This is a genomic window from Pseudomonas sp. (assembly GCF_030698175.1).
Lineage (GTDB): Bacteria > Pseudomonadota > Gammaproteobacteria > Pseudomonadales > Pseudomonadaceae > Aquipseudomonas.
Genome location: NZ_JAUYNT010000018.1, coordinates 115,344 through 173,014 on the forward strand (window position 1 = coordinate 115,344; position 57,671 = coordinate 173,014).

46 protein-coding genes (2 of these 46 cut by a window edge) are annotated in these 57,671 nt (G+C 59.8%); 25 read left to right on the forward strand and 21 right to left on the reverse strand.

Annotation, left to right across the window (positions count from 1 at the left end; translation table 11 throughout):
• The 6 genes from Q8R10_RS09435 to Q8R10_RS09460 all read left to right on the forward strand — a co-directional run.
• On the forward strand, nt 1–40 hold the 3' end of the coding sequence (locus Q8R10_RS09435) for a urate hydroxylase PuuD (protein WP_305653164.1). The gene continues 1,154 nt to the left of window position 1, outside the view; the window shows 40 of its 1,194 coding nt (coding positions 1,155–1,194); its start codon lies beyond the left edge, outside the window; it ends in the stop codon at nt 38–40.
• A gap of 109 nt (nt 41–149) precedes the next feature.
• On the forward strand, nt 150–1,028 hold the full coding sequence (locus tag Q8R10_RS09440; RefSeq protein WP_305653165.1) for an outer membrane protein OmpK: 879 nt from the start codon (nt 150–152) through the stop codon (nt 1,026–1,028).
• Between the two features lie 550 nt (nt 1,029–1,578).
• Entirely contained in the window at nt 1,579–3,141 is a 1,563-nt protein-coding gene (locus tag Q8R10_RS09445) for an ABC transporter ATP-binding protein (RefSeq protein ID WP_305653167.1), read from the forward strand.
• Nucleotides 3,142–3,162: 21 nt separating this feature from the next.
• Nucleotides 3,163–4,242 carry an ABC transporter permease gene (locus Q8R10_RS09450; RefSeq protein WP_305653285.1) on the forward strand — a complete coding sequence of 360 codons (1,080 nt, stop codon included), beginning with the start codon at nt 3,163–3,165 and terminating at the stop codon, nt 4,240–4,242.
• A 2-nt stretch (nt 4,243–4,244) separates the two neighbouring features.
• Complete coding sequence (locus Q8R10_RS09455) at nt 4,245–5,177, forward strand: ABC transporter permease (protein ID WP_305653169.1); 933 nt, start codon at nt 4,245–4,247, stop codon at nt 5,175–5,177.
• 87 nt (nt 5,178–5,264) lie between these two features.
• Nucleotides 5,265–6,362, forward strand: a complete 1,098-nt coding sequence (locus Q8R10_RS09460; protein ID WP_305653171.1) for a BMP family ABC transporter substrate-binding protein — start codon at nt 5,265–5,267, stop codon at nt 6,360–6,362.
• Nucleotides 6,363–6,438: 76 nt separating this feature from the next.
• On the opposite strand, the gene Q8R10_RS09465 is transcribed toward Q8R10_RS09460, so the two are convergent.
• Nucleotides 6,439–7,773, reverse strand: a complete 1,335-nt coding sequence (locus Q8R10_RS09465) for a bifunctional diguanylate cyclase/phosphodiesterase (RefSeq protein WP_305653172.1) — start codon at nt 7,771–7,773, stop codon at nt 6,439–6,441.
• Nucleotides 7,774–8,090: 317 nt separating this feature from the next.
• On the opposite strand from Q8R10_RS09465, the gene Q8R10_RS09470 reads away from it, so the two are divergent.
• The 3 genes from Q8R10_RS09470 to Q8R10_RS09480 all read left to right on the forward strand — a co-directional run bounded on the left by Q8R10_RS09470 (nt 8,091) and on the right by Q8R10_RS09480 (nt 13,746).
• On the forward strand, nt 8,091–8,588 hold the full coding sequence (locus Q8R10_RS09470; protein WP_305653174.1) for a hypothetical protein: 498 nt from the start codon (nt 8,091–8,093) through the stop codon (nt 8,586–8,588).
• A gap of 389 nt (nt 8,589–8,977) precedes the next feature.
• Entirely contained in the window at nt 8,978–11,224 is a 2,247-nt protein-coding gene (locus tag Q8R10_RS09475) for a DEAD/DEAH box helicase family protein (protein ID WP_305653176.1), read from the forward strand.
• 5 nt (nt 11,225–11,229) lie between these two features.
• On the forward strand, nt 11,230–13,746 hold the full coding sequence (locus tag Q8R10_RS09480; RefSeq protein ID WP_305653178.1) for a sigma factor-like helix-turn-helix DNA-binding protein: 2,517 nt from the start codon (nt 11,230–11,232) through the stop codon (nt 13,744–13,746).
• A gap of 222 nt (nt 13,747–13,968) precedes the next feature.
• Here Q8R10_RS09480 and Q8R10_RS09485 read toward each other — a convergent pair whose 3' ends face one another.
• From Q8R10_RS09485 to Q8R10_RS09535, 11 genes are all read right to left on the reverse strand, one after another.
• The gene (locus tag Q8R10_RS09485) at nt 13,969–14,688 is read right to left on the reverse strand and encodes a response regulator (protein ID WP_305653180.1); all 720 of its coding nucleotides are present in this window, start codon (nt 14,686–14,688) and stop codon (nt 13,969–13,971) included.
• 133 nt (nt 14,689–14,821) lie between these two features.
• The gene (locus Q8R10_RS09490) at nt 14,822–17,470 is read right to left on the reverse strand and encodes a sensor histidine kinase KdpD (RefSeq protein ID WP_305653181.1); all 2,649 of its coding nucleotides are present in this window, start codon (nt 17,468–17,470) and stop codon (nt 14,822–14,824) included.
• Nucleotides 17,471–17,745: 275 nt separating this feature from the next.
• Entirely contained in the window at nt 17,746–18,312 is a 567-nt protein-coding gene (gene kdpC / locus Q8R10_RS09495; RefSeq protein WP_305653182.1) for a potassium-transporting ATPase subunit KdpC, read from the reverse strand.
• A gap of 243 nt (nt 18,313–18,555) precedes the next feature.
• Nucleotides 18,556–20,646, reverse strand: coding sequence for a potassium-transporting ATPase subunit KdpB (gene kdpB / locus Q8R10_RS09500; RefSeq protein WP_305653184.1), 2,091 nt, complete (start codon nt 20,644–20,646; stop codon nt 18,556–18,558).
• 10 nt (nt 20,647–20,656) lie between these two features.
• The gene (gene kdpA, locus Q8R10_RS09505) at nt 20,657–22,354 is read right to left on the reverse strand and encodes a potassium-transporting ATPase subunit KdpA (RefSeq protein ID WP_305653187.1); all 1,698 of its coding nucleotides are present in this window, start codon (nt 22,352–22,354) and stop codon (nt 20,657–20,659) included.
• An 8-nt stretch (nt 22,355–22,362) separates the two neighbouring features.
• On the reverse strand, nt 22,363–22,452 hold the full coding sequence (locus Q8R10_RS09510; protein WP_183089635.1) for a K(+)-transporting ATPase subunit F: 90 nt from the start codon (nt 22,450–22,452) through the stop codon (nt 22,363–22,365).
• Between the two features lie 172 nt (nt 22,453–22,624).
• Complete coding sequence (locus Q8R10_RS09515; RefSeq protein ID WP_305653190.1) at nt 22,625–23,044, reverse strand: GFA family protein; 420 nt, start codon at nt 23,042–23,044, stop codon at nt 22,625–22,627.
• A 146-nt stretch (nt 23,045–23,190) separates the two neighbouring features.
• A complete protein-coding gene (locus tag Q8R10_RS09520) occupies nt 23,191–23,643 on the reverse strand; it encodes a VOC family protein (RefSeq protein ID WP_305653192.1) in 453 nt (150 codons plus the stop codon).
• An 81-nt stretch (nt 23,644–23,724) separates the two neighbouring features.
• Complete coding sequence (locus Q8R10_RS09525) at nt 23,725–24,183, reverse strand: GNAT family N-acetyltransferase (RefSeq protein WP_305653194.1); 459 nt, start codon at nt 24,181–24,183, stop codon at nt 23,725–23,727.
• Nucleotides 24,184–24,262: 79 nt separating this feature from the next.
• Complete coding sequence (locus Q8R10_RS09530; protein ID WP_305653196.1) at nt 24,263–24,796, reverse strand: hypothetical protein; 534 nt, start codon at nt 24,794–24,796, stop codon at nt 24,263–24,265.
• Between the two features lie 305 nt (nt 24,797–25,101).
• Nucleotides 25,102–25,614, reverse strand: coding sequence for a MarR family winged helix-turn-helix transcriptional regulator (locus Q8R10_RS09535; RefSeq protein WP_305653197.1), 513 nt, complete (start codon nt 25,612–25,614; stop codon nt 25,102–25,104).
• A 78-nt stretch (nt 25,615–25,692) separates the two neighbouring features.
• On the opposite strand from Q8R10_RS09535, the gene Q8R10_RS20840 reads away from it, so the two are divergent.
• Nucleotides 25,693–27,276, forward strand: a complete 1,584-nt coding sequence (locus tag Q8R10_RS20840) for an EamA family transporter (protein ID WP_371133308.1) — start codon at nt 25,693–25,695, stop codon at nt 27,274–27,276.
• A 9-nt stretch (nt 27,277–27,285) separates the two neighbouring features.
• Here Q8R10_RS20840 and Q8R10_RS09550 read toward each other — a convergent pair whose 3' ends face one another.
• Nucleotides 27,286–28,317, reverse strand: a complete 1,032-nt coding sequence (locus Q8R10_RS09550; protein WP_305653199.1) for an AraC family transcriptional regulator — start codon at nt 28,315–28,317, stop codon at nt 27,286–27,288.
• 112 nt (nt 28,318–28,429) lie between these two features.
• Between Q8R10_RS09550 and Q8R10_RS09555 the strand changes: the two genes are divergently transcribed.
• The 4 genes from Q8R10_RS09555 to katG all read left to right on the forward strand — a co-directional run bounded on the left by Q8R10_RS09555 (nt 28,430) and on the right by katG (nt 35,178).
• Nucleotides 28,430–29,971 (forward strand): NAD(P)/FAD-dependent oxidoreductase, encoded by a 1,542-nt coding sequence (locus tag Q8R10_RS09555; RefSeq protein ID WP_305653201.1) that lies wholly within the window; start codon nt 28,430–28,432, stop codon nt 29,969–29,971.
• 281 nt (nt 29,972–30,252) lie between these two features.
• Nucleotides 30,253–31,860, forward strand: a complete 1,608-nt coding sequence (locus Q8R10_RS09560; RefSeq protein WP_305653203.1) for a GMC family oxidoreductase — start codon at nt 30,253–30,255, stop codon at nt 31,858–31,860.
• Nucleotides 31,861–31,917: 57 nt separating this feature from the next.
• A complete protein-coding gene (locus tag Q8R10_RS09565) occupies nt 31,918–32,727 on the forward strand; it encodes an SDR family oxidoreductase (RefSeq protein WP_305653205.1) in 810 nt (269 codons plus the stop codon).
• 252 nt (nt 32,728–32,979) lie between these two features.
• Complete coding sequence (gene katG / locus Q8R10_RS09570) at nt 32,980–35,178, forward strand: catalase/peroxidase HPI (RefSeq protein WP_305653207.1); 2,199 nt, start codon at nt 32,980–32,982, stop codon at nt 35,176–35,178.
• A 183-nt stretch (nt 35,179–35,361) separates the two neighbouring features.
• On the opposite strand, the gene Q8R10_RS09575 is transcribed toward katG, so the two are convergent.
• The gene (locus Q8R10_RS09575) at nt 35,362–35,523 is read right to left on the reverse strand and encodes a DUF2986 domain-containing protein (RefSeq protein ID WP_305653209.1); all 162 of its coding nucleotides are present in this window, start codon (nt 35,521–35,523) and stop codon (nt 35,362–35,364) included.
• A 594-nt stretch (nt 35,524–36,117) separates the two neighbouring features.
• Between Q8R10_RS09575 and thpR the strand changes: the two genes are divergently transcribed.
• Nucleotides 36,118–36,663 (forward strand): RNA 2',3'-cyclic phosphodiesterase, encoded by a 546-nt coding sequence (thpR, locus tag Q8R10_RS09580; protein ID WP_305653211.1) that lies wholly within the window; start codon nt 36,118–36,120, stop codon nt 36,661–36,663.
• A 14-nt stretch (nt 36,664–36,677) separates the two neighbouring features.
• Here thpR and Q8R10_RS09585 read toward each other — a convergent pair whose 3' ends face one another.
• A complete protein-coding gene (locus tag Q8R10_RS09585) occupies nt 36,678–37,130 on the reverse strand; it encodes a hypothetical protein (RefSeq protein ID WP_305653213.1) in 453 nt (150 codons plus the stop codon).
• A 177-nt stretch (nt 37,131–37,307) separates the two neighbouring features.
• On the opposite strand from Q8R10_RS09585, the gene Q8R10_RS09590 reads away from it, so the two are divergent.
• Entirely contained in the window at nt 37,308–39,269 is a 1,962-nt protein-coding gene (locus tag Q8R10_RS09590) for a DEAD/DEAH box helicase (protein ID WP_305653215.1), read from the forward strand.
• 191 nt (nt 39,270–39,460) lie between these two features.
• Here the strand turns inward: Q8R10_RS09590 and Q8R10_RS09595 are convergent, their stop codons facing one another.
• The 3 genes from Q8R10_RS09595 to moaA all read right to left on the reverse strand — a co-directional run bounded on the left by Q8R10_RS09595 (nt 39,461) and on the right by moaA (nt 43,058).
• The gene (locus Q8R10_RS09595) at nt 39,461–40,285 is read right to left on the reverse strand and encodes an ABC transporter substrate-binding protein (protein WP_305653217.1); all 825 of its coding nucleotides are present in this window, start codon (nt 40,283–40,285) and stop codon (nt 39,461–39,463) included.
• A 248-nt stretch (nt 40,286–40,533) separates the two neighbouring features.
• The gene (locus Q8R10_RS09600; RefSeq protein ID WP_305653218.1) at nt 40,534–41,892 is read right to left on the reverse strand and encodes an 8-oxoguanine deaminase; all 1,359 of its coding nucleotides are present in this window, start codon (nt 41,890–41,892) and stop codon (nt 40,534–40,536) included.
• A gap of 170 nt (nt 41,893–42,062) precedes the next feature.
• The gene (gene moaA / locus Q8R10_RS09605) at nt 42,063–43,058 is read right to left on the reverse strand and encodes a GTP 3',8-cyclase MoaA (protein WP_305653219.1); all 996 of its coding nucleotides are present in this window, start codon (nt 43,056–43,058) and stop codon (nt 42,063–42,065) included.
• Nucleotides 43,059–43,284: 226 nt separating this feature from the next.
• Between moaA and Q8R10_RS09610 the strand changes: the two genes are divergently transcribed.
• Nucleotides 43,285–43,893, forward strand: coding sequence for a TetR/AcrR family transcriptional regulator (locus Q8R10_RS09610; protein ID WP_305653221.1), 609 nt, complete (start codon nt 43,285–43,287; stop codon nt 43,891–43,893).
• A 228-nt stretch (nt 43,894–44,121) separates the two neighbouring features.
• Here the strand turns inward: Q8R10_RS09610 and Q8R10_RS09615 are convergent, their stop codons facing one another.
• Nucleotides 44,122–44,553: a heme-binding protein gene (locus Q8R10_RS09615; protein WP_305653223.1), complete on the reverse strand. Its 432-nt coding sequence runs from the start codon at nt 44,551–44,553 to the stop codon at nt 44,122–44,124.
• A 338-nt stretch (nt 44,554–44,891) separates the two neighbouring features.
• Here Q8R10_RS09615 and gcl point away from each other — a divergent pair, with 338 nt between their 5' ends.
• From gcl to Q8R10_RS09650, 7 genes are all read left to right on the forward strand, one after another.
• On the forward strand, nt 44,892–46,667 hold the full coding sequence (gene gcl / locus Q8R10_RS09620) for a glyoxylate carboligase (protein WP_305653224.1): 1,776 nt from the start codon (nt 44,892–44,894) through the stop codon (nt 46,665–46,667).
• Nucleotides 46,668–46,754: 87 nt separating this feature from the next.
• Nucleotides 46,755–47,537 (forward strand): hydroxypyruvate isomerase, encoded by a 783-nt coding sequence (gene hyi, locus Q8R10_RS09625; protein ID WP_305653226.1) that lies wholly within the window; start codon nt 46,755–46,757, stop codon nt 47,535–47,537.
• A gap of 133 nt (nt 47,538–47,670) precedes the next feature.
• Nucleotides 47,671–48,561 (forward strand): 2-hydroxy-3-oxopropionate reductase, encoded by an 891-nt coding sequence (locus tag Q8R10_RS09630; RefSeq protein WP_305653228.1) that lies wholly within the window; start codon nt 47,671–47,673, stop codon nt 48,559–48,561.
• A gap of 332 nt (nt 48,562–48,893) precedes the next feature.
• A complete protein-coding gene (locus Q8R10_RS09635) occupies nt 48,894–50,177 on the forward strand; it encodes a glycerate kinase (RefSeq protein ID WP_305653229.1) in 1,284 nt (427 codons plus the stop codon).
• Nucleotides 50,174–51,589 carry a pyruvate kinase gene (gene pyk, locus Q8R10_RS09640; RefSeq protein ID WP_305653230.1) on the forward strand — a complete coding sequence of 472 codons (1,416 nt, stop codon included), beginning with the start codon at nt 50,174–50,176 and terminating at the stop codon, nt 51,587–51,589. Before Q8R10_RS09635 ends, pyk begins: the two co-directional genes overlap by 4 nt.
• A 175-nt stretch (nt 51,590–51,764) precedes the next feature.
• Nucleotides 51,765–52,688, forward strand: coding sequence for an urea transporter (locus Q8R10_RS09645; protein ID WP_305653232.1), 924 nt, complete (start codon nt 51,765–51,767; stop codon nt 52,686–52,688).
• A 101-nt stretch (nt 52,689–52,789) separates the two neighbouring features.
• A complete protein-coding gene (locus Q8R10_RS09650; RefSeq protein WP_305653234.1) occupies nt 52,790–53,467 on the forward strand; it encodes a DUF4197 domain-containing protein in 678 nt (225 codons plus the stop codon).
• Nucleotides 53,468–53,518: 51 nt separating this feature from the next.
• On the opposite strand, the gene Q8R10_RS09655 is transcribed toward Q8R10_RS09650, so the two are convergent.
• Entirely contained in the window at nt 53,519–54,340 is an 822-nt protein-coding gene (locus Q8R10_RS09655; protein ID WP_305653235.1) for a M48 family metallopeptidase, read from the reverse strand.
• Nucleotides 54,341–54,762: 422 nt separating this feature from the next.
• On the opposite strand from Q8R10_RS09655, the gene Q8R10_RS09660 reads away from it, so the two are divergent.
• Nucleotides 54,763–56,907, forward strand: a complete 2,145-nt coding sequence (locus tag Q8R10_RS09660) for a methyl-accepting chemotaxis protein (RefSeq protein ID WP_305653236.1) — start codon at nt 54,763–54,765, stop codon at nt 56,905–56,907.
• Between the two features lie 265 nt (nt 56,908–57,172).
• Here the strand turns inward: Q8R10_RS09660 and Q8R10_RS09665 are convergent, their stop codons facing one another.
• Nucleotides 57,173–57,671, reverse strand: partial view of an SOS response-associated peptidase gene (locus tag Q8R10_RS09665; RefSeq protein WP_305653238.1) — the 3' portion only. It continues 119 nt past the right edge of the window; the window shows 499 of its 618 coding nt (coding positions 120–618); its start codon lies beyond the right edge, outside the window — the gene reads right to left on this strand; its stop codon occupies nt 57,173–57,175.

The following is a 57,671-nucleotide window of genomic DNA, read 5'->3' on the forward strand; positions in this document are numbered from 1 at the left end:
GATCGGCGCCTGGATCAGCCAGGGCGCCAAGCTCAACTAAAACCCTTCAGCTGCCTGCGCCAGGCTTGGCCGTAAGACTAAGCCTGGCGCCGCATAACAGCTTCACCCAGCACCTGTTCCATCCATAACAACAACTAGGAGTAACTCGTATGCAGCGTACTTTTCCAAGCCTGATGCTCGCCACCGGCCTAGCCCTTAGCGGCCACGCCATGGCCGGCGACCTGCTGAAGTTTCAGGACAACAGCCTGACCTACCTGAACGGCGACAACTTCAACGAAATGAACTTCAACGATGAAGAGCAGCGTTCGCAAAGCACTTTCAGCTTCGAGCACGCCAGCGGCTGGGGCTGGGGCGATGTATTTATGTTCATCGACTACGTCAACGCCGACAACATGCAGTACAGCGGCAATCACCTGTTCAGCATGGACGCGAAAGAAAAAAGCAACTTCTACTACATGGAGATCAACCCGCGCGTCAGCGGCAGTTGGCTGACCGGCCAAAGCCTGGCGTTCGGCCCGGTCAAAGACGTGCTGGCAGCCTTCGTGTATGAAAAAGGCAATGGCGGCCCCGGCACCGAAAACTACCTGTACGGCATGGGTCTGGACTGGGACGCCCCGGGCTTTGCCTTCCTGCAGACCAACCTGTACCGGGTCAAGATCAACAACAACGTGTTCTTTGATTACGATTTCCTCGGCAGCGAGACCGCCGGCGATGCCGGCAATGGCTATGCAGAGCAGTTAACCATAGCCGGCGCTTACCCCTTCGCCATTGGCGAGCAGAGCTTCGTCATCGACGGTTACGCCGACTGGCGCAGCGCGTCCAAAGAGGCCAACACCCAAACCTCGCTGGGCTCCTCGATCCAGGTCAAATGGGATGCGGGCAAGGAACTGTTCGGCGAAGCGCGCAAGCTCTACGTCGGTACCGAGCTGAACATGTGGCACAACAAATACGGCATTAAGCCGATCGACGGCTCCGATGATGGCTTCGACCAGGTCGCCGTGCAGGGCATCGTCAAGTACCACTTCTAAACACCGTTTAAGCGCCTGACTCCACGCCCAGACAGCCCAGCTGCTGGGCGTGGTTGTTTAGCCCGCAGTAATCCCTCGCCAACACCGCGTCGCGCAACCTGTCACAGCCCTCCCTCGCAAACGCCACATCAGCATAGCCAGCGGCCTAAACAGCACGCCAACGCGCGCACATCGTAGTACGCATCGAAGTACCCATCGAAGTACGCATCGAAGTGCACACCTATCCGGTCATGCCCGGTAACGCCCTAGGCAATAGTTGCCGCACTTTCGCGCACAGTAACCATTAGTGCGCCAAAAAGTAGCAACCGCCGGCACAGCCGCCGCACCGGCGCGCGCCAAAAGTTTTAGCGCAATTAGCGCGACCGCTCAACATAGGGCTTTTCATCCCCCCATTCGAATTAAATTGTCTTTTCCTGTCCCTAAAGACAGCTTTGGCTTTGTTTTTGCTCTGGCAATAAAGCCTGACCAACAAGACAGTTTTATAAGAAATAATTCGACCCTTGCAGTACTCGCAGGACGCTTCAGCCACCGAACATCAGGAAAACACCCAATGCATGAGTTCGCCGCCACACCGGATCGCCAGCCAAGGCTGAGCTTAAAAGGCATTAGCAAGGTTTACCCCAGTGTCGTCGCCAACGACTGCATTGATCTGCAAGTGCTGCCCGGCGAGATTCATGCCGTCCTGGGTGAGAACGGCGCGGGTAAGTCGACCCTGATGAAAATCATCTACGGCGTGACCCGGCAAACGGCCGGCGAGATGTTCTGGGAAGGCCAAGCGGTCAAGGTGGAAAACCCGGCCCATGCGCGCAGCCTAGGGATCGGCATGGTGTTCCAGCATTTCTCCCTGTTCGAGACTCTCACCGTGCTGGAGAACGTCGCCCTGGCCCTGCCGGGCAAACCGGACATGACGGATCTCGCCCGGCGTATCGAGTCGGTGTCCAAGCGCTATGGTCTGCCGGTGGACCCGCGCCGGCATGTGCATGCCTTGTCTGTTGGCGAACGCCAGCGGGTCGAGATCGTCCGCTGCCTGCTGCAAAACCCCAAGTTGCTGATCATGGACGAACCCACTTCGGTGCTCACCCCGCAAGCGGTGCGCACCCTGTTTGAAACCCTGCGGCAACTGGCCAGCGAGGGCTGCTCGATTCTCTATATCAGCCACAAGCTCGATGAAATCCAAGAACTCTGCCACACCGCCACCGTGCTGCGCGCCGGCAAGGTTACCGGCGCCTGCATTCCGAGCGATGAAACGCCCAAAAGCATGGCCCGCCTGATGATCGGCAAAGACCTGCCGGCCTGCGAACACAGCAGCGCACAAAGCACCGGCGAGATTCGACTCAAACTCAGCGACCTCTGCCACACCCCAGCCGACCCCTTTGCCACCGCCCTCAAGGACATCCAGTTGGAGGTGCGCGCGGGGGAGATAGTCGGGATTGCCGGGGTCTCGGGTAACGGCCAGGCCGAATTGCTCGCCGCGATTTCTGGCGAAACGCCGCTGCGCGAGCGCGCCGCCGTGCAGATTTGCGGCCACTCAGCCGGGCGTTTGTCGGCCGGACGCCGACGCGCGCTGGGGCTGGGTTTTGTCCCGGAAGAACGCCTCGGCCGCGGGGCCGTGCCAAGCATGTCGCTGAGTGACAACGCGATTCTCACCGGCGCCATCTCCCAGTCGCTGGTCAAGCACGGCTTGCTCAACTTCAACGCCGCCAAAGCCTTCGCCACGCAGTGCATCGCGGCCTTCAACGTCAAATGTGGCGGCGCCGGCGCACAAGCCAGCGCGCTGTCGGGCGGCAACTTGCAAAAATTCATTATGGGCCGCGAGATCCTCCAGGCCCCCAAGGTGCTGGTGGCCGCGCAACCCACCTGGGGCGTGGACGTCGGCGCGGCGGCCTTTATTCGCCAGCAAATCATCGACCTGCGAAACAGCGGTTGCGCGGTGTTGGTGGTCTCGGAAGAACTGGATGAGCTGTTTGAAATCTGTGACCGCATCGCCGTGATCGCCAAGGGTCGACTGTCGCCGAGTCGGGCACCGAGCGAAACCTCGGTGGAAGACATCGGCGTATGGATGAGCGGCCTGTGGCCCGACGCCGACAGCGCCGCGATCGCCAACACCCACTAAGAATAAGGGACAACGAACATGCTGTCTTTCAAGCTTGAAACCCGCCCCGAAGCCTCGCGCACCATGAGTTATTTGTCGCCGCTGATCGCCGTGGCACTGACCCTGATTGGCGGCTTGCTGGTGTTCTCGGCCTTGGGTAAAGACCCGCTCGAGGGCTTCCAGGTATTTTTCCTTAACCCGCTGCGTAACTGGAACGGGGTCGCCGAGCTGCTGCTCAAAGCCACGCCGCTGATGCTCTGCGCCGTCGGCTTGGCCATCGGCTTTCGCGCCAACGTGTGGAACATCGGCGCCGAAGGCCAGTTTATCGTCGGCGCCTGCGCCGCCACAGGCGCCGCCTTGTTACTGGAGGACATCAGCGGCCCCCAGGTGTTGGTCGCCATGGTGCTCGCCGGCGCGCTGGGCGGGGCGGCTTGGGCGGCGATTCCGGCGTTTTTGCGTACCCACTTCAATGCCAATGAAATCCTGGTGTCGTTGATGCTGGTGTATATCGCCCAGCTGCTGGTGTCCTGGCTGGTATTCGGCCCCTGGATCGACCCGGAGGGGTTTAATTTCCCGCAGAGCAAGATGTTCTCCGACTCGGCATTGCTGCCGATGTTAGTCGAGGGCACCCGCTTGAACCTGGCCTTTGTACTGGCCCTCGGGGTGCTGCTGATCGGCTACCTGTTTATGCAAAGAAGCTTTCTCGGATTCAAGATGCGGGTCGCCGGCGAGGCGCCAGAGGCCGCGCGTTATGCCGGCTTCTCGGCCAAGTTGATGGTCTGGATTGGCCTCTTGGCCGGCGGCGCCTGCTCCGGACTGGCCGGCATGGCTGAGGTCGCCGGGCCCATGGGCCAGCTAACCGACAAGGTGGCCAGCGGTTACGGCTTTGCCGCCATCATCGTGGCCTTCGTCGGCCGTTTGAATCCGCTGGGGATCTTCTTCGCCAGCCTGCTGATGGCGCTGCTGTATATCGGCGGCGAACAAGCGCAGCAGTACTTGAGTCTGCCCTCCTCCATCTCCAAGGTGTTCCAGGGCATGTTGCTGTTCTTCTTGCTCGGCTCTGACCTGTTTATCAATTACCGCTTACGGATGCGCTGGGCACCGGCCAAGGCAGGGCATTAACAATGGATATCAACCTGATTAGCGCCATTCTGTTTGCCACTTTGGTGGCCGGCACCCCATTGATTATCGTCGCCCTCGGCGAGCTGATTAGCGAAAAAGCCGGAGTGCTCAACCTCGGCGCCGAAGGCACCATGGCCATGGGTGCGGTGGCGGGTTTCGCCGTCACCCACTACAGCGGCAATGCCTACCTCGGGGTACTGGCCGGGATGAGCGCCGGTGCCTTGATGAGCCTGCTGTTTGCTCTGCTGACCCTGACCCTGATGGCCAATCAGGTTGCCTCAGGCTTGGCATTGGCGATCTTCGGCGTCGGCCTGTCGGCCTTTATTGGCAAGCCGTTTGAGTCGCTGACCCTGCAAACCGTACCGACCCTGCGCATTCCCTTACTGGCCGATATTCCGCTGCTGGGCCCGGCCCTGTTTGATCATCAATGGCTGGTGTATTTCTCCTGGGTGCTGCTCGCCGCGGTGGTCTGGTTTCTGCGTAAAAGCCGCGCCGGACTGATCTTGCGCGCGGTCGGTGAATCGCCCTCATCGGCGCACGCCATCGGCTACTCGGTGATTGGCATTCGTTATCTGGCGGTAATCTTTGGCGGCGCCATGGCCGGGATTGGCGGTGCCTTTCTCTCGGTGTTTTACACCCCGCTGTGGGTCGAAGGCATGGTCTCTGGCCGGGGCTGGATCGCCCTGGCGCTGGTGGTGTTCGCCACCTGGCGGCCATTGCGGGTGATGGTCGGCGCCTACCTGTTTGGCGGCGTGATGATCAGCCAGTTATTCCTGCAAGGCTCAGGCTTGCCGATCAATGTGCCGTCACAGCTGCTCTCGGCCCTGCCCTACCTCGCCACCATCATTGTGCTGGTGCTGATCTCGCGTAATCAGCAAAGCATTCGCCTGAACTCACCGCTGTCACTCGGCCAACCTTACCGGCCGGACGCTTAATCGCGCGGCGCGGCCAGCAGCACACCGCGCCAGCACTTTAGTTAACCCTCGTACGCAACCTAAGCACGGCAACCAGGAGCACAACAGATGAGCAATCGCAGAGACTTTATCAAGGTCGCCGGTGGCATGACCGCCGCGCTGGTGTTTGGCGCCAACCTGTTCGGCCAGGCGCACGCGGCAGAACCGCTGAAGGTCGGGTTTGTGTATATCAGCCCAATAGGCGATGCCGGCTGGACCTACCAGCACGACCAGGGTCGCCTCGAGATGGAAAAAGTCCTGGGCGATAAGGTGCAAACCAAATACATCGAAAACGTCCCCGAGGGCGCCGATGCCGAGCGGGTGATTCGCGAACTGGCCAACAGCGGTTACACGCTGATCTACGCCACCAGCTTCGGTTATATGAACTTCGTGCAGCGGGTCGCCAAGCAGTATCCCGACGTGACCTTTATGCACGCCACCGGCTATAAAACCGGCAAGAATTTTGGCAACTACAACGCGCGATTCTACGAGGGACGTTACCTGAATGGCGTGGTCGCCGGCAAACTGAGCAAGTCCAATGTGCTCGGTTACGTGGCCGCCTTCCCCATCCCGGAAGTGGTGATGGGCATCAACGCCTTCACCCTCGGCGCCCGCAGCGTGAACCCCAAAGCCGAAGTACGAGTGATCTGGACCAACGGCTGGTATGACCCGGGCAAAGAGCGCGAAGCAGCCATGACCCTGATCTCCCAAGGCGCCGACATGCTCACCCACCACACCGACTCCACCGCCGTGGTGCAAGCCGCCGAAGAGAAAGCCGTGCATGCCTTTGCCTACCACTCCGACATGGCCAAATATGGCCCCACCGCGCAACTCTCCGGCACCACCCACCAGTGGGGCGACTACTACACCAAAACCACCCAAGCAGTGCTCGATGGCAGCTGGAAGTCGACCTCAACCTGGGGTGGCTACAAGGAGGGAATGATCAAAATAGTGCCACTCAATGCCTCGGTGCCTGCCGAGCTAAAGACTCAAATCAGCGCGTTGGAAGGCCAGATGCAAGCCGGCACCTTCAACCCGTTTAGCGGCCCGATAGTCGACCAGGACGGCAAGACCCGCGCCGCCGCCGGCCAAGTCATCAGCGATGAAGAGCTGAATAAAATGAACTACTTCGTCGAAGGCGTAGCCTCCAAACTGCCGCAAAAATAAACTCTTAACGCATAAAAAAGGCCAACCTCGCGGTTGGCCTTTTTCCTTGTGCCCAGCAACACGGTTAAAAACCGGTTTATGGATTGCCGCTGTTTTTATCCACATACATTGCCTCATCGGCATATTTGAGCAACTGCGCGATCCCATCACCATGCTCGGGGTAATGGGCAATGCCGATGCTCGGCAGTATGTGCACGTTGCGCCCTTCAAGATCCATGGGCTGGCTCAGGGCGGCGCGGATTTTCCCAGAGACCAGTACGGCCGTTTCCGGCTGTTTGATCGTTTCCAGCAGCACCACGAACTCGTCGCCGCCGATCCGGGCCACGGTATCGCCCTCGCGCACCACTTGTTTTAGCCGGCTGGCCACTTCCTGCAGCAGCAGATCACCGACGGCATGGCCGAAAGAGTCGTTGACCTGCTTGAATTTATTCAAGTCCAGAAAGATCACGCCAAGGCGTCCGCCACTGTGTTTGACCCTGGCCAGCGCGACTTGCAAGCGGTCATACAAAAAAGTTCGGTTGGGCAAGCCGGTCAGTTCGTCGTTTTGCGCCATATGCTGCAAGCGGGCATACAGCCGCTTGCGCTCGATGGCAGTGACCACCTGAGTGGCGACAAACTGCAGCAGCTCCAGGTGTTTTTCGGTGTAGCTGACACTGCCCGCGCGGCTCTTCAACACCAGCGCGCCGATGGTGCCCTGGCTCGAATAAAGCGGCACGCCCAGCCAGCAAAAGGTACTGACATCGACCGTCATGGATAAGGTGGCCAACACGCTGTTCAGCGTCTCGGGGGTCAGCAGCAGCGGCTGCCCGCTGCGCACCACCGCCTGGCAGATGCTAGTTGAGGGCTCCAGCGAGCTTGAGGCTTGATCCTGCTCTTCGACGTGATAGGGAAAGTTCAGCTGATCGCTTGGTGCATCGTACAGCGCCACGCAAAAACCCAGCGCCGGCAGCAGCGTGTCGATGATCTGATGGATTTGTTGAAACAGCGCGACCAGGTCTTTGGCCGCATGGGCCGCTTCGGAGATCGAGTAAATCGCGGTTTGTAGCGCTTGCGCTTGTTTCAGCTCGCTGATGTCGCGCGCCACGCCGATGCGCAGCTGATCGCTCTCCGACCAGCACGCCGACCACATGATGTGCACCTCGCGACCGTCTTTGCGCTTATAACGGTTCTCAAAGTGCAGCTTAGGCTGCCCGGCCATCACCTCATTGGCCGCCGCCAAGGTTCTGGCCACATCGTCGGCGACCACCATCTCGATCATGGCTTTGCCGCGCATTTCCTCCGGCGTGTAACCGAAAATACGCTCGCAAGCGGCGCTGGCAAACACGATGCGACCACTGGCATCCACCACGCAGACCGCGTCCAGCAGCAGATCGATAACACTCGCCAGTGATGTGGGGCTTGCTTTGTTCATAAGCGACTACACAGGTTGCTCAAGGCCGTGAATTTACGACTCAGAGCTAACGCTAGCATGCCGGCACAGCGCCTTTATTCATTTTTTCGCGGCGCGGCGCTAGTTGCCAGCATGCCCATATCGACCCCAAGCAGCCTGTCGTAGTAGCTGGTGGACGCGTAAACGTTGCCCACCCTACATCGTTCGCAAGTCCGCGCAGGGTGGGAAACCGCGAAGCGTTTCCCACCCTGTAGTGTCCAGGCTACTTGCTGAATACAATGTGTGCCCGATTATCCCAGGCCATGAATATGGCTGCACCGGACAAGGAACTCGCCGCCATGGCCTCCCCAGATAAACAGCAAAAACGCGCCCAGCGGGCCAAAGCCAAGGCCAAGCAGAACCGTTCGGGCAAGTCCAAAGCCAATGTCGTACATCCGCTGCTGGCCAATCCGCTGATCAACGAGCCATTCGATGATGTCGAAATCGACCTGAGCACCTTCGACTTCCAAGACATCGAAGAGAACGGTTTCGACCCGGCACTGTTCGACGACCTGTTCCAGGCGATGAACGTCGGCGAAGGCATCAGCCTGCTAGCGATGTGCCTGGTGTTCCTGCAATACCCGGTGCTGGAGCTGGTGGTCGCCGAGGAAGCGCAAGACCCGGCCACCGACTTTATGATGGGCCTGCTGATCACCTATCGCGGGATCTTCCACGCTGAAGACGAAGACACGGCAGTGGATTGGATCGGCGGCGATGCCTTCCAGATGGCCTACAACGAGGCGTCGCTGATCCTGCAGAAGAAGCACGCTCGCGGCGCCCCAGGCACCCACGCTTAAAAGAGCAAAAGAGTCGGTAGCGGCCCTTAGTGAGCGAGCGGAACCGACACGAAGCTGCCTGTCGCAGAAGCTGGTGGACAAGTAAACGTTGTCCACCCTACATCGCTCTCAAGTCCGCTAGGGTGGGAAACCGCGAAGCGTTTCCCACCGTGTAGATGCCCAGGCTACTCGCTGCCGGCCGTAACAGACCGCAATCGGCCAAAAGCTGCCCATCGAAACTGTCTACGAAACCAAGGTCTATTCACTTTAAGCGTCGGCTGTTTTCCAAAAACGATGTTTAGAGTACGGTAAATAAATCTACCCCCTTTGCCTCAGAGACTTAATACTCTGCTCCGGCATGCTTGGGGCAATGCTCACATCAGTAATGATATGGATAGCTAGGGGACGCGATGCAAGTTGCAGATTTCAGGTTGGTGGATGACCTGAGCCATAAAGATTTTGAGCACTTTGTGAAGGATCTGCTGCTTGCCTCGGGCTGGCAGGAAGCAGTGGTCACAGAGACTGGCAGCGAATATCGCTACGGTGATGGTGGGGTGGACATCTTTGCCTACCGCGACGGACGTAAGTTTGCAGTAGAGGTAAAACAACGCCAGCTGAACACTACGGTGGACGTCAGCGCTCTAAACCAATTGGTCACCGGGGCTCGGCTCGCAAATGTGAAACTGATGATCTTGGTCACCAACTCGTACTTCACCTCCGAGGTCAAAGTCCGGGCTTTGCGCTTAGGTGTTGAACTGATTGACCGGGACGCGTTGAAGAACTTGTTTGTGGTTCGCGGCTCGGAGATCGGCCGAAGGATTAAGCCGCGCGAATATCAGGTTGAGGTCATTCAACAGGCACTGGAACACTTCGATACAGGCAAACGAAGACTGCTGATCGAGATGGCAACCGGCCTGGGAAAAACTTACACCGTTGCGTTACTGATCAAACAATTGCTCGAACGTGCTGAGGTTAGGCCGCGCGTTCTGTTTCTCGCTCATCAGATCGAGATTCTGTTGCAGTCGGTGACCGCCTTCAAGAACGTGTTGGGTTTGGGGAGTTACAGCTTTTCTGCCTGCTTCGCGGGTTCTCGGCCTGAGAATACTGACTTGGTCTTTGCCAGCTTTGACACACTGTATGGCCAACTGGGCGACCTGGCGGCGGGTAGCTTTGATTACGTAATCGTCGACGAAGCGCACCACACGCCGGCCAGAACCTATGCGAGCGTTGTGGCGCACTTCCAACCCCGTCTGCTTATTGGCCTTACAGCAACGCCTTGGCGCACCGATAACAAAAGCGTTAGTGAATTCTTCGGCGGCGCGGACGGCCATATTGGCCGCTATGACCTGATCTGGGGGCTGCAGCATAAGAAACTGGCGTTTCCCAAGTACTTGGTTTTGCTCGATGACATTGACCAGGATCGCATTGACCAACTGGAGAGTGGTCTGTCGATTTCGGATCTGGATAAACGGCTTTTCCTGCATAAGAAGGATCAAGAAGTCGTGCGCCTGATTGAGGCTACGATCAAACAGAAGCAGTTGAGTAACGTAAAGGGCATCGTCTTCTGTCGGAACATCAGACATCTTCGGCACCTGCTCGGTTTCTTCGAAGCTGGTACCGCCACCAGCGTGCATTCGCGCATGCTGGATGCAGAACGCAGAGAAAATATCCGGCAATTCCGCGAAGGCGAACTCAAGTACATCTTGGTATGCGATCTGTTCAATGAGGGGATCGATATCCCTGAAACCAATCTGCTGGTGTTCATGCGATACACGGGTTCGAAAACCGTGTGGCTGCAACAGTTAGGGCGCGGCCTACGCAAAACCAAAAACAAAGATTGTGTTCATGTGCTCGACTTTGTGGGATCTCTGGACCGCTTGAAGGATGTTCAGCAGTTGGTCAAGGCTGTGCGCAGCAAGCCAAGAAAAAGGCTGACTGAGGACGATCTGGATGAGGCCCGTGATGATCAACACGATCTGCACGATGACACTATTGAAGTGACTTACAGCCAGTCGGCTGCGCGCGTGCTTGACCTGATCGAACGCCTGAGATACCGGCTCAATAGCCGTGAGGAAATGGTCGAGCAGCTTAGGCGTTATCAGAACGCCACCGGTAACGTACCGTCAATTGAGGCACTGGAAAGCAGCCTGGAAGACCTTTCTGTGGACCAGGTAGCTACGCACTTTGACTCCTATCAAGGGTATCTCCAGGCCGCGTTCGGCTGGGACATCGATACCGCTGCCATCAATAAAGAAGTAGCTAGAGCCTACAGGGGCTATCAGGAGAAGCACGGGGTGCCACCCAGCCCGAAGGCGCTGTCGTTGGAATTCCAGTACAAGACGCTGCCGTGGTTTACCGCAACGGAAATGGCTCGCTCAATCGCCAGGCTAACGCCGACACAGGTGCTCGATACCATTGCTCAGGGCGCGCTAGCGGCTCCTGAACCGGGGGGGATTACAGCGCAGGCCACAGCAGTCGTTCAGTCTGTCTCTGCTCCTGTGCTACCTGAGGATCGGGCACAGCTTGAGCTGCTCGCAAAATATCGCGGAGTTGTCAGCAGCCGCGCGGATCTGTTGACGCTATCCAAAGAGCAACTCGACCTAATAACCGCCGTGTTTCGTTCCACATCGGTGTTTTTGGTGCGGTTGAGAGGTTAGTAGAAATGCACGTTTTATCCGAAATGACGACAGCTGCTCGCTCGCTGAAAGCGCAGATGATCGCAGCAGGCCTACTCCCTGCAACCGAAACGTCGGGACGCCTAGATATCCTGATCGCCAAACTGGATGTTGAAGACTTTCTTAGTTTGCGTGCGCTTCCAGCTTTCTGGGAGCTGCTGGCTTTTTGGCAGATTCCGGCCGATATCGAGCAACCGTCTACGTCGCAGAAGGAACAGGGAGTGCTCACGTTCGCAGATGAGCAGCAACACCGCACACTCAATCCCCCCCCCCTTAGCTATCACGCGGACGTGAAGGCGGGGTCTTCAGCGACTGACGTTCCGCCACGTCTCCCACATCCTCAGACTCTGATCGGTGATGTGCAACTCGGTGGCCGCTTCGACAAATTGATTGCCCGACTGTGCCGTAGCGCGAGCCGCAGTGCTGGAGTCACGGTCACCTTCGAGCGGCTTGAGGATATTTTGAACCTGCCCGTAGAAGGCCTGCTCAGGCTTGATGGAGTCGGTAAAGCCTACAGGGATGACTGGCAGGAGCTCAAGGTCCTGTATATCCAGGCAGCCGAGTTTCTGCCTGTGCCACCAGATTTGTCAGGCGTCGTTGATCCTCTCGAACTCGTTCGAGAGGACATGCGACTCAATTTGACGCAGTTAGACGCTGCTGACCTTAAAGTCATTGCCAAGCTTGAGCGCGTTATAGGTCGTGCTGACATCAGGACTATTTTGAGCTTCGACTCATTGGAGCAAGATGCGACAGGTTCGCTGGTCGGTCGCACAAGAAGCCAGCTATTACAGGTGCGGGAACGTTTGGCTGCCGAGCTTCAGCTCATTACAACGGGCACTCTGGACTATCACACTGCCCCAACCTCGTTGATTACCTCCACGGCGCAATCGTTTGCATCGGTGGCGGAATTGGGTGGGTTTCTGCTGGATCGGGTGGATACTTTTCTGGCGACGCTTGATGAGAAAAGCCAGCTGATCTTCCAGCACCGTTGGGGATTCGTTGACGAGCGCCTGACGCTTTCGGAAATTGGCAAAAAATATGCTGTTTCCCGAGAGCGCATCCGCCAATTGGAAAGCAAGATTAACGAGCGGCTCAATGGCTATCTTGCTCTGGATTCCGCCGAGATTTGGCGCGCAGTAACAAGTCTGTCGCAGGAAACGCTGCACCTAGAGATGGCAGATCTGTCCGAATGCTTTGCGGAACAGGCCCACTTCCATGATTTTTTGGCATTCGTTAGCCATGGCCGTATCGTCTCTACTGTCTCTTCGACACACCCGCCACTGGCAATACTTGATGGGTACTTCGCCCTGTATGGCGCGGCTGTTGATCAGCTGGTTGTCCTTCAATATTTGCAACAAGAGCTGGGCGGGGATGAAAAGGATGCATCCAATGCGTTGCAATTCCTACATGCCAAAGCTCAAGTGGCATTCGAGAGCGGGAAAGTACTCCCGCTGAATCTAGGAAAGCACGAGGCGGCAGCGGCAGTGCTCAGTGAACACCCTAACGGCCTACCATGGCTGGATATTGCCCGACACGCGAACAGACGCGGTATATCCCGCAGTTCGTTTTCAGAGCAGACCAGTGGCCATGGATTGCAGGATTCGGCACTTATGTATGTCGCCGGCAAAGGAGTCTACAGACATACCCGGTACGTCGATTTTTCCACCGTCGACAAACCCGCCATTTTCCAAGCCCTGCATACCTACTTCGCTACTTCTGCACGGGAGGTGTCGCATTTAAGCGAGGCCCATGCAGGTTTACCGGAGCTGCGTAAACATGACTACTACATCCTTCGCTATGTAGTGAAGATGCACGGAGAAGACTACGGAATTTATTTCAACGGTAAATCGCAGACCGACTCCATAAGTCTGAATCCGGCGTTCGACTTGTACTCGCAAAAAAGTGTAATTCTGCACTCGATGCGACAAAGACTAGGGCCTTTAACCAGCAACGAGGTGGCGCAACTTTTGAAAAGCCGTAGTTCGCGACACGCAAAGTTTTATCTCAGCGAGTTAATGTTCACCAATCAGGTCGTGCAGGTAGACCGTATGCTTTACACCACTCCGGAGCATGCTTACGAAAACATCGACCTAGATGCAATGCGGCATGCGATAGAGTCGGTGTTACGAAGCCACGACAAGCCTGTAGACCCCTCAATCATTCAATATGAGCTGAATGCGTTGCAGGGCGAAGCCTACTCAAAATACTTCTACAGTTCGCTTGCTCGCTTTTTCGCCCAACTCGGGCATTGGCAACGCCGCCACAGCCTGTTCGCTCTGCAGCCTATTTCCTTTGCTAGTTTGACAGACGCGATCGATACGCTTTGTAAGCCAGATGATAGCCTCGAGCAGAACCTTCAATCGCTACGCTTGCATATTGCGATCAACGAGGAGGCTGCCAGAGTATCCCTCTATAACTGGAAAGCCGCGAAGGCACGACTGGCCGCTGGTGTAGGCGTACCTGAAGTGGAAGATGAATTAGAGGGTGAGTTGGAAATCGACTGAAATTGTGTAGGTAAATCAGCTCCTGGAGCGCTAAACAGCTGCTCTAGTGGCCTAGCCCGTTAACCTCTAAACGAATAGGCCCTGCCGCCCTAGAGACCTTAAGGCCCCAAAATTAGCTTCACACTCAGTCAGCTTTTGGCCATTCATAGTCTGTCGCGACCGGCAGCTCTTGGCCGACAGCAGCCAGTCATAACCTGCTGCGATCAAACCAATACAGGCCTCTCAACTGTCCGAAGAGCCACTCGCGGCTAAGACCTCAAGCAACCGATACCCAACCCCGGCTTCGGTGACGATAAAGCGCGGCGCTGCGGGGTCGTCGTTGAGTTTCTGGCGTAGATGACCGACTACCACGCGCAGGTAGTGGCTGTCTTCGGCGTGGCTGGGGCCCCAGATGTCTTTGAGCAGTTGTTGCTGGGTCAGCACCCGGCCGAGGTGGCGGGCGAGCGTGGCCAGTACCTCGTACTCCTTGCGGGTCAGCGCCACTTCGGCCCCGTCCAGGGTCACCCGTCGATAGGCAAAATCCACGGTTAACGGCCCGCTGCTGACACTGGCGGCCTGCTGCTCACCGTTGCCGGCTTGGCGCAGCAACACCCGCACCCGGGCGAGAAATTCCTGGATGCCGAAGGGTTTGGTCACGTAATCATTGGCGCCGCCGTCCAGCGCCAGGACTTTTTCACTCTCGCTGGCGCGCACCGAGAGCACCAGCACCGGCACCTGGGACCATTCGCGCAGTTCGCGCAGCACCGCCTGGCCGTCCATGTCCGGCAGGCCGAGGTCGAGTACCACCAAATCCGGTTTGGCCAGCGCGGCATGGGCCAGCCCTTCGCCGCCATTGCTGCCCTCCAGCACTTTATAGCCCTGGGCCGCCAAGCTGATGCGCAGGAACTTGCGAATCTGCGCTTCGTCGTCGATGACCAGGATGGTCGGTTGATTAGTGGTCATGTCTCTCAATCTGTAGGGCGGGTGCAACCCGCCAAAATCTGCACAACAAGGGCAATGCGGGCGCGCTCAACCGTAGAGCGGGTGCAGCCCGCGAAATATCTGCACAACAACGGCAATGCGGGTTGCACCTGCCCTACTCTTCTTCCGCTAGCGGCTGTGGATGCAACGGCAGGTGCAGGCACAGGGTAGCACCGCGGCCATCCAGGCCGTCATCCACCGTCACCCGACCGCCGTGGGCGCCGACCATGCCTTGGCAAATCGCCAGCCCCAGGCCGGTGCCCTGGCCGCCACGATCGCCGCGGGCGGCGGTGTAGAACATGTCGAAAATCTTCTCGCGCTCGTGCAGCGGAATGCCCGGGCCCTGATCGCTGACGGCGAAGCGCAGTTCCTTGGCATCGGCCTCGACGGCGATGCGCAAGCGGCCCTGGCTGGGCGAGAAGCGCGCGGCGTTTTCCAGCACGTTGATCAGCGCCTGTTCGATCAGCGCCCCGTGCGCGTACAGCAGCGGCAATTGCGCCGGCAACTGCACCTCCAGCTGCAGATCGGCCAACACCGGGCGCAGCCGCTGCACGGCACTGGCGACTATATCGCCGGGCGCCACCCAATCGCGCGCCAAGGCCAGGCCGCCGTGACCCAGGCGGGTCATGTCGAGCAGGTTCTGGATATAGCGGTCGAGGCGCTCGGCCTCATCGCTGGTGCCTTGCAGCAACTCGCGGCGGTCACTCAGGGAAATGCTTTCACCCAGGGTCAGCAGGCTGTCGATGGAACCGCGCATGGCCGTGAGCGGGGTGCGCAAGTCATGGGACACCGAGGCCAGCAAGGCGCTGCGTAACTCTTCGGTCTGCCCGTGCAGGCGCGCGGCCTCCAGCTCTTGCGCCAGTTGTGCACGCTCCAGCGCCTGCGCCAAGGGTTGCGCCAGGGCGGCGATCAGGCGGCGCTGTTCGGGTGGCAGCGGGCGGCCATCTTTGGGGCTGACGCCGAGCAGGGCCAAGGGCCCCTCCTCACCCGACAACGGCCACCACCACCAGCGCCCGCCAGGCAGCGTATCGGTGCCCAAGCCAGCCGGTTGTTCATGTTGCCAGGCCCAGTCGGCGGCGGCGCGTTCCTGCTCGACCAGCAGCCGTTGCACCCCGGCCTCAACCTGCCACAGGCCATCGGTGCTGCGCGCCAACAGGCTGATTTCCAGTTCGTGCCACTGGCCGAATTGCTGCAGCGCGGCGGCCAACACTGCCTGCCGATCGGTGGCGGCGGTCAGCTTGCGCGACAGTTCCAGCAAGGCGGTGGTTTCCGCCTGGGTCTGGCGTAGCGCCTCCAGTTGCCGGCGCTGGCGGGTGGCCAGATTGCCGGTCAGGGCCGCCATCAGCAGGAAGAACAACAGCGTCAGCACGTCTTGCTGGCGGGCGATGGTCAGCGACCAGGTCGGCGGGATAAAGAAAAAGTTGTAGGCCAGAAACGACAGCCCGGCGCAGGCCAGCGCCGGACCCAAACTGCTGCGCACCGCCACCAGCAACACGGCCGCAAGAAATACCAGGGAGATATTCGGCAGTTCGAGAAAACGCGACACCGCCAGCGACAGGCCGGTGGCCGCCAGCGCCGCCCCTAACGCCAACCCGTAGTCGCGCCACACCAGCGGTGCCGAGGCGCGGCGTGGCGCCGGCAGCAACTCGCTGGTGCTGTCCAGCACGCTGATTTCCAGCCCCTGGCCACGGGCCAATAAGCGCTCGGCCAGACCGCGACCGAACCAGCGCCGAGTCAGCCGCTGACGGCTACGACCGACCAGAATCAGGCTGGCGCGGCGCTCGCGGGCATGCTCGATCAGGGTCTGCGCGACTTCGCCGGCACGCAAGCTGACCACCTTGCCACCCAGACGCTCGGCCAGTTGTTGCGCGGCCTGCAAACAGGCCAGCCGTCGTTCATCACGCTCGCCGCCGGTATCCACATGCACCACCGACCAGGGCAAATGCCGGCGCTCGGCCACCCGGCTGGCATGCCGCACCAGCCGCTCGGCTTGCTCGCAGGCATCGATGCCGACCAACAAACGTCCGCGCAAGGTCGGCGCGACATGGCCTTGCAGGCGATAGCGCCGGTTAAGGTCGGCATCCACCCGCGCGGCGGCCGTTTGCATGGCCAGCTCGCGCAACGCGGTGAGGTTGGTCTGCGAGAAAAACGCATCGATGGCTGCCCGCGCCTGCTCCGGCACATAGACCTTGCCGTCGCGCAGCCGCTCCAGCAACTCGCGCGGTGGCAGGTCGATCAGCAGGATTTCATCGGCTTCTTGCAGCACCCAGTCCGGCAGCGTCTCGCGCACCTGCACACCGGTGATATCGCGGACCTGATCGTTGAGGCTTTCCAGATGCTGGACGTTGACCGTGGTGTAGATGTCGATGCCGGCCTCCAGCAATTCGCGCACATCCTGCCAGCGCTTGCTGTGGCGACTGCCGGGCACATTGCTGTGGGCCAGTTCATCGACCAACAACAGCTTGGGTGGCTTGGCCAGAATGCCGTCCAGGTCCATCTCGGTCATGGCCACGTCGCGGTACTTGAGGTGGCGCTGCGGTTGCTGCGGCAAGCCGACCAGCAACGCTTCGGTCTCCGCCCGGCCATGGGTTTCCACCACGCCGGCGCGCAGGTCGACGCCCTGAGCCAGCTGCGCCTGGGCGGCTTGCAGCATGGCAAAGGTCTTGCCGACGCCGGGCGCCGCACCGAGAAAAACTTTCAGCCGGCCACGCCCATCCTTGGGCATCTCGGCCAGCAGGGCATCGGCGCGTACGGCATCACTCATGGGGCTTACTCATCGCTATGTACCCGTTAATTGTTGAGGCGTGCGGCCGATCAAGCGATGCCTGAGCTGCGGTAATTTGTAGGGTGGGTTAGGCGCATGACCACGGGCTCTCAGCTGATGCTTAGCCTGTGGCGCCGTAACCCACCAGCGGGGGCAGGCCGATCATCGCTGGTGGGTTACGTGGCGCACACATTGCGCAGTTGATGCTCTGATTCTGCTCTGCGCCACTAACCCACCCTACGTTTTTGTCATCAACACTTAACGGAGACATAACCTTATTGATGGTCAAAGGAGGGGCGATTGTCGGCCAGGGCCAGGTTTAGAGCCAGCACATTGACCACCGCAGGACCCACCATAGGCTGCTCTGTGTGTTGCACCAACAGCCGCTCCAGCGACTCCACGGGCAGGCCACGGGCGGCGGCGATACGGGCCAGCTGATAACGCGCGGCGGCCGGTGGCAGGTGCGGATCGAGGCCGCTGCCGGAGGTGGTCAGCAGCGCCATCGGCACCGCGCCCTGGCCGGCAACGCTGAGCTGCGCGGCATCGATGGCGATACGTTCGGCCAACGCCGGGTTGCTCGGCGCCAGGTTGCTGGCGGCACTGGCGACGGTGGCAAAAGCCCCGGCCGAGGGCCGCGACTGGAACCACTCGGCGCCGCTGAATTGCTGCGCCAGCAGCGCACTGCCGCGCACCTCTCCCTTGGCATCCATTACCAGGCTGCCGTTGGCTTGCGCCGGGAACGCCAGCTGGGCAATGCCGGTGACCGTCAGCGGATACAGCACCCCTGTAACCAGCGTCAGCAGGGCCAACAAACTCACGGCGGGACGAAGTTGTTTAAGCATGATCAGAACCTCAAGAGTTGAAAAGACTATGCGAATCAGTGTTATTCGTCGTTCCCGCGCAGGCGGGAACCCAGGGAGCGGCGCAGCTGGATCCCCGCCTGCGCGGGGATGACGCGTGAGCCTTACAAAGCACGCCGGTCGTCAAACCAGGCGGTAGGATGGGTTGAGCGCAGCGATACCCATCATTGCAACCTCGTTGGGTATCGCTGCGCTCAACACCAACCTACAAAAACACGCCGGCCGTTAAACCAGCCCCACTGCCACCAGCAGCAGGTCAATCAGCTTGATCCCGATAAAGGGCGCGATGATGCCGCCCAGGCCGTAGATCAGCAGGTTGCGGCGCAACAAACTCGCCGCATCCAGCGCCTGTACCCGTACCCCGCGCAGGGCCAGCGGAATCAGCGCGACTATGATCAGCGCGTTAAACACAATCGCCGAGAGGATCGCGCTCTGCGGGCTGTGCAGGCCCATCAGGTTGAGCACGCCGAGCTGCGGATAGATGCCGGCAAACAGCGCCGGCAGGATGGCGAAGTACTTGGCGATGTCGTTGGCCACCGAGAAGGTGGTCAGCGCGCCACGGGTCACCAGCAATTCCTTGCCGACCTGTACCACGTCCAGCAGCTTGGTTGGGTCGCTGTCGAGGTCCACCAGGTTGGCGGCCTCGCGGGCGGCCTGGGTGCCATCGTTCATCGCCATGCCGACATCGGCCTGGGCCAGCGCCGGGGCGTCGTTGGCACCGTCACCGCACATGGCAACCATCTTGCCTTCGGCCTGTTCGGTGCGGATGCGCTGCAGTTTGCGCTCCGGCGTGGCCTCGGCAATAAAGTCATCGACCCCTGCTTCGGCGGCAATCGCGGCGGCGGTCAGCGGGTTATCGCCGGTCACCATGATGGTGCGAATGCCCATCGCCCGCAGCTCAGCGAAACGCTCGCGAATACCGGGCTTGACCACGTCTTTCAGGTGGATGGCGCCGAGCAACTGGCCATCGCCGGCCACCAATAATGGTGTGCCGCCGCTCTGGGCGATTTTCTCGATGTCACGGGCCAGTGGCGCCGGCACCTGCTCGCGGCTCAGACTGAGGTAATTGAGCACCGAATCGACGGCGCCCTTACGATAAATATGACCGTCCCAGTCGGCCCCGGACAAACGGGTTTCGGCCGTGAAAGGAATCACCTTGATCGTCTCGCGCGCCGGCTCCTCGACCGGATGCAGGCCGCGCAGGTACTCGACAATCGACTTGCCCTCGGCGGTGTCATCACCCAGCGAGGCTAACAAAGCCGCTTGCGACAGGTCAGTGGTGGACACGCCAGGCGCCTTGATCATCGCGCTGCAACGGCGGTTACCGAAGGTGATGGTGCCGGTTTTATCCAGCAGCAACACATGCACGTCACCGGCCGCCTCGACTGCACGGCCCGACTTGGCGATCACGTTCAGGCGCACCAGGCGGTCCATGCCGGCGATGCCGATGGCCGACAACAGGCCACCGATGGTGGTCGGAATCAGCGTGACCAACAGCGCCACCAGGTACACCAGCGGCAGATCGCCACCGGCGTAACGGGCGAATGGCTGCAGGGTCGCGACCACCAACAGGAAGATCAGCGTCAGGCCGATCAGTAAAATATCCAGCGCCACTTCATTGGAGGTTTTCTGCCGTTTGGCGCCTTCCACTAGGGCGATCATCCGGTCCAGGGTCGACTCACCGGGGTTGGCGGTGATCTGCACCAGCAACCAGTCCGAAACCACCCCGGTGTTGCCGGTGACCGCCGAGCGGTCACCGCCGGATTCGCGAATCACCGGAGCCGATTCACCAGTAATCGCCGCTTCGTTGACTGCGGCTATACCTTCGATCACCTCACCGTCACCGGGAATCTGCTCGCCACACTCAACCCGCACGATGTCGCCACGGCGCAGGCTGCTGGCCGCCACGGTCTGGTACTTGCCCGGACTGATTAACTTGCGTGCGCTCAGGCCCTGACTGCCAGCCTTCAGGCTGTCGGCGCGGGCCTTGCCACGGCCTTCGGCCAAGGCTTCGGCGAAGTTGGCAAACAGCACGGTGAACCACAACCAAAGGGCGATTTGCACCGCCAGGCCAGTGGACACCTGCCCAGCGCTTGTTTGAGAAGCAGGCACTAGGCACAACAGCGTGGTGACCACTGCGGTCAGCTCGACCACCAGCATCACTGGCGAGCGCACCAACTGACGCGGGTCGAGCTTGACGAAGGCCTGTTTCAGCGCCGGTTTCCACAGCGCCGCCAGGCTGGTTTTGGCCGCTTGCTTGCCATGTTGCTTGGCGCTGTTCGGCGCCGGGCTTTTGAGTTGCGTCTGCGCATTCATGTGCATGTCCTTATTGAGCCAACGAGCCAAGGTGTTCGGCGACAGGGCCCAGAGCCAGTGCTGGCAGGAAGGTCAAACCGCCAATCAGCAAAATGGTCAGGGTCAGCAAGGTGACGAACAGCGGGCCGTGGGTGGGGAAGCTGTTGCTGCCAACCGGCGCACGTTTCTTCGCCGCCAGGCTGCCGGCAATTGCCAGAATCGGCAGGATGTAACCGAAGCGGCCAATCAACATCGCCAGGCCCAGCATCAGGTTGTGGTACGGCGTGTTAGCGCCAAAACCTGCGAACGCCGAGCCGTTATTGGCGGTACCCGAGGTGTAGGCATAAAGAATCTGGCTAAAACCGTGGGCGCCAGGGTTAGTCACCGAGGCCGCCGCCACCGGCAAACTGGCCGCCAATGCACTCAGTACCAAGACACCCACCGGCATCACCAGCAGAGTGAAGACCAGCAGCCGTACTTCGCGGGCCTCAAGCTTCTTGCCGAGGTATTCCGGGCTGCGGCCAATCATCAGGCCGGCCAGGAACACTGTTATCAGCACGAACAGCAACATGCCGTACAGCCCGGCACCGACGCCGCCGAAGATCACCTCGCCGAGCATCATGTTGAACATCGGCACCATGCCGCCCAACGGACTGAAGCTGTCGTGCATGGCATTCACCGAGCCGTTGGAAGCGGCCGTGGTGGTCACCGCCCAGAGGCTCGAAGCAACAGTGCCGAAGCGGCTTTCCTTACCTTCCAGCGAACCCACTTGCTCAATCGGCAAGGCGCTCAAGGCCGGGTTAGGCTGCAGTTCGGAATAAGTGGTCACGCCCAAGCCGAGCACAAACAGAATCAGCATGCTGGCCAGCAAGGCCCGGCTCTGACGCAAGTCCTTAACGTAGTGACCGAAGGTGAACAGCAACGCCACCGGAATCAGGATGATCGAAGCCACCTCGAACAGGTTGCTCCAAGCGGTTGGGTTCTCGAACGGGTGCGCCGAGTTGACGCCGAAGAAGCCACCGCCGTTGGTACCCAGTTGCTTGATGGCGATCTGGCTAGCCGCCGGCCCCAACGGAATGGTCTGGTCGACGCCTTGCAGCGTCAGCGCGTGGGCATAATCGATAAAGGTTTGCGGCACACCTTGCCAGACCAGCAACAACGCCAGAATCAAGCAGAACGGCAGCAGGCCGTAGAGGGTGGCGCGGGTCAAATCGAGCCAGAAGTTGCCCAGATTGTTAGTCGATTTGCGGGTGATACCCCGGCAGAACACCACCAGCACCGCCAGGCCAACCGCCGGGCTGACGAAGTTTTGCACGCCCAAGCCGACCATCTGGCTGAAGTAACTCAGCGATGCCTCACCGCTATAAGCCTGCCAGTTGGTATTGGCGACAAAACTCACTGCGGTATTGAACGCCAGTATCCACTCCATGCCCGGCAACTGCTGCGGATTGAGCGGCAAAAAGCCCTGCAGCATGAGAATGGCGAATAACGTCAGCAGGCTGACTGCGGTAAAGGCCAACAAGGCCAGGGCATAGGTTTTCCAGTCTTGCTCGGCGCGTTCATCTACCCCTGAGAGGCGATAACAGAGCCGCTCGACCGGCTGCAACAGCGGCGTGAGCAGGGTCTTCTGCCCTTCCATCACCCGATACAGGTAACGCCCGAGGAACGGGGCCGGCGCCAGCACCAACACGAAAAAGGCCAGTAATAGCCAATAGTCTTGAACTTGCATGGCGCCTCCTAGCTACGATCGGCGCGCAGCAACGCGACCAACAAGTAGATAAAAAGCCCTGCGGCCAAGCCCAAGGACAACCCGTCGAGAATGCTCATCTGTGATCTGCTCCGAATGACGCTGGATAGCGCATGCAGTCATTCTCAGAGCAAGAGGCGTAAAGGTTCGATTGCCAGCGGGCCGAGGCGGCGTAAAGAAAGCGTAAATTTCACCGCACACCACTGGCTGCGGCGAAAACAACCAAGGCGCCTTGTGCGCCTTGCTGGGTACTCAATCGCCAAGGCCAGGCGGCAAAATATCAAACTTCGGCACGCCTTCAGGAAACACCGCCCATGAAGGTGCAGACGCGGTATAAATTGCAATTTTGGGTGATAACAAGTGGTTACCGATAAGTGTTGTGGCCGCGACTGAATATATATTGGCGACTGTTACCTCGACACATAGATTTGTGCCGCAGGCGCCACAGAACTGATGATGCATGGCTTGGCCAGAATCGCCAGGCCGGGTAAAGGTCAACGGCGTGCCTTTGGTGAAAGTAAAGTTCTCTTTTTGCACCCATAGGCCGAACCACTTGTCCGAGCCGGTACGCACTTGGCACTCCTTACAGTAGCAAAATACCGAATTGACCGGCTCGCCACTGAAAGAATAATTAACGGCACCGCAACCACAACTGCCTTCGTAGATTTTCATAACTGGATATCCTTATTTTAAATTAATGCCTAACGAGCAGATTTAGTTTGGCATCAGATTTAGGTTAATTACGACACTTCGTTTTGCTTCAGCATTACCTCAAAGCGTTTTTGCATTTCTTCCAAGAAAAAGATTTGAACCGCCTATTATTCCAGAGCGTCAACAGGATGCTCGCCAGTAAGAGTGCTTAGCCTGAGTAGATATCCGTCTGGATCCATGATCATAAATTGTCTGACATTTAAGAATTTATTACCGACTCGATATGATTTTTGCTCCAAGGGTAGCCTGATTGGATAGCCATCCTTCAGTAAACGACTGTAAATACCGTCAAGACCCGTAACGATTATCTGGAAATTTATACCTCTACCAAAGGGATATTCGAGTTTTGCTGTAATCCATGGATCATCGTTCGGCTCAAGTTCTTCTATTTGTTCAAGCATTATAAAAGCGCCATCGAGTTCTATTGTTGCAAAACCATCCTCTGGACGCTCGAAACAAATAGCGAAGCCAAGCAACCCCGTATAGAACTCTAGGGACTTACCAATATTGCGAACATTTAGCTCTGGTGTTAACGGGGGAAACATATCGGCACCATCCATAATTCATACCGTATATCTTTTGCTTAAGGGACCGGCTTTAGCCGGCCCCGAGTGACCGAAGCAAGCGGCTTGAACCACTAGTTAGAATGGTGAAGTTATTTTTCTCATTATGATTATTCTCTCAACACCTTCATACTCCTCACGCACTTTCGCATACCCTAGTTTCTGATAAAAGCCTTCAGCAGTAACCGAAGAGGGTACAGTCAATTCCTTTATGTCATTTTTTGTAGCTAGCTCTTCTATGTGTTTAATTAGAGCTAGACCAATACCTAAACCCTGACGCCTTGGCATTACAAAAACAGAGCGTATGGCGATTTTATCTAAGCTAGCAGTTCCGGTAATTTTTCCGTCTTCCACGTAAATATATGTCTTACGGACCAGCATACGACTTGCTATCTGCTCAGGTGAAAAATTTTCTGGCAGCTTTTCAATAAACGATGCGGGATAGTCTTTGGCATTAGTCTCTTTAATAGCAGCGATTATTAGAGCGCTGATTTCCACCGCGTCTTCCGGGCGTGCTTCGCGTATAGATATGATCATCAGCAATACCTCTAACGTTTAGGTTAAGGGGCTGTGGTACGCAGTCACAGAGAGCGAAGCGAACGATTTGAACCGCTTGTTAGCTTGTGCCGGACTCCATGAGAATACGATTGGCGAGGCGGATGAATACCCAATGCCATATCCAGAAGCCTATGGCCACTACACCTGCAACCGACCCGACCTGATTTGGAATAAGCGAAATTATCTGTGCGGCACACCAGCCTAGCCCCGAGATCATTCCATAGGACTTAAACGTAGCTAGTGCCGGATTAATGCCCGCCTCAGCTTTTAGAGACTTGGCCACATTAGATACGATGAAGAAGTCTTCGATAAAGTTGTACGGCAAAAGAAACATAAACCACACACTGTTGGGCTTGGCCTTTCTTGACGCGGGAGAAACCAGTTCGAGTGACCTGATGAGGTCTAAGGCGTAGAAAAAAACCAACAACAAGAACACCACAATGGCGACGACGGATCCAATGGGACCGAATATTTTCAACTCACCTATAATGCCCCCAGAGGCATGCGGCTGAATGAATGGATATGCAAGTCCGATTCCTACAGGAACACTGAGAACGATCTTGGCGAGGATGAGTGCGATTTCTCTGTTCATATTTTGCAAGCTAACTATGAATAGACGACATATGCGGCGTAATACTTTCAACCATTTTCGCCTGACAGCCTTCCTTGCCCATGACTAATTCCTTGTTCAGTTTGAATGTCGAGTTTTGCAAATCAACATTCAGCGGGGAGAGAAACGACATGCAGTGCCGGCACGTTACTGATTCCCTGCGGGCATGTCCATGGATCGCGCTTGGCCGACAGTTGCCTGCCATGGCTTGCCGGCTAAGCGCGATTGCAGCCGTTCGCAAACGGTAGCGGCGATTAAAACCAAGTCCAAAAATACACCGCCCAAGATCAGGCGAGACCAGGCTCCAAAACCCCCAGCAACTCTGACAGACGAGCATCCAGCTCCAGCAGCTCAGCGGCCTTGATCGGCGCCAAGATGCGTGCCTCGTTCGCCACATGGGCGGTCACTGTGCGGTCGATCAACTCCAGCCCGGCCGCTGTCAATTGCACCAGCATGCTGCGGGCGTCATTGGGATTGGCCATCCGGCTGACCAGCCCCGCCGCTTCCAACTGTTGCAGCTGACGGGTCATGGTGCCGGAGGTGATCATCAAGGACTGAAACAAGGCAGTCGGCGCCAAGCAATAGGGCGCCCCGGAGCGGCGCAAGGTGGCCAGCACATCGAACTCCCAAGTCGTCATGCCAAAGGCTGTGAAGACTTGATCCAGCTCTCGCTGCAGCAGCGCCGAGCAGCGTTTTATCCGGCCGATGGTGCCCATCGGGCTGACGTCCAAGTCCGGCCGCTCCCGACGCCATTGTTGAAGAATTACATCCACCGCGTCAGTCCGCTGCTTGTCGGCCATAGTCACACCCCATATTTAGCTTGAATTCAAGACAAGTGCTCGCTAGGCTCTATCTTATCTTGAATTCAAGGTAATTACATGAAGACCACCCAAACCCGCCCGACTTGGCTGGATGCGCTCAGCACCGCACTGGCACCCGTTATCTGGGGCTCGACCTACATAGTCACCACCGAACTGCTGCCGCCGGGCCTGCCCTTCACGGCCGCTTTGCTGCGCACCCTGCCGGCCGGCATCTTGTTGGTGCTGTTTAGCCGGCGTCGGCCCAAGCGAGCTGAATGGGGGCGTCTGGCGATACTGGCGGCGCTGAACATCGGTTTCTTTCAGGCATTGTTGTTCGTGGCGGCCTATCGCTTGCCCGGTGGTTTGGCGGCCGTGGTCGGCGCCATCCAGCCCCTGCTGATCATGGCCCTGGTGTGGCTATTTGATCGGCACCCGCCCGCTCAGCTGGCCGTGCTGGCCAGCATCGTGGGGATAGCCGGCATGGCCGCCTTGCTGCTGGCGCCAGGCGCCACATGGGACCCGCTGGGCATCGCTGCGGCCTTTGCCGGAACCGCCTGCATGGCCACTGGCACCTACCTGACGCGGCGCTGGCGGCCCACGCTGCCATTGTTGGCATTCACCGGCTGGCAATTGCTGGTGGGCGGGCTGTTGCTGCTGCCCGTGGCCTACTTGGTTGATCCGCCACTGCCGACATTGAGCCTCACGCAGGTGCTGGCATACGCCTACCTCTCGCTGTTTGGTGCCCTGCTGGCCTATGTCTTGTGGTTTCGCGGCGTGGCCCGGCTAGCGCCAGTGGCCGTGTCGTCGTTGAGCTTGTTGAGCCCCTTGGTAGCGGTCGTCATCGGCTGGGCGCTGCTTGGCCAGAGCATGACGGGGCTATCACTGGCCGGGCTGATGGCCGTGCTCGGCAGCATCCTGGCGGTGCAATGGGCGTCCACTTCTCGCGAACCAACAGCAACCGCCAAGGCCGGCGTTGCGACTCCCCCAAGTCAGGGCTTGGACTTACTCAGCACAGCGAAAAACCACCCATTCAAGGAGAACAGCATGTCCAATCTCATTAAAAACCTGATCGAGGCGCGGGTCTCGACCAGCCGTTACCACGCTGACCGCCAGCTGTCCGATCAGGACATCAGCGAACTGGTGCGTCTGGCCACTCGGGCGCCCTCGGCCTACAACTTCCAGAACTGGAAATTTATCGCCGTGCGCACGCCCCAGGCCAAGGCCCGCTTGCAAGCGGTGGCCTACGGCCAGCAACAGGTGGCGGACGCGTCCGTGACCTTCATCATCTGCGGCACCCTGGCGGCCCATGAAAGCCTCGCCCAAACACTGCAGCCAGCGGTTGATGCGGGCATTCTGGATCAGGCGACACAGGCCGGCTGGGTCGCCGCCGCTCAGGGTTCGCACCCGGGCAATCCGCAATTGCAGCGCGACGAGGCACTGCGCTCGGCGTCCCTGGCGGCAATGACGCTGATGCTCGCGGCTCAGGGCATGGGGCTGTCGACCGGAGCCATGAGCGGCTTCGACGCCCAGGGCGTGACACGCGAATTCGGCTTGGCGGCCAATGAGGTGCCGGTGATATTGATAACAGTGGGCTACCCAGCAGCCGGCAACTGGCCACAAAAACCACGCAAAGCGCTGCATGAGGTGCTGGAGTTTGCCTGAGTCGGGCGCTCACTCCGCAGGCGCCCGCCCCTGTTGCTGGCGGCGATAGAGCGCCGGGGTGCTGCCAGACCAGCGCTGGAAGGCGTGAATAAAGGCCGCCGACTCGACATAGCCCAGTTGCCCGGCGATGACCTCTACCGACAGCTGGCTGCTTTCGAGCAATTGCCGCGCGCGCGCAAAGCGCAGCTCTTCGAGGATGCGCCGGAACGAGGTGCCCTGGCTGCGCAACTGGTGGCGCAAGGTCCGCTCGGAAAAGCCCAGGGCCGCGGCCACCTCGGCGGCCGACGGGAAACCTGCGGTGAACAGGGTCAGGTGCGCACGCACCTGATCGGCCGAGTTGCCGCTGACCTGCTCCTGTTGCAGCCCCAGGAGCAGCTGGTCGCACTGCCGACGGTAGAGCGCATTGGCGCTGCGGTCGCTGCTGGGCAGGCGCAACTGCAGGTGTTCATTGCGCATCCAAAACCGCCCGATGCTGGCGTCAAAGTGCACCGGACAGCCGTAAAACTGCTCATACAACTGGGCCTCGGCAGGCTTGGGATAGGGCAGATCGACCTGAACGGCATACAGATCCATGTTCAGGTTGGTCTGAATGTCGCGAATCAACTTGTAGGTGCCAGCCATCTGCATGTCGATCAGCAGCCGCCGCGCCGGCTCCGCCAGCGGCAGGGTGCTAAGCGTCAGTGCACTGATTTTATCCCCGGCCTGGAAGCTCAGCTCACTGAACAAGTAGGTCAGTTGTTGATAGCGCAAACCGCAATGCAGCACCTCCTGAGCGGTGTCGCAGGTCAACAGCAGCAGGCTGAGCGGGCCGTAGCCGGCAAAGCCAAAACCATTGCCGATGCTCAGGCCGATGCTGGGCTCAACCAGCTCCTGCGCCAGCTCGCAGAGCAGCCGCAGCTCCAGGCTGCGGTCGATACGAGCATCGAGGGCCAGGTGATCAAGATCCAGGCCATAACGCTGCAATAAGGCGGCGGTATCCACACCCTGCTTACGCAAACTGTTGATGATGTAGATGAGCCCGAGGATTGGATGACTGGCCATATTGATTTTATTGTCTTGCCGAAATTATCAATTTATACCCAACCCTAGCATATCGACACCCGTCGGCCACACCTAGACTGGCCAGGTTGAAACTTATCCTGCCCAGGTGCCTATGAACAACTCAGCGCAAGCCGCAAGCAACCCCAAGACTGTCGATGTGCTCATCATTGGTTCAGGCTTTGGCGGCCTGGGGATGGCCATCAAGTTGCGCGAAGCCGGTAACGACAACTTCGTGATTCTGGAAAAAGCCGCCGAGGTCGGCGGCACCTGGCGCGAGAACAGTTACCCGGGCGCGGCCTGCGATGTGCAGTCGCATATGTACTCGTTCTCCTTCGCGCCCAAAAGCGACTGGAGCCAGCGTTACGCCGGTTGGCAGGAGATCCAGCAATACATTCTGGATACCACGGCAAAGTTCGGCATCCGCCCTTTCGTGCGCTTCCAGCGCGAAGTCTGCGGCATGCACTTCGACCCGGCCAAAGGGCTGTGGACGGTGGATACCAAAGCCGGCGAGCAGTATGTCGCCCGCCATGTGGTGCTGGCCTCAGGCCCACTGCATGTGCCGTCGATCCCGAAACTGCCCGGGCAGGAAAACTTCAAGGGCAAGCTCTTCCACTCGGCGCACTGGGACCATGACTATGACCTGACCGGCAAGCAGGTGGTCTCGATCGGCACCGGCGGCAGCGCCATCCAGTACGCACCAGAAATCGCCGCCAAGGTGGCCAAGTTGAATATTCTGCAGCGCACCCCGGCCTGGGTAATCCCCCGGGATGAGCGCAGCTACGCCGGTTGGGAGAAAGGCCTGTTTGCCCGCCTGCCCTTCACCCGCTTCCTGCACCGCGCCCGCCTGTACTGGAGCAACGAGTCACGGGTTTGGCCGCTGTTTGCGCCACGCCTGGCGGGGGTTTTGCAAAAACTGGCCGAGCTGTTTATTACCACCAAGGTCAAGGACCCGGCGCTGGCCAAGGCATTGACACCGAACTATTTGATCGGCTGCAAGCGCATCCTGATTTCCAACAAGTGGCTGCCGATGTTTAACCGCGACAACGTCGAATTGGTCAGCCAGGGCATTCAAGAATTGCGCGAACACTCGGTGGTGCTGCGCGATGGCCGCGAGCTGCCGGCCGATTGCATCATCCTCGGCACCGGTTTCGTCACCGACCCGCGCATCTACATGAAGGACTTCCCCTGCAAAGGCCTGCCCGGCCACGACCTGATGCAAGACTGGCAAGATTGCGCCGAAGCCTATTACGGCACCACGGTGACGGGCTTCCCGAACCTCTACCAACTGGTCGGGCCGAATACCGGCCTGGGCCACAACTCGATCATCTTTATGATCGAAGCCCAGGTGCATTACGTCTTGCAGTGCCTCAAGCGCCTGCAGGAGAAAGGCGCCGACTACCTGGACGTGAAGCCGCAGGTGCAGCGCGAGTTCAACCAGAAACTGCAGGCCAGGTTCGTCGGCACCGCCTGGTCTTCTGGCTGCACCAGCTGGTATCAACAGGCCGGTGGCAAAAACGTACTGATCTGGCCGGGCGCCACCTGGCGCTTTTGGCTGCAGACCCGGCGAGTGCGCGATGAAGACTACGAGTTCGTCACCTGCGCCAGCCAGCCACAGCCCGTCGAGCTGTTGGACGCGGCGCCGAGTACGGCGTGAGATTGCGGTTGCCTGCAGCGCCCATCGCGGATAAATCCGCTCCTACAAGGAGTGGCCAGCCGATGCAATTGCTGCAGGGTGCTGGGCTTTGGGAGGAGCGGCTTTAGCCGCGAAAGATTCGTGCAAGCACCGGCAAATATTACCCACTGCCGCAGCCCGTTTTTGTAGGAGCGGCTTTAGCCGCGATGCTGTGCTGGCTTGGCGCACCGAAACAAGCTTGGTTATCGGCATTTAAATCCTATGCTGCAAAAGCCCCCCATCCACCCGAGGAAAACCTGTCCATGCCTGAGTTCGATTATGTGATTGTTGGCGGCGGTTCCGCCGGTTGCGTGCTGGCCGCACGCCTGAGCGAAGACCCGCAAATCAGTGTCTGCCTGCTCGAAGCCGGCGGCACCGGCGACAGTCAGGTAGTCAAGGTGCCCATGGGCATGGTCGCGATGATGCCGACCAGTCTGAATAACTGGGCGCTAGAGACAGTCCCGCAACCGGGCCTGAATGGCCGGATTGGCTACCAGCCACGGGGCAAGATGCTCGGCGGCTCCAGCGGCCTCAACGCCATGGTGTATATCCGTGGCCATCGCTGGGACTACGACCACTGGGCCGCACTGGGCAACCTCGGTTGGTCCTATGACGAGGTGCTGCCCTACTTTATCCGCTCTGAACACAATGAGACCTTGCACGACCGCTTCCACGGCCAGGGCGGGCCGCTCAATGTGGCCGAACTGCGCACCGACAATCCCTTTCAGCAACACTTTGTGGACGCCGCCAAACAAGCCGGTTTCCCGCTGATTCGCGATTTTAACGGCGCTCAACAGGAAGGCGCTGGTATCTACCAGGCCACCCAGATCAACGGCGAACGTTGCAGCGCCGCGCGTGCCTACCTGCAGCCGCACCTGCACCGGCCCAACCTCCAGGTGATCACTGGCGCCGCGGCGCACCGGGTGTTGTTCACCGACAAACGTGCCACGGGTATCGAGTACTGCAAAGACGGGCAAATTCTCCAGGTCCGGGCCCGCCATGAAGTGCTGCTCAGTGCCGGGGCCTTTCAGTCGCCGCAACTGCTGCTGCTCTCCGGGGTGGGCGACAGCAGCCAGTTGCGCCAGGTCGGCATCGAGCCACTGCTGCACTTGCCTGGCGTCGGCCAAAACCTGCAGGATCACCCGGATTTCGTGTTTATTTACCGGGCCAAAAGCCACGACCTGTTCGGCCTGTCGCTGCGCGGCAGCCTGCGTATGCTCAAGGAGTTTTGGCGCTACCTGAGTGGTCGGCGCGGCATGCTGACCAGCAACGTCGCCGAGGGTGGCGCCTTCCTCAAGACCGACCCGGCCTTGCCGGCACCAGACGTGCAACTGCACTTCGCCACCGCCCTGGTGGAAAACCACGCACGCACCATTCGCTTAGGTCACGGCTACTCCTGCCACGTGTGCCTGCTGCGGCCAAAAAGTCGTGGCACGGTGAAACTGCGCAGCGCCAACCCGGATGACAGGCCGCTGATCGACCCGAATTTTCTCGGCGAACCGGACGATCTCGAAGCCATGGTTAAAGGCTTCAAACTGACCCGTCAAATCATGGATGCCCCGGCCCTGGCCGAGCACCGGCATGCCGAGTTGCACAGTGACAACGTGCGCAGCGATGAACAAATTCGGCAGATCCTGCGCGAGCGTAGCGACACGGTTTACCACCCGGTGGGCACCTGCATGATGGGCCAAGGTCCGCTGGCGGTGGTCGATGCCGAGTTGCGCGTGCACGGCCTGCAAGGCTTGCGGGTGGTGGACGCCTCGATCATGCCAACCCTGATCGGTGGCAATACCAACGCCCCCGCGATGATGATCGCCGAGAAAGCCGCAGACTTGATCCGCGCCAGCCACGCCGCCCGCCTCAGCGCCTGATCGGGTATAACTTCAAACAGTCAAAACCACAGGCCTTAGCCGGCCAGGAGAATAACAATGAGTGGGACTGAATTTCGCAATCGGGTGGTGGTGATTACCGGCGCCGGCTCAGGCATAGGCCGGGCACTGGCGCTGCAGTTTGCCGCGGCCGGCGCCCGCTTGGCGCTGTCGGACGTTAACCGTGCGGGGCTGGATGAAACCCTGGCAATGCTGGCCGCCGGCTGCGAGGCGCGCGGTTACAGCGTCGATGTGTCGTCACGCGAGGCGGTGTTCGCCCATGCGGACGAGGTGCAGCGCGATTTTGGCACCGCGCACCTGCTGATCAACAACGCCGGCGCCGCCCTGGTCGGCACCATCGCCCACACCAGCATCGAAGAATTCGAGTGGCAGATCGGCATCAACCTGTGGGGCGTGATCTACGGTACCAAGGCCTTTCTGCCGATGATGCTGGCGCAACGGGATGGCTGCATCGTCAATATCTCCAGCGTCTTCGGCCTGGTGGGCTTCCCCTTGCAGGGCGCCTACAACATCTCCAAGTTCGGCGTGCGCGGCTTTACCGAATGCCTCTGGACCGAGCTGGACGGCACTGGGGTACGGGCGGTTTGCGTGCACCCCGGCGGAATCAAAACCAACATCGACAAGGCCGCGCGGCTGGTCCAGGCGGCCGGCAAGGAAGAGTCTATTTTCGCCAAACTGGGCGACAAAATGCTGATCACCCCGCCAGAAGACTGCGCCGCCGACATCATCCAGGGCGTGCTCAGTGGCAAACGGCGGATTCTCACCGGCAACAAATCCAGCACCCTGCACTGGTTGTCGCGGCTGCTGCCCAACAGCTATCCGGCGATCATTCGCTTGCTCGCCCGTTAAAGCGCCGCGCCCGCCGCACACGAACAGCAGTGCTTGGGCATGGCCCTGGCACTGCCGCAATTTAGCTTCTGTCCCAGTTAGGTGTTGCTACCCGCAACGTTGTTAGAGGCTCGTGCGGCTATCGACTCCACCGTCATGGGTTTCACACTTCCTGCCTGCTATAAATCCCATAGCTAAAACCTATTTGATCGGTCAGCACCCAGACACCAAGCTGGGCTGACCCGTTAGGTGAAAACATCCAAGGAGAGAAGCATGTCAACCGAAGCAAAATGCCCGTTCTCGGGCGGCGCAGGCAAACAGACAGTGGCTGGTGGTGCCCCGACGAATGCAGACTGGTGGCCCAATCAACTCAACCTGAAGATCTTGCATCAACACTCGCCACTGTCCAATCCCATGGGCGCGGCGTTCAATTACGCCGAGGCGTTCAAGAGCCTCGACCTGGATGCCGTGATCAAGGACCTGCACGCCCTGATGACGGATTCGCAGGACTGGTGGCCGGCCGACTTCGGCCACTACGGCCCGCTGTTCATCCGCATGGCCTGGCATAGCGCCGGGACTTACCGCACCGGCGACGGCCGTGGTGGTGCGGGTACCGGCCAGCAACGCTTCGCGCCCCTGAACAGCTGGCCCGACAACGTCAACCTCGACAAGGCGCGCCGGCTGCTGTGGCCGGTCAAGCAGAAGTACGGACGGAAAATCTCCTGGGCCGACCTGATGATCCTCACCGGCAACGTCGCCCTGGAATCCATGGGCTTCAAAACTTTCGGTTTCGCCGGTGGCCGCGCGGACGTCTGGGAGCCGGAAGAAGACGTTTACTGGGGCTCCGAGAACAAGTGGCTGGATGATCAGCGCTACTCGGGTGACCGCGACTTGGAAAACCCGCTGGCTGCCGTGCAGATGGGCCTGATTTACGTCAACCCGGAAGGCCCGAACGGCAACCCCGACCCGCGCGCCTCGGCGCGTGACATTCGCGAAACGTTTGCACGCATGGCGATGGACGATGAAGAGACGGTGGCGCTAATCGCCGGCGGTCACAGCTTCGGCAAAACCCATGGCGCCGGTGATGCGGCCCTCGTGGGGCCAGAACCGGAAGCCGCCGGTATCGAGGAGCAAGGTTTGGGCTGGAAGAGCAGCTTTGCCAGCGGCAAAGGTGGCGACGCCATCGGCAGCGGCCTGGAAGTGACCTGGACCACGACGCCCACCAAATGGAGTAATAACTTCTTTGAAAATCTGTTCGGCTTTGACTGGGAGCTGACCAAGAGCCCGGCCGGTGCGCATCAGTGGACACCGAAGAATGGCCAGGGGGCCGGTACCATACCGGATGCCCACGACCCGTCCAAACACCATGCGCCGTCGATGCTGACCACCGACCTGGCCCTGCGCTTCGACCCGGCCTACGAGCGAATTTCCCGCCGTTTTCTGGCCAATCCGGAGCAGTTCGCCGACGCCTTCGCCCGCGCCTGGTTCAAACTCACCCACCGCGACATGGGCCCGATTACCCGCTACCTGGGCCCCCTGGTGCCGCAAGAGGAGCTGATCTGGCAAGACCCGATTCCCGCCGTAAACCATGCTCTGATCGATGCCCAGGACAGCGCCGCCCTGAAAGCCAAAATCCTCGCCAGCGGCCTGTCCATTGCCCAACTGGTCTCCACCGCCTGGGCGTCAGCCGCCACCTTCCGTGGCAGCGACAAGCGCGGCGGCGCCAACGGTGCGCGCATTCGCCTCGCCCCGCAGAAGGACTGGGAAGTTAACCAACCGGCCGAACTGGCCAAAGTGCTGCACGCACTGGAAGCCATTCAGCAGGACTTCAACGGCGCCCAATCCGCCGGCAAGCAAGTCTCGCTGGCCGACCTGATCGTGCTGGCCGGCGGCGCAGCCGTCGAAGCTGCGGCGCAGAAGGCCGGTGTTACGGTCGCTGTGCCGTTCACCCCAGGCCGCATGGACGCCTCGCAAGCGCAAACCGATGTGGACTCGTTCGCCGCGCTGGAGCCGCTGGCCGATGGCTTTCGCAACTATGTTCGCCAAGGCCTGGAAGGCTCGGTGGCCGAGCTGCTGGTGGATCGCGCCAACCTGCTAACCCTCAGCGCTCCCGAAATGACGGTGCTGATCGGCGGCCTGCGCGCCCTGAATGCCAACGTTGGGCAGGCTCAACATGGAGTCTTCACCAACCGCGCCGAGACGCTGAGCAACGACTTTTTCGTCAACCTGCTCGACATGCGCAGCCAGTGGCAGAAGTCGGCCGGCGTGGCAGGCGTGCTGGAGGGGCGTGATCGGGCCACGGGCGATCTGCAGTGGACCGGCACCGTGGTCGATCTGCTCTTCGGCTCGAACTCCCAACTGCGGGCGCTGGCGGAAGTCTATGCCAGCGGCGATGCACAGCAGCTGTTCGTGCATGACTTCGTGGCGGCCTGGAGCAAGGTGATGAACCTTGATCGCTTCGACCTGGCGTGACCACCGAGACTAGGCCTTAACCGGCCTAAAAGACTGGCCGCTATCTGCTGAGGGATACCTCATCAGGTAGCGGCTTTTTACATTCGGCAACTGCACTGCACCGCAAAACGCGCAAAACTTACGCTTATTATTTTTGCCGCATTTATCGGCCAGCAACAGGCACTAAGCCGTAGCCTTGATAGATCATTCCTCAGCAGAAATGCTTGAGTCTTGACTGGACTCATCAGCCATTTTCAACCGGTCAGCCTTACTAATGTATTTAGACTTACTTGGCGGCGCCAATTTGGAGCTAGCCTTTTTGGCGTGGGCTTTTAATAGCTGTTTTATTTTTTTACGGCGATTCATATCTTTATACCCAGGGTATGTCCACGGCCTGGCATGGCCGCTTGGTGTCACTCAATTATCCTTTATCAGCCCCAGAAATCGAGTGCCGATAAGGCAACAGCCGAGCGCAGAATTCCCGAAAAACCTAGACTGGATGTTCTGGTGGCAAAGGCTTCGCGGTTTTCCATACGAGACTTGCTGGTTATCCAAGGCAGTGTGTTGCTCCGCCCGCTGCTCGGGCCGATGTTTTTGTTGCAAGGGCGCTAACCATTCGCGATAGGGAATTAGCTTTGATACTTGTGCTGCCTGCACCGACCAATCGCGGATAAATCCGCTCCTACAGGGAGGTGGCCGATGAGATTATTGCAGGTACCTGGCTTGTGTAGGAGCGGCTTTTGTAACAAAGGGCAGCGCGAAGCAAGCGCGAACACGCTGACAATCCTGCAGGGCCAAAACTATTCTTTTCCCCGCATTTATCTGGGTCACAAACCTGAGGTCACGGGACTTGTGCTTTGCAACACGTAGAGTGGGCTAAAGCCCACCCTACAAAACAGGGTCTGTAACACATAACTGGGACAGAGCTTTTTTGCTTCACTACCAGCAGAGATACAAGGCATGAGTTATGAATTCCGCGAACCCGCAGAACCGTCCAAGCGATTGTTTTTTGCGCTGCCCTGCGCCCCGGCGCAACGCCGCGCTATAGCCCAATGGCGCAGCGCGCTTGAGCTGCGCAGCGGGCGCCCGGTGCCTGCGGAGAACTTTCATCTGACCCTGATGTTTCTTGGCGCTGTGGCCGTGACGCAGATCCCGGCTATCTGCGCTGCCGCCACAAGTGTGCGAACGCCGGGTGAGCCTTTGCTGGTGCCGCTGGATCGCCTGGATATCTGGCGCCGCTCGGGGATTTTATTGCTCGCCCCAGAGCAGGAGCCGCAGGCGTTACGCCAGTTGGTCTATGCCTTGCAGCAGGCGCTGTTGCCGCTTGGCTTTGCCTGCGAACCGCGAGAGTTTCGCCCGCACCTGACCTTGCTGCGCGACTATCGCGAGCCTGTGCCGGAGTCCAGCTCCCCACCCAGCTTTCACCTGCGCGCCGAACACTTCAGCCTGTTCGAGTCGCACAAAGGCCGCTATCGGTCACTGGCCGAGTGGCCGCTTGCGCCTTAACGAGAGTCGGGCAATTAGCGCTTAAACAAGCCCCAAGGGTCGATAAACAGGGCTGATTTGTCCTGAACCTGGAACAAATTCAGGGTGGTGAACTGCACGCGATACACCGGTAGCTCAAGCTCTGGCAGGGTGACCACAAAGCCATAACTGGTTAATAGGTTATCTGCGGCTCTGAGCTGGGCCATGGTGGCCTCGGGGATGCCGTCGCGGGCATAAAACTTGTTCTCGTAAGTGCCGACCACCTCAGTATCCGCGCCTGGAGCGAGCCCAAGGTGTTCGATGATCCTGGCCTTGATCAAGGCTTCCAGTTCGGCCAGATCATATTTTTCCGGGTCGAATGAAAGCGGCTCGGTGACGTAGTAATGGATGCGCTCATCGTCATTGCGAATAATTTCTTTGACCACGATCTGGTGCGGCGTGGTTCGCTGATTCGACTCAAACAGGGAAAAATCACGATTGGTAAACACACACTTCACGCTAAGCACCCCCTGGGTTATTTGAATCGTACATGGTTTTTTTCAGCATAGGCGCTGGCAAACAGAGCGGTAGCAAACTCGCCGCGTTGATCCGACTGACTGCCAGTTCAGGGCGAAAAACACTTATCATTCAAGGATATATCTTATAGCCCGGAGGGGAATCGTCGAATGCTGTCTGCCGCCCGGCGCTACAAGCTGCTCATCTCCAGAGCGCTGGCGCGTTACTTTCCGCGTACCACCGAGTATTTGCGTGCCGAGGGCAAGGCGGCGTTGCTGCACGACCAGCCCCGCCCACGGCTGAGCAAAGCCAGTGCGCCACTGCCCAAGGGCAAAACACCCAGTACCAGGGTTGTGAAAAAACCGGCCAAACCACGGACGAAAACCACTCAAACCAGCACAGCCATTTATGGCCCGGCACTCATGGCGGTCGATGAGCCACAGATTGCGGCGATGCGTTTGCGGATAAGCCAGGCAGTGAGCGCGGGCCTGATCAGCGCGCCTTCGGATGAGCAGTGGGCGATGATCCTCGGGCGTAGTCCGCTGACTCGGGTGTTTGCCGCAGCGGGCTCGGGCAAGTCCACCACTCTGCTGCTGCGGGTGGTGTTTATGCTCTGTCATTTAGGGATTGAGCCGGCGCAGCTGACGGTGATTTCCTTTACCAATGCCTCCTGCGCGCAACTGCGCGAGCAGCTGTTGAAGCTGCTGGGTTTCTGGCAGTTTACCTTCGATGCCAGCCAGGCCCGGCAATGCGTGCGCACCTTTCATTCGGCCATGGGCGGGCTGGCCAAAGAGGCGCTGGGCAATCCCCGTTGGTTCGAGCAACTGAGCAGCAGCGCCGCCAACAGCGAACTGGATAATCCGCTGACCAGCAGCCGCCTGCGCCCCGCCCAACTGGCCCTGCTCAAACAGGCGTATCAGCATTGTTATGAACAGCAGCCGGAGTTTCGCCAACTGGTACACGGCCTGCTGGGCTTGCCGGCGCCACTGGCAATGGACGACGCAACCAAGAGCAAACGGGTGCTCAAGGCGCCGCTGGACGCATACCAACTGGCCGGCGAATTTACCCCGTTGCCGCTGTTCGAAGCCTTCTACCTGCAGGCCGGATTTATCCAGAGCATCGGCATTCGCATCGATCAGCTGCAGGCTGAAGCACTGCCTTGCGCCGCTCAAGAACGCAGCTTTATCCAAGCACTGGTCTTGTTTTGGCAGCGCTTCGAGCAACTGCTGGACGAGCAAGGTTTGCTGACTTTCGACGCGGCCTTTGCCCAGCTCAGCGACCGCCTGAATGCCGGCACGCCGCAACTGTCCGCCGCTGCATTGGCGCCCTTCAGCCATCTGTTGATCGATGAATTTCAGGACATCTCGCCGCAAATCGTCCAGTGGCTGAATGCCGTGCAGCGGGCGTTGGTGCGTCAGGGCACGGCGGTTAGTCTGATGGCCATCGGTGACGACTGGCAGTCGATCTATGGCTGGCGCGGCAGTTCGCCGGAGCTGTTTATCGACTTCGACAAGCACTTCCCAGGCTTGGGTAAAGCGAGCAAAAGCGCAGTGTTGCTGCTGCAAAACAACTACCGCTCGATTGAGCCGATCATCCGCGACGGCGAGGCGGTGCTGGCCGGTGTTAGTCACAAGCAGGCGAAAACCAGCAACGCCGTCAGGGCCACTCAAACGGGAGATCATGGGGTTAAGTTGGTGACCCAGTTCGAGCTGAAAACCCGGCTTCCCGAGCTGTTGGCCGAGATCCAAGCCCAGTGCGCCCACGTCGCCAGCAGCACCAGCCGCGAACGCACCAGCGTGCTGCTATTGAGTCGCAGCAACGCCAGCTTGCAGCTGGTGCGCGGCCAGCTCGACCAGCAGTTGCCGGTCAAAGCCTGCACCATCCACGGCGCCAAAGGCTTGCAAGCCGAAGTGGCGATCATCCTCGACGACTGCCTGCCGCCCACCCCGCACCCGCTGCGCGATGCGCTCTATGCCTACTCGGGATTTTTCCAGAACAGCTACGGGCAAGCCATGCAGGATGAGAGCCTGCGCCTGGCCTATGTGGCGATTACCCGCGGAGTCAGCCGGGTACTCTGGTACTGCAATAAACCCCAAGGGGCGGTGCAGATCTTGCGCAAGCGGGGGCGCTAACCAGCCACGCTTTGAGGGGCTTTAGCGACCCGCATGGATGTGGGAAATGCGGCGAGCCGGATGGACGACCAGCCTTTGTAGGATGGGTTGAGCTTGGCGATACCCATCAATCATCCAGCGCTGCATCTTTGCAACGATGGGTATCGCTGCGCTCAACCCATCCTACGGCTCAAGTCATCCCACGAGCGACATCAGCCCTTCTTGGCGGCCTGTTCCTTGGCGCGCTGGCGCTTGATGAAGTCGATTTTCCATTGCTCCAGGCCAACGAACTCGGAGTTGATGTTCTCCTCGACCCGGTATTTGGCTTTCAGCGTCTGCACCTCGGCTTGATTCTCGGCCAGGAACTGGTCGAAGCGCTTCAGCAGGGGCGCGTGCTGGATGGTCGAGAGTTGAAAGCTGCCACGGTTGTAAGGCAAGCCGGCATCGAACTGCAGGGCATTGATAAATTTGCCGCTGTTGTTGAGGGCATAGAGCGCCACTTCGACGTTGTAGTAGACGCCATCGGCTTGCTTCTTCACGGCGCTGCGGATCATGGTCAGCAGGTTGTCGCTGTCCACCTGGTTGATCTGCCCGGCGTCGATGGCCGCGCTGTATTGCTGGGGCGTCCAGCCCTTGACCACGGCCAGGCGTTTCAGCTGTTCCAGGCCCTTGCCATGTTGCGGCGGAGCCACCAGCACGCCGTCGATATAGTCGACGGTGGCGCTGCTGTAGCTGATGTTTTTACCCAGGCGGGCTGACGTGCCCCAGGCCGCATTATCCGGGTATTTAAAATCGACGCCGCCACTCAGCAGCTCATCCAGCAGCCCTTGCGTGGCTATCGGCCGGTAGACGAAGGTGACGCCAGCGCTGGCGGCAAAACGGTCGAGCAACTCGCGGGCATAGCCGCTGTATTGGCCCTGGGCATCGACCGTGTAGTAAGGCAAGAATTGCGCTTTTTCGACGCCGACCACATAGGTCTCGGCACTGGCGGCGCAGGGCAACAAAATGGCGAACAGACCACAAAGAAATGGCTTCACGGGATTCTCCTTAATCAGCAAAAGGCTATGTGCCCGTTAGCTGTTGTGGCAGCCCTTGGTAGGATGGGTTGAGCTTGCGATACCCATCGAGTATCGATGGCAACCAAGCCCGTGATGGGTATCGCTGCGCTCCACCACATCCTACGGTCGGCTTTTCAACGGTTAATGGGGATCAACTCATAACGGCTACATAGCCCAGCAAAACGCCCCGCATTGCAGGGCATGTAGGTAGTTAAGGGGGTAGCGGCTTAGTCGCCGCTGACCAATTTGTGCGCCAGTTGGTTGTGCCGCTCGATCACCAGCGGCAGGTCGATGCTCAGCAGCTGACCATCCTTGACCACTTGCTTGCCGTTAATGACGCTGTGGGCGACCTGGCTCGGGGCGCAGAACACCAGGGCCGCCAGCGGGTCATGGAGGGCGCCGGCGAAGGCGATTTGGCGCAGGTCGAAGGCCACAAAATCCGCCGACATGCCCGGCGCCAAGGCACCAATATCGTTACGGTTAAGCACCTTGGCACCGCCCAGGGTGGCGATCTCCAAGGCTTCGCGGGCAGTCATGGCATCCGGGCCAAAACCCACCCGTTGCAGCAACAGGGCCTGACGCACTTCGCCGATCATGGTGGCGCCATCGTTGGAGGCCGAACCGTCGACGCCCAGGCCGACCGGCACGCCGGCGTCGCGCATCTTGCGGATCGGCGCGATGCCCGAGGCCAGGCGCATGTTCGAGCACGGGCAATGGGCGACGCCGGTGCCGGTGCGGGCGAACAGGTCGATACCGTGCTGATCCAGTTGCACACAGTGGGCGTGCCACACATCCGGGCCGACCCAGCCGAGGTCTTCGGCGTATTCGGCCGGGGTCATACCGAATTTTTCGCGGCTATAGGAAATGTCGTTTTGGTTCTCGGCCAGATGGGTGTGCAGCGACACCCCGTACTGGCGCGCCAGCACTGCGGCTTCGCGCATCAGGTCACGGCTGACCGAAAACGGCGAGCACGGCGCCACCACCACCCGCAGCATCGAACTGTGGCTGGCGTCGTGGTAGTCCTCGATCAACCGTTGGGACTCTTTGAGAATGTCGGCTTCTTTTTCCACCACGCTGTCAGGCGGCAGACCGCCCTGGCTGCGGCCGACGCTCATGCTGCCGCGGGCGGCGTGAAAGCGCATGCCGATCTCGGCAGCGGCATGAATGCTGTCATCCAGCTTGCAGCCATTTGGGTAGATATACAGGTGATCGCTGGAGGTGGTGCAGCCAGACAAAATCAGCTCGGCCATCGCCGTCTGAGTCGACACCTGGATCATCTCCGGAGTCAGCCGCGCCCAAATCGGATAGAGGTTCTGCAGCCAATTAAACAACTCACCGTCCTGGGCCGACGGCACCACGCGGGTCAGGCTCTGGTACATATGGTGGTGGGTGTTGACCAGGCCAGGGATGACGATATGGCCCTTGAGGTCGAGCACTTCATCGGCGGTGGCCGGCAGCTCACTGCTCGGGCCGACCTGAACAATCTGATTGCCGACTATATACAGACCGCCCTGCTTGATCTCACGGCGCTCGCCGTCCATGGTCACCAGCAGCTCAGCGTTTTTTACCAATAAAGTCTTAGCCATCACTCATCTCCTCCGGCCCGTTGGCGGGCGTTTTTTTTTTTGCTGTTAATTAGGGGACCGGGATTCTTGGGATCGAGCGCAGCGGTTCTGGCAAGGCGCTTTGTCGCAGGTAGTACGATTTTGTACGCCAAGACAAAGCAACGCAGCTAGAACGATTCCAAGGATTCCGGTTAGCCGCCAGTCATGCTCATAAAGCGGATAACTTGTACCTGCTCGCGGGCATCGAAATAGTGCCGTTCGGGCTTCAGCCGCAATGCCTCGATCAGCGCCCCGCGCAGCCTTGCTGAGTCACCGGGATGGCGACGCAGCAAGGCCTTCAAATCCAGCGCGCCGTCAGACCCTAAGCACAGCACCAGCTGGCCTTCGGCGGTGACTCGCACACGATTGCAATCACCACAAAAATTGCGGCTATGCGGTGAGATAAAACCGACCCGGGTGTCGCTGCCAACCACCTGCCAATACCGCGAGGGGCCGCCTGTGCGATGGCTGCTGGGCAGTAGTTGAAAACGCTGCTGGATGCGTTCGCGCACCTCGTCGCTGCTGCATAGGGTGTGCTCGCGGGAATGGCTGGAGATGTTGCCCAGCGGCATCTCCTCGATAAAACTGATGTCCAGCTGCTGGGCGACCGCGAAGGCCACCAAGGCCTCTACTTCGTCATCGTTGCGGCCTTTTTGCACCACGGTGTTGAGCTTGATCCGCTGGAAACCGGCCGCCCGCGCCGCCTCGATGCCGGCCAGCACTTGGGTTAATTGATCGCGGCGGGTGAAGGCGGTGAAGCGCTCGCGCTGCAGCGAGTCGAGGCTGATATTCAGGCGCTTCACCCCGGCGGCGCGCAGACCGCTGGCCATGCTGGCAAGTTGCGAGCCGTTGGTGGTGATGGCCAGGTCTTCCAGCTCGTGGCGGGCGCCGAGGCGGCCCAGCAAACTGAGCAGGTTCTTGCGCACCAGCGGCTCACCACCGGTGATGCGGATGCGCTTAACCCCCAGGCCGATAAAGGCGTCGGCAACTGTATAGAGTTCTTCGAGGCTGAGGATTTGTGCGCGCGGGGCGAAGACCATGTCTTCGCTCATGCAATAGGTGCAGCGAAAATCGCAGCGGTCGGTGACTGACAGCCGCAGGTAGCTGATACGTCGACCAAAGGGATCAAGCAAAATAGGATCTTGCATGCTGGAGCCTGCCGCAGCACGCGCCAGTTGGGGACACTGGCGACATGGGCGGACGTTTAATAAAACAGAAATTATTTATTTTGTATACAGCATTACTGACAATCTTATTTTTGCGACGCTCGCAGAGCACCCTAGCCCCTGGCTTGAGAGCCGCGCAGGCCCAGTGCTACCATGCCGGTGCAGGTGCACCGCCCTTTGCGACGCACGGCAACAAGCCCGGGGGCTTATGAGCAGTATTCGCCAGCGCAACAAAGATTTGATCCTGCGCGCAGCCAGTGAAGAATTTGCCGACAAAGGCTTTGCCGCCGCCAAGACCAGCGATATCGCGGCCAAGGCCGGGGTGCCCAAGCCCAACGTGTATTACTACTTCAAGAGCAAAGACAACCTTTACTGCGAAGTCCTCGAGAGCATCATCGAGCCCCTGCTGCAGGCCTCGGCGCCGTTCAATCAAGACGGTCAACCAGGGCAAATACTGCGCGACTATATTCACGCCAAGATCCGTATTTCCCGTGACCTGGCCAACGCTTCCAAGGTGTTTGCCAGCGAGATCATGCACGGCGCGCCGCACTTGGCGGCCGAACAAACCGCACAGCTAAACGCCCAAGCCCAGCACAACATCGCCTGCATCCAGAGCTGGATCGACCAAGGCCTGATGGCCAAGGTCGACCCTCACCATTTGCTGTTCAGCATCTGGGCCGCGACCCAAACCTATGCCGATTTTGACTGGCAAATCTCCACCGTCACCGGCAAAACCAGCCTCGACGATGCCGACTACCAAGCCGCCGCCGACACCATCATCCGTTTGGTGCTCAAAGGCTGCGAAGTCGCCGAGTAACACCGCGCTTGTCCGACGCACAAACCGTAGGGTGGGTTAGCGGCGCGGGCCAACTTACCCACAGCCGCGCGCGAACTCAGAGCGCCGCGTAACCCACCGTTTCACCGGACATCCGTGATTGCGCCATGGTGGGTTACGGCGCACCGTGCCCCAGCGGCAGCCGCAGATCAGGTGCCACGCGCCTAACCCACCCTACGCCCTGCTTCGCCAGCCGACCGGCGTTAGGTTTTAACCCGCATCCGCCAACAAACCCGCCGCCAGAATCCCCTTAATCGCACATTGCTCGTCGATGTCTGAGGTGTCACCGCTGATGCCGATGGCGCCGATCACGGCATTGTTGGCATCGCGAATCAGCACGCCGCCCGGCGCCGGAATCAGGTTGCCGTGGGCCAAGGTATTAACCGCCGAGATAAAGCTCGGCCGCTGCTGGGCGTCTTCGGCAATCAAGCGTGAAGCTTTGCCCAGCGCCACGGCGCCCCAGGCTTTGCCGATGGCGATTTGCGGACGCAGCATGCTGGCGCCGTCTTCGCGCAGCAAACTGACTAGGTGACCGCCGGCATCCAGCACGGCAATGGTCAAGGGTGCGGCAGAGATCGCGCGACCGGCCGCCTGGGCCTGGCTGCTGATGCTAGTAGCAGTTTGCAAGGTTAAAGCGCTCATGGAGTAGCCTTCTTGTAGTGGTGAGAAAGTTGAAAGAAGCGCCTCCATCCCTGCGGCAAAAAGTCGTCGACAGCGGACGGGGCAATCAAAAGGTCGAGGTAAATATCTCACCTAAAACAAAAAACGCAATAGACAAGTACAATCCAATCTTATTTTGTATACACCTATAAAGTCGAAAGCCTAGGCGTCCTCCACACCCCCGCTCAAACAGCCGTTTTAAAAGATTTTTCCTCTTGTCCGTTCTCAGCAAGAAAAATTCTTGACCAGCAAGTCATGCCATGAATAGAATCAAGCCCAGAAAACTGTATACAATCTCAGAACAAAAGAGGCACAACAGCATGGCCAGAATGAGAGCAATCGAGGCAGCCGTACTCGTAATGCGTCGCGAAGGTGTTGATACCGCGTTTGGTATCCCCGGCGCAGCAATCAACCCGTTGTATGCAGCACTGCGTAAAGTCGGCGGCATCGACCACGTCCTGGCCCGTCACGTTGAAGGCGCCTCGCACATGGCCGAGGGTTACACCCGCACCAACGCCGGCAACATCGGCGTGTGTATCGGTACCTCGGGCCCCGCCGGTACCGACATGGTCACCGGTCTGTACTCGGCCAGCGCCGACTCCATCCCAATCCTCTGCATCACCGGCCAGGCACCACGGGCGCGGATGCACAAGGAAGACTTCCAGGCAGTCGACATCACCAGCATCGTTAAGCCGGTGACCAAGTGGGCGACCACCGTGATGGAGCCTGGCCAAGTGCCGCGCGCCTTCCAAAAAGCCTTCTATGAAATGCGCAGCGGCCGCCCTGGCCCCGTGCTGATCGACCTGCCATTTGACGTGCAGATGGCTGAGATCGAATTCGACATCGACGCTTATGAACCGCTGCCGCTGGCCAAACCTGCCGCTAACCGCGTGCAGATCGAAAAAGCCCTGGCGATGCTCAACGAGGCCGAGCGCCCATTGATCGTTTCCGGTGGTGGCGTGATCAACGCCGACGCCGCTGCGCAGTTGGTGATCTTCGCCGAGCTGGTGGGCGTGCCGGTAGTACCGACCCTGATGGGTTGGGGCACCATCCCCGACGACCACGAACTGATGGTCGGCATGGCCGGCCTGCAAACCTCGCACCGCTACGGCAACGCCACCTTGTTGGCCTCCGACCTGGTGCTCGGCATTGGTAACCGTTGGGCTAACCGCCACACCGGTTCGGTTGAGGTGTACACCGAAGGCCGTAAGTTCATCCACGTCGATATCGAACCGACCCAGATTGGCCGCGTGTTCAACCCGGATCTGGGTATCGTTTCCGATGCCGGCGCCGCACTGGACATGTTCATAACCGTCGCTCGCGAGTGGAGCGCCGCCGGCAAGCTGAAGAATCGCAGCGCCTGGCTGGATGAATGCCAGCAGCGCAAGAGCAGCCTGCAGCGCAAGACCAACTTCGACAACGTGCCGGTCAAGCCGCAGCGCGTTTACCAAGAAATGAACGAAGTGTTCGGCCGCGACACCTGCTACGTCAGCACCATCGGTCTGTCGCAGATTGCCGGCGCGCAGTTCTTGCACGTTTACAAGCCGCGGCACTGGATCAACTGTGGTCAGGCCGGCCCGTTGGGCTGGACCATTCCAGCGGCTTTGGGTGTGGTTAAAGCCGACCCAACCCGCAACGTGGTGGCACTGTCTGGCGACTACGACTTCCAGTTTATGATCGAAGAAATGGCGGTTGGCGCGCAGTTCAATCTGCCGTACATCCATGTGGTGGTGAACAACTCCTACCTGGGTTTGATTCGCCAATCGCAACGCGGCTTCGAGATGGATTACTGCGTGCAGTTGGGCTTTGAAAACGTCAACGCGCCAGAGTTGAACGGCTACGGCGTCGACCACGTGGCCGTCGTGGAAGGTTTGGGTTGCAAGGCGATTCGCGTGTTCGAACCGAGCGAAATCAAAGCCGCACTGATCAAGGCCAAGGCGTTGATGGCTGAGTTCCGCGTACCGGTGATGGTGGAAATCATCCTGGAGCGGGTGACCAACATCTCCATGGGTGTGGAGATCAACGCGGTCAACGAGTTTGAAGACCTGGCGTTGACCGGTGCCGATGCACCGACCGCGATCTCGTTGTTGGATTGATGCAACGGTGGCCAACGCTTCGCGGTTGACCACCCTACAGCCCCCCTTTCCCCCGTGCGGGGAAGGGCACTATTAAAGGAGCCGAGCATGCCCCGTTTTGCCGCCAACCTGTCCATGCTGTTCACCGAGGAAGAGTTCCTCGATCGCTTCGACGCTGCCGCCGATGCCGGCTTCACCGGTGTCGAATACCTGTTTCCCTACGACTTTCCAGTCGAGGTGATCAAGGCCCGCCTGAACGCCAACAACCTGACCCAGGTGCTGTTCAACCTGCCGGCCGGTGACTGGGCCAAGGGTGAGCGCGGCATTGCCTGCCACCCTGATCGCGTCGAAGAGTTCCGTGCCGGCGTGGCCCAGGCCATCAGCTACGCCAAGGTCCTCGGCAACAGCCAGATCAACTGCCTGGCGGGCATTCGCCCGGCCGGTTATGACTGCGCGACCATCGAGCAGACCTTTGTCGACAACCTGAAGTTTGCCGCCGAACAGCTGCAAACCGCCGGTATCAAGTTGGTCATGGAAATGATCAACACCCGCGACATTCCCGGCTTCTACTTGAACACCACTAAGCAGGCCCTGGCGATTCGCGACAAAGTTGCCAGCAACAATCTGTACCTGCAGTACGACATCTATCACATGCAAATCATGGAAGGTGATCTGGCCCGGACCATGGAAAGCAACCTGGCGGTGATCAATCACATCCAGCTGGCCGACAACCCTGGCCGCAACGAGCCAGGCACTGGCGAGATCAACTACCGCTTCTTGTTTGAGCACCTGGACCGCATTGGCTACCAGGGCTGGGTCGGCTGTGAATACAAGCCGGCTACCACCACCGCAGCCGGCCTCGGCTGGATGAAAGCGCATAACGCAATCTGAGTTCGTAGGATGGGTGGAGCGCAGCGATACCCATCGAGCCAGGCCAGGTGCCCAGTGATGGGTATCGCAGGCTCAACCCATCCTACGGTGGCTCGGTCCATAACAGACATCACGACACCAGGAGAAACTCCTCATGGCTAAAATCGGATTTATCGGCACCGGCATCATGGGCAAGCCTATGGCGCAGAACCTGCAAAAAGCCGGGCACTGCCTGTTCTTCTCCGAGCACTTCGAGAAGACCCCGGCCGACCTGCTCGGCGAGCACGGCATCGGCCTGGCCAACCCGCGCGAAGTGGCGCAGGAAGCCGAATTCATCATCATCATGGTGCCGGATACCCCACAGGTTGACGACGTGCTGTTCCGCGCCGACGGCGTAGCAGCAGGCGTAACGGCCGGCAAAGTGGTGATCGACATGAGTTCGATCTCGCCGACCGCGACCAAAGTTTTTGCTGAAAAAATCAAAGCCACTGGCGCCAGCTATCTCGACGCGCCAGTGTCCGGCGGCGAAGTCGGCGCCAAGGCCGCGACCCTGAGCATCATGGTCGGCGGTTGCCCGCAAGCCTTCGAGCGCGTGCTGCCACTGTTTCAGGTGATGGGCAAAAACATCACCCACGTCGGCGCCAATGGCGACGGCCAGACTGCCAAGGTGGCCAACCAGATCATCGTCGCCCTGAACATTCAGGCTGTGGCCGAAGCCCTGCTGTTCGCCGCCAAGAACGGCGCCGATCCGGCCAAGGTGCGTGAAGCACTGATGGGTGGCTTCGCCGGCTCGAAGATCCTCGAAGTGCACGGCGAGCGCATGATCAAAGGCACCTTCGATCCAGGCTTCCGTATCAGCCTGCACCAGAAGGACCTCAATCTGGCCCTGGCCGGCGCACGCGAGCTGGGCCTGAACCTGCCCAACACCGCCAATGCCCAGCAAGTGTTCAGCACCTGCGCGGCCATCGGTGGCAGCAACTGGGACCACTCGGCGCTGATCAAGGGCTTGGAGCACATGGCCAACTTCTCGATCCGCAAAGAGTAAGCGCTGCATCTGTAGGATGGGTTGAGCGCAGCGATACCCATCGAGCACGACGCGAGTCCCCTGATGGGTATCGCAGGCTCAACCCATCCTACGGCGCTGTTGCGGAGCTATTTTGTAGGGTGGGCTTCAGCCCACCCCTACAGGTTTCTCGATCCGCAAAGTAAAAGCTGCAATTGCTCGCCGGTCAGTGGCGAGCAATTAACCCTTTCGACCTCCCGGCAGGCGGTGTCACGGCCTGCCCTGCCGGGTTGGTCGATTCCAGCCCACAAGCGTTGCGACCGACGACCCTTGTGGACTGCAATCGGCCCATTACCACCATCAGGAGCCCTGCCATGTCGTTCGATCCAACGTTCAATCCAGAGTCATTGCTGCGCGAGCTGTTCAGCACCGCCATCGACGCTGCCCACCCGCGTCAGGTGCTGGCCGACCATTTGCCTGCCGACCGCACGGGCCGGGTCATCGTCATAGGTGCCGGCAAAGCGGCGGCGGCCATGGCCGAAGTGATCGAGTGCGAGTGGCAAGGCGAGATTTCCGGCCTGGTGGTAACCCGCTACGGCCACGGCGCCAACTGCACGAAGATCGAAGTGGTCGAGGCAGCCCATCCGGTACCGGACGCCGCCGGCTTAGCCGTGGCGCAGCGCGTCCTCAAGCTGGTCAGCGGTCTGACCGAGACCGACCGGGTGATCTTCTTGCTGTCGGGCGGCGGCTCCGCCCTGCTCGCTTTGCCGGCAGCCGGCCTCTCGCTGGCCGACAAACAAGGCATCAACAAAGCCCTGCTCAAATCCGGCGCCAGCATCAGCGAGATGAACTGCGTGCGCAAACACCTCTCGGCGATCAAGGGCGGCCGTTTGGCCAAGGCCTGCTGGCCGGCCAGCATCTACACCTATGCGATTTCCGATGTGCCGGGGGATGAACCGACGGTGATTGCCTCCGGCCCCAGCGTGGCCGACCCGAGCACCTCGGCCGAGGCGTTGGCGATTCTCACCCGCTACAGCATCGAAGTGCCGCCGGCGGTGCTGGCCCGCTTGCACGACCCGCGCGCCGAGACGGTTAAGCATGCCGACCCGTGCCTGGCCCGCAGCCATTTCGAGCTGATCGCCACGCCGCAGCAGTCACTCGATGCGGCCGCCGCTAAAGTTCGCGCCGCCGGCCTGACCCCGCTGATTTTGGGTGATCTGGAAGGCGAATCCCGCGAGGTGGCCAAGGTGCACGCCGGGATCATCCGCCAGATAGTGCTGCACGGCCAACCGATCAAGCCGCCTTGCGTGATTCTGTCCGGTGGTGAAACCACGGTGACGGTGCGCGGCAAGGGCCGTGGCGGGCGCAATGCCGAATTTTTGCTGAGCCTCACCGAGAGCCTCAAAGGTTTGCCTGGGGTTTACGCGCTGGCCGGCGACACCGATGGCATCGACGGTTCGGAAGACAACGCCGGCGCCCTGATGCGCCCCGACAGCTATGCCCGCGCCGTAGAACTGGGCCTGAGCGCCACTAATGAATTGGATAACAACAACGGCTATGGCTACTTCGCCGCCCTCGACGACTTGATCGTCACCGGGCCGACCCGTACCAACGTCAACGATTTCCGCGCCATCTTAATTTTGGAAACTGCCCAATGATTGCCGACAAGAAAGTAAAAATCCTCGCCACCCTCGGCCCGGCCATCAAGGGCATCGACGATATCCGTCAGCTGGTCGAAGCCGGGGTCAATTTATTCCGCCTGAACTTCAGCCACGGCGAGCACGCCGACCATGCCGAACGCTTCAACTGGGTGCGTGAAGTGGAGCGTCAGCTGAACCAACCGATTGGCATCCTGATGGACCTGCAAGGGCCGAAGCTACGGGTCGGCCGGTTCGCCGAGGGCAAGGTCAACTTGGTCCGTGGTCAGGCCTTTCGCCTCGACCTCGACCCAACACCGGGCACCCTTGAGCGCGCCAACCTGCCGCACCCGGAAATCATCGCGGCCTTGCAGCCGGGCATGAACCTGCTGCTGGACGACGGCAAATTGCGCCTGCAAGTGACCGCCAAACACAGCGACGCGATCGAGACCCTGGTGATCGCCGGTGGCGAACTGTCCGACCGCAAGGGCGTCAACGTGCCAGAAGCCGTGCTGGAGCTCAGCCCGCTGACCAGCAAAGACCGCATCGATCTGGACTACGGCCTCAAGTTGGGGGTGGATTGGGTCGCGCTGTCCTTTGTGCAGCGTCCGCAAGACATCATCGAAGCCCGCGCGATCATTGGCGACCAGGCCTTCCTGATGGCCAAGATCGAGAAGCCGTCGGCCGTTGAGCACCTGCAAGCCATCGCCGAACTCTGCGACGCGATCATGGTGGCCCGTGGCGATTTGGGTGTGGAAGTGCCGGCCGAGAACGTGCCACGCATCCAGAGAGACATCATCCGCACCTGCCGCCAACTGGGTAAGCCGGTGGTGGTGGCCACGCAAATGTTGGAATCGATGCGCTTTTCCCCGGCACCAACCCGCGCCGAAGTCACAGACGTGGCCAACGCCGTGGCCGAAGGCGCCGATGCGGTGATGCTGTCGGCGGAAACCGCCTCCGGCGATTACCCGCTGGAAGCCGTGCAAATGATGAGCAAGATCATCCGCCAGGTGGAAAACGGCCCGGACTTCCAGGCCCAGCTCGACGTTAGCCGCCCGCACGCCGAAGCCACCGCATCGGACGCGATCAGCTGCGCGATCCGCCGGATCAGCAGCATTTTGCCGGTGGCCGCGCTGGTCAACTACAGCGAGTCGGGCGCCTCCAGCCTGCGTGCTTCACGCGAACGCCCCAAGGCACCGATCTTGAGCCTGACGCCGAACATCAACACCGCACGGCGCTTGACCGTGGCCTGGGGCATCTACTCGGTGGTCAATGCACGCTTGAACAAGGTCGAGGAAATCACCAGCACCGCGCTGGAAATCGCCCAGGCCCAGAACATGGCACAACGCGGCGACACCCTGGTGATCACCGCCGGCGTGCCTTTTGGCCAACCGGGAACGACCAATACCCTGCGCATCGAGACCCTGCACTGAGTTAATGCGCGGCGACTCAGACCGAGTAGTCGCGCGCACCGAGCAACATCTCTCCCTCTGGCACTGCCAGTTATTAACGTCCACCGGCTTTGCGGGTGGACGTTTTTTTTCGGCGCGCGACTCGTGCAGCAACAACCTTCGCCGGCCAACCTTTTCCTTATCCATGACGACTCCCATGCACCCGCCCTTAACCCCCTTACTCAAACGCCCACTTGCCAACGATTGGGCCATGGCCTTGCTCAATGGTTGCAGCCAGGTATTTTTGCTGCGCCACCCGCTGTGCGGCCTGCTCTGCTTGTTGAGCGTTGCTTGGGGCGCGCCGCAGTTACTCGGTGGCGCTTTGCTCGGCGGTTTTGTTGGCTGGCTGACGGCCGTGCGCCGACATTACCCGCAGCCGGAGATCAACAGCGGTCTGTACGGCTACAACGGCGTGCTGCTGGGCCTGCTGCTAAGCGCCAAGCTGGCCTGGTCGCCATTGCTACCGCTGCTGATCATCGCCAGCGCCGGGCTGGCGAGCCTGCTGCTCAACCGTTGGCTGCGGCATAACCGCCGGCACGCCAGCTTGCCGGCTTATACCGCGCCCTTTGTGCTGTTCGGTTGGCTGCTGCTGGCGTTGAGCGACTGCCTGCAGTTAACCAGCAACGTCGCCGACCCCGGCCAACTGCATGGCCTGGCGGCGCTGGACTGGCCGCTGGCGGTGCTGCGTGGTTTGAGCCAGGTGCTGCTGGTGAATGACCCAGTTAGCGGCGTGCTGATTTTTATCGCCCTATGGCTGGCCAATCGTCGTATGGCGCGCTGGGCCTTAGTCGGCTCGGCCCTGGGCCTGCTGCTGGCCAGTCAACTGGGTCAATACAACGATGCACTGCAAGGCTTATACGGTTTCAACGGCGCCTTGGTGGCCGTCGCCCTAAGCCAGCAACAGCGCCGCGCCTGGCCAGTGCTGGCGGGAATCATCGCCAGTGTGCTGCTGCAACTCAGCTTGCTCGGCCTGGGCGTGAGTGCACCGCTGACGGCGCCGTTTATTCTGGCCTGCTGGCTGGTGCAGATCGCTAGTCGATTGCTGCGGCGCAGATTCAAGCCGGCGCCCGCCAGCCACTGAGCTGAGCAAAAAACACGGCGAACCCGGCCGGGCTGGAATGGCGAGTTAAATCGCTTCACTATTGGGCGCTCGCTCTATTTCCAGCCACAAGGATGCTATTTATGCTTCGACTCACCACCCTGCTCGCCGGACTCGCCCTCTCCGCCAATTGCCTGGCGTTCTCCCTGGCCGATTTAAGCCAGCAAGATGCCAGCGGCGGTCTCAAGGATGCCCTGTCCCAAGGCGCCAAAGTCGCCATTGCGCAACTGGGCAAACCCGGTGGTTTTAGCGCCAACCCCGAGATGCGCATCGAACTTCCGGGTAATCTCGGCAAGGCCGCGGCGGCGATGAAGATGATGGGCATGGGCGCCCAGGTCGAGCAGCTCGAAGCGAGCATGAACAAAGCCGCCGAAGCCGCAGTGCCACAGGCGCAAACCTTGCTGCTGGACGCGGTAAAAAAAATGACGGTACAGGACGCCAAAAGCATCCTCAGCGGCCCCGATGACGCCGCCACCAACTACCTGAACAAAACCAGCCGTGCGCAACTGCGCGCCAAGTTCTTACCGATAGTGCAGCAGGCCACCAATCAGGTCGGGCTGGCCAAGCAATACAACAGCTTCGCCGGCCAAGCGGCGAGCTTTGGCGCCATCGATGCAAAAAGCGCCAACATCGAAAACTACGTCACCGAAGAGGCGCTGGATGGTTTGTTCAAGGTGATCGCCGAGCAAGAAGCCTCGATCCGGCAAAATCCGACCGAGGCGGCCACCAGCTTGGCGAAAAAAGTCTTTAGCCTGCAGTAAGTGCGCCGACGGCACCGCCGAGCGCAGTGCCGTCGTCTTCAGCAAGGACTTTTAGTTACTGCCCTTGGCTTGCTGATACAGCCCCGTCACCTTAGGAATAGCCGCTTGCAGCGACGCTATCCGCGTACTCGAGGCCGGGTGGGTGCTCATAAACTCCGGCGGTGCTCCTTCGCTGGCGCTGCTCATCTTCTGCCACAGGCTGACGGCCGCCTGCGGGTTGTAGCCGGCCCGAGCGGACAGCTCCAGACCAATCAGATCGGCCTCATTCTCGTTATCGCGGCTGTTGGGCAGGGTCATGCTGTACTGCACCACATTATCGGCCAGCGCCATGCTGTCCTGGCCCAAGCCGAGCAAGGCGCCGATGCCCTGCTGCGCCATCTGGGTGGCATAGGCCTTGGACATTGCCTCGCGGCCGTGCTCGCGCAGGGCGTGGGCAATTTCGTGGCCCATTACCGCCGCTAACTCGTCATCGCTCAGGTGCAACTGCTCGATCAAGCCGCTATAAACGATGATCTTGCCACCCGGGCCGCAGTTGGCATTCAGCTCCTCGCTGTCGATCAGATTGACTTGCCAGTCCCACTGCGCCGAATCCGGACGAAACACCGGCGCCTGGGCAATCAAACGCTTGGCGATGGCATTCACCCGCTTGGCATTGCCGCTGTTCTTGTCCAGCATGCCCTTGCTTGAGGCCTCGCTAAGCGTCTGCTGGTAGGACTGCTCAGACATCTGATTGACCTGCTGAGTCGAGAGCATGCTGAACATGTACTGCTTGCGCTCAACCCCCACAGCACCGGCATTGGTGGTATTCACCGACTGGCAACCGGCCAGCCACAACGCCAGACTCAAACCACTTAAGCGCAACAACTTGCCCACAGTACTTCTCCAATAAGAACAGTTGCTCATCTTAACAGCCTGCCGAGCGCGAAAGGCCCACGCACTGCGCTGTGCATGCCAAGCAGTTGGCAGCCAGACAACGCGGCTGCCGAACTTGCGCATTCGCCCACATGCGCCTTTGCTAACAAGAGGCTAACAGGCCGTTGAAAAATGTAGCGAGCGACGGCTAGGCAAGGCGAAATCAGCCGCAACGTAGCGAAGCGCAGTAACAGCCGTAGGCTGGCCCGCAGGGCGAGCGCAGCGAGTCAAAAGCGCAGTGTACGAGTAGTACATGAGCATTTTTAGGCAGATTTCAACGCTGCATAGCCGAGCGCAGTAGTTTTTCAACGGCCTGCTAATGCTTTGCTACAAGCCTGCCGATAAGCCAAGGACAGGTGTAACCCGTAGACCTTGGAGCTGCCATGAAATTCAAATCCATCCAGTTTTCTGTGGCCGCTTTGGCGGGCGCCAGCGTGCTCGCGGTGGTGGTTGCGCTGGTGCTGTACTCAGTGTTTGCCGGCAATCGTACCCAAGTCTTGGTGCAACAACGCACCCAAGAGCTGCTGGAGAAGGTCATCAATGAGCGGCTGATCGCCCTGGCAAGCTCACAGGCCAGCAAGATCCAACTGGACCTTGAGTTCGCCCTGACCACCGCCCGCGCACTGGCGCAGACCAATATGCTGATGGGCGAAACGGACGCCAGCGGCACGCCACAGCTGAGCATAAGCCGCGAAGAACTCTCCAACCTGGCCAAGCAAGCGCTGATGGCTAACCCCAAACTGCTGGATTTCTATATTGGTTGGGAGCCGAACGCCTTCGACGGCAACGACGATCTCTACAAAGGCCAGGCCGACAAAGGCTACGACGACACCGGGCGTTTTATGCCCTGGTGGTATCGCAAACCCGATGGCAGCGCGACCGTAGAAGCGCTCACCGCCACGCAAATGGAAAGCAGCAAACTGCTGCCCACTGGAGTGCCTGAGGGCGAATATTACCTGTGCCCAAAACGCACCAAAAAAGCCTGCGTGATCGACCCAGCACCCTATGAAATCAACGGCAAAATGGTCCTAAGCTCGGCCTTTAGCGTGCCGGTGCTGATCAACAACAAGGTGGTTGGCGTGGTCGGCAATGACTTGGCCATGGACTTCATTCAAGACCTGCTCACCAGCGCCAACAAACAACTCTATGCAGGCGCCGGCGAGCTGGCGCTGTTCTCGGCCAATGACAGCGTGGTCGCCTACACCAAGGACGCCCAGCAAATTGGCAAACCCGGCAGCCAAGTGCTGAATGGCGCCGACCTCAGCCACCTTAAGCAACTCAGTGGCGACCAGCCGTTTTACCAAGTCGACGAGGAACAGGGCGAGATTCATGTGTTTATGCCCCTGAGCATTGGCGATACCGGCGTGCGCTGGAAACTGATGCTGCAACTGCCGATCAGTGCGGTGATGGGTGACCTGAAAAACCTCCAGACGGATTTGCAAGCGCAAAGCCAGGCCGACACCCTCGGCATGACCCTGGTGGGCCTTCTGATCGCCGCGCTGGGTTTGCTGGTGGTGTGGTTTGTCGGCTACGGGATTGCGCGGCCGCTCAAGCAAATGGTCGCCATGCTCGACGACATCGCCAAGGGTGAAGGTGATCTGACCCGCCGTTTGACGACCGACCGGGTTGACGAACTGGGCGCCATCGCCAATGGCTTCAACACCTTCCTGAGCAAACTGCAGTCGATGATCAGCCAGGTGGTGACCTCGGTGCAGCAGGTCAGCGACTCCTCCGAGCACAGCGCCGACATCGCCATCCGCACCCACCAAGGCATGCAGCGGCAGATGACCGAGATCGAACTAGTGGCCACCGCCGTCCATGAGATGACCGCCACCGCCCAAGAGGTAGCGCGCAACGCCACCCACGCTGCCGAAGCAGCCAGCCACGCCGATCAAGCCGCTAACAACGGCAAGACCATCGTGCACAGCACCACCCAGGCGATTGCCGCCCTGGCCAGCGAAATTGGCCGCGCCGTTGGCGTGGTGCAAAACCTGGCCAAGGACAGCGAAAACATCAATGCCATTTTGACCGCCATCCGCGGGATTGCCGAACAAACCAACCTGCTGGCCCTCAACGCCGCGATTGAAGCGGCACGGGCCGGTGAGCAAGGCCGTGGCTTTGCCGTGGTGGCCGATGAGGTGCGTAATCTCGCGCAAAAAACCCAGCAGGCCACCGAAGAAATCCAGAAGATGATCCAGCAACTGCAAAGCGGCACCCGCGAAGTGGTCAAGGTCATGGAAGACAGCCAAGCCAAGACCGACGACAGCGTCAGACACGCCGCCGAAGCCGCCAATGCACTGGAGTCGATCACCCAGGCGGTGTCGGTGATCAACGACATGAACAACCAGATCGCCAGCGCCGCCGAGGAGCAAAGCGCCGTGGCCGAAGACATCAACCGCAACGTCACCAACATCGATCAGGTCGCCAACCAGGTGGCCTCCGGTGCCGACGAAGCCAGCCGCGCCAGCGCCGAACTGACCAAACTGGCCGAGCAACAGCGGCGGCTGATCAACCAGTTCCGGGTTTGATTATTTGTAGGGTGGGTTAGCGGCGCGGGCGGTGGTTGTTTGCACCACCGCGAAAGCCGGGCGCCGCGTAACCCACCATGCGGTTTGCCGGTAGACCGCGATGGGCTGACGGGCGGACGTAGGGCGGACTCAGGAGCGTAGCGAACAGTCCGCCAATCAGCGCCATACCCCGGACCGCCGCGAACAGTCCACCAGCCAGTGGCGTACTGCCTGCGGCGAGTACACCCTACGCAAGGCGCAACGCCGCATCGCCTAGCGCCGGCTTTCACCCCGGCGTCAGGCACTCGGGGGCATCCAGCTTGGGATCATTAATCAGATTGGCCAACACCCGCTCGCGCAAGGCTGGCTGGGGGCCGGCCAACAGTGCCTGTAACAACTCCGGCGCGCTGTCCGCCGCCAACCAGGCTTGCTGGCCGGCCTCATCGAGCAACAGCGGCCGGCGTTGATTAGCCGCCGCCTGGGTCACCAGCGCCACGCTCAGATAGCTATGACCCTCAACCGGATAAGCCTCCCAGACACCGGCGAAATACAGCAGCGGCGCCTCTTGGCTGAGCCAGAACGGCCGTTTGCGCGCGGTGCCCCGCCATTCGTAAAAGCCATTGGCCGGCACCAGACAGCGGCGTTGCTTAAACGCGTCACGAAACATCGGCTGCTCGGCCAGGGTTTCCGCCCGGGCGTGGGCCGGGGTGCGTGACCAGTCCGTCAACCACGGCGGGGTTAAGCCCCAACGCGCCGTGGCCGCTTGGCGCTGCCCATCTTCATTG

Coding starts and splice junctions, on each gene's coding strand:
- Q8R10_RS09490 (WP_305653181.1), bottom strand. CDS start 17,470: ATGAGTGATGCCGTACGCGCCGATGCCCTGCTGGCCGAGATGCCCAAG.
- Q8R10_RS09465 (WP_305653172.1), bottom strand. CDS start 7,773: ATGAACAAAGCAAGCCCCACATCACTGGCGAGTGTTATCGATCTGCTG.
- Q8R10_RS09510 (WP_183089635.1), bottom strand. CDS start 22,452: ATGAGCATTCTCGACGGGTTGTCCTTGGGCTTGGCCGCAGGGCTTTTT.
- kdpB (WP_305653184.1), bottom strand. CDS start 20,646: ATGAATGCGCAGACGCAACTCAAAAGCCCGGCGCCGAACAGCGCCAAG.
- Q8R10_RS20840 (WP_371133308.1), top strand. CDS start 25,693: ATGAAGACCACCCAAACCCGCCCGACTTGGCTGGATGCGCTCAGCACC.
- Q8R10_RS09525 (WP_305653194.1), bottom strand. CDS start 24,183: ATGATCATATCTATACGCGAAGCACGCCCGGAAGACGCGGTGGAAATC.
- Q8R10_RS09515 (WP_305653190.1), bottom strand. CDS start 23,044: ATGAAAATCTACGAAGGCAGTTGTGGTTGCGGTGCCGTTAATTATTCT.
- katG (WP_305653207.1), top strand. CDS start 32,980: ATGTCAACCGAAGCAAAATGCCCGTTCTCGGGCGGCGCAGGCAAACAG.
- Q8R10_RS09575 (WP_305653209.1), bottom strand. CDS start 35,523: ATGAATCGCCGTAAAAAAATAAAACAGCTATTAAAAGCCCACGCCAAA.
- Q8R10_RS09480 (WP_305653178.1), top strand. CDS start 11,230: ATGCACGTTTTATCCGAAATGACGACAGCTGCTCGCTCGCTGAAAGCG.
- Q8R10_RS09485 (WP_305653180.1), bottom strand. CDS start 14,688: ATGACCACTAATCAACCGACCATCCTGGTCATCGACGACGAAGCGCAG.
- pyk (WP_305653230.1), top strand. CDS start 50,174: ATGATTGCCGACAAGAAAGTAAAAATCCTCGCCACCCTCGGCCCGGCC.
- Q8R10_RS09560 (WP_305653203.1), top strand. CDS start 30,253: ATGCCTGAGTTCGATTATGTGATTGTTGGCGGCGGTTCCGCCGGTTGC.
- Q8R10_RS09445 (WP_305653167.1), top strand. CDS start 1,579: ATGCATGAGTTCGCCGCCACACCGGATCGCCAGCCAAGGCTGAGCTTA.
- Q8R10_RS09440 (WP_305653165.1), top strand. CDS start 150: ATGCAGCGTACTTTTCCAAGCCTGATGCTCGCCACCGGCCTAGCCCTT.
- gcl (WP_305653224.1), top strand. CDS start 44,892: ATGGCCAGAATGAGAGCAATCGAGGCAGCCGTACTCGTAATGCGTCGC.
- Q8R10_RS09645 (WP_305653232.1), top strand. CDS start 51,765: ATGCACCCGCCCTTAACCCCCTTACTCAAACGCCCACTTGCCAACGAT.
- Q8R10_RS09565 (WP_305653205.1), top strand. CDS start 31,918: ATGAGTGGGACTGAATTTCGCAATCGGGTGGTGGTGATTACCGGCGCC.
- Q8R10_RS09650 (WP_305653234.1), top strand. CDS start 52,790: ATGCTTCGACTCACCACCCTGCTCGCCGGACTCGCCCTCTCCGCCAAT.
- Q8R10_RS09610 (WP_305653221.1), top strand. CDS start 43,285: ATGAGCAGTATTCGCCAGCGCAACAAAGATTTGATCCTGCGCGCAGCC.
- Q8R10_RS09475 (WP_305653176.1), top strand. CDS start 8,978: ATGCAAGTTGCAGATTTCAGGTTGGTGGATGACCTGAGCCATAAAGAT.
- Q8R10_RS09470 (WP_305653174.1), top strand. CDS start 8,091: ATGGCCTCCCCAGATAAACAGCAAAAACGCGCCCAGCGGGCCAAAGCC.
- Q8R10_RS09660 (WP_305653236.1), top strand. CDS start 54,763: ATGAAATTCAAATCCATCCAGTTTTCTGTGGCCGCTTTGGCGGGCGCC.
- kdpA (WP_305653187.1), bottom strand. CDS start 22,354: ATGCAAGTTCAAGACTATTGGCTATTACTGGCCTTTTTCGTGTTGGTG.
- Q8R10_RS09635 (WP_305653229.1), top strand. CDS start 48,894: ATGTCGTTCGATCCAACGTTCAATCCAGAGTCATTGCTGCGCGAGCTG.
- moaA (WP_305653219.1), bottom strand. CDS start 43,058: ATGCAAGATCCTATTTTGCTTGATCCCTTTGGTCGACGTATCAGCTAC.
- Q8R10_RS09555 (WP_305653201.1), top strand. CDS start 28,430: ATGAACAACTCAGCGCAAGCCGCAAGCAACCCCAAGACTGTCGATGTG.
- Q8R10_RS09600 (WP_305653218.1), bottom strand. CDS start 41,892: ATGGCTAAGACTTTATTGGTAAAAAACGCTGAGCTGCTGGTGACCATG.
- thpR (WP_305653211.1), top strand. CDS start 36,118: ATGAGTTATGAATTCCGCGAACCCGCAGAACCGTCCAAGCGATTGTTT.
- kdpC (WP_305653182.1), bottom strand. CDS start 18,312: ATGCTTAAACAACTTCGTCCCGCCGTGAGTTTGTTGGCCCTGCTGACG.
- Q8R10_RS09460 (WP_305653171.1), top strand. CDS start 5,265: ATGAGCAATCGCAGAGACTTTATCAAGGTCGCCGGTGGCATGACCGCC.
- Q8R10_RS09520 (WP_305653192.1), bottom strand. CDS start 23,643: ATGGATGGTGCCGATATGTTTCCCCCGTTAACACCAGAGCTAAATGTT.
- Q8R10_RS09455 (WP_305653169.1), top strand. CDS start 4,245: ATGGATATCAACCTGATTAGCGCCATTCTGTTTGCCACTTTGGTGGCC.
- Q8R10_RS09530 (WP_305653196.1), bottom strand. CDS start 24,796: ATGAACAGAGAAATCGCACTCATCCTCGCCAAGATCGTTCTCAGTGTT.
- Q8R10_RS09550 (WP_305653199.1), bottom strand. CDS start 28,317: ATGGCCAGTCATCCAATCCTCGGGCTCATCTACATCATCAACAGTTTG.
- Q8R10_RS09615 (WP_305653223.1), bottom strand. CDS start 44,553: ATGAGCGCTTTAACCTTGCAAACTGCTACTAGCATCAGCAGCCAGGCC.
- Q8R10_RS09590 (WP_305653215.1), top strand. CDS start 37,308: ATGCTGTCTGCCGCCCGGCGCTACAAGCTGCTCATCTCCAGAGCGCTG.
- Q8R10_RS09535 (WP_305653197.1), bottom strand. CDS start 25,614: ATGGCCGACAAGCAGCGGACTGACGCGGTGGATGTAATTCTTCAACAA.
- hyi (WP_305653226.1), top strand. CDS start 46,755: ATGCCCCGTTTTGCCGCCAACCTGTCCATGCTGTTCACCGAGGAAGAG.
- Q8R10_RS09630 (WP_305653228.1), top strand. CDS start 47,671: ATGGCTAAAATCGGATTTATCGGCACCGGCATCATGGGCAAGCCTATG.